Here is a 57,671-nt window from a genome sequence, read left to right on the forward strand (position 1 = left end):
GTGCGCCTCGGGCGTCTTCACCGCCTGGCAGGCCGTCGACGCCATCGCGGCCCGTCTGACCGGCGGGAAGGTCCCGACCGTGCCGGTGCGCTACTTCAACCAGTGCATCTCGCTGGGCCGCAAGGACGGCCTGATCCAGTTCGTCACCGCCGACGACCGTGCCGTCCGGTGGGCCCTCACCGGCCGGCTCGCCGCCTTCTACAAGGAGCTCGTCTGCAAGAGCGCGGCCTGGATGGTCGCCCACCCGATGGTCATGGGGATCCGGCGCCGCGTCGTGCGGGAGACCGCCGTCGCCGAGGCCTCGCCCGTCAGGACGGCGGCCTGAAGCGTGGGGACGCCGGCCGCCTCAGACCGGGTAGGCGTGGGTCTGCGCCGCCTTCACGGTGGCCCAGACCTCCGCGCCGGGGTGGAGGTCGAGCTCGGCCGCGGCGACCGTCGTGAGGTCGGCGGCGAGGGGGAGCTCGCCGGTGAGGTCGGCGCGGATCTGGTCGCCGTGGGTCTCCAGCCCGGCCACCTCGCAGCGCCAGAGGTTGCGGGCGCTGGAACCGGTGGGCCGGGCGCGGTGGAGGGTGACCGCGCCGGGCGGGAACGCCACGAAGACCGGGCCGGACAGCACCTCCGTGGTGGTGACGGACGGGCCGTCGGCCAGGCGCACGGTGTGGCCGTCGGCCTCGCCCCGGTAGAGGTTCAGGCCGACCAGCTGCGCGATGTAGTCGGTGCGGGGATGGCGGGCGATACCGGCCGGGGTGCCCTCCTGGACGACCCGGCCGTGCTCCACGACCACCAGCCGGTCGGCCAGCACCATGGCGTCGAGCGGGTCGTGGGTGACCAGCACGGCCACCGCCTCGAAGTCGGCCAGATGGCGCCGGAGCCGGGCGCGGACCTCCAGACGGGTGCGGGCGTCCAGGGCCGCCAGCGGCTCGTCCAGCAGCAGCAGCCGGGGGCGGGTCGCCAGAGCGCGGGCGAGGGCGACGCGCTGGGCCTGGCCGCCGGAGAGCCGGCGTGGTCGGACACCGCTGTGCGCCGCGAGGCCGAGGCGGTCGAGCCACTCGGCGGCCCGCGCACGCGCCTCGGCCTTGCTCGCGCCCTGGCAGCGGGGCCCGAAGGCGACGTTGTCGAGGGCCGTGAGGTGGGGGAAGAGCAGGTAGTCCTGGAAGACGACACCGACGGGACGGGCCTCCGGCGGTGTGCGGCCCAGGTCGGCGCCGTCCAGCCGCAGATGACCGCCGGACAGCGGGGTCAGTCCGGCGAGGGCGCGCAGCGCGGTGGTCTTGCCGGCGCCGTTCGGCCCGAGCAGGGCGACGACCTCGCCGGGCCGGACGCTCAGCGCCACGTCGAGGCGGAAGCCCCCGCGGTCCACGACGAGACGGGCGTCGAGCCCGCCCGCGGAGGGTTCGGTGGCGGGGTGGGCGGGGGTCATCCGGCACGCATCCAGCGGTCGCGCAACCCGGCCAGGACCGCGATCGACACCGCCAGCAGCACCAGGCTGAGGGCGATCGCGGCCTCCGGGTCGCTCTGCAGGGCCAGGTAGACGGCCAGGGGCATGGTCTGGGTACGGCCGGGGAAGTTGCCCGCGAAGGTGATCGTCGCGCCGAACTCGCCCAGCGCCCGCGCCCAGGCCAGGACGGCGCCCGCCGCGATGCCGGGCGCGATCAGCGGCAGCGTGACCCGGCGGAACGCGGTGAAGCGGGACGCGCCCAGGGTGGCGGCCGCCTCCTCGTAGCGGGGATCGGCGGCCCGCAGCGTGCCCTCCACACTGATCACGAGGAACGGCATCGCCACGAACGCCTCCGCGATCACCACCCCCGCCGTGCTGAAGGGCAGCGTGATCCCGAACCACGAGTCCAGCCACCGCCCGACGATGCCGTTGCGGCCCAGCGCCATCAGCAGCGCCACACCGCCGACGACCGGAGGCAGGACCAGGGGCAGGGTCACGAGGGCGCGTACGAGGCCGCGGCCGGGGAAGTCGACGCGGGCCAGCAGCCAGGCCAGCGGTACGCCGATGACCAGGCTCACCGCGGTGGCCGCCGTGGCGCACAGCAGGGACAGCCTGAGGGCCTGCCACACGTCCGGGCCGGTCAGCAGCCGGGGCAGACTCTCCCACGGGGTCCGCACCAGCAGGGCGATCAGCGGCACCAGCAGGAAGGCCAGGCCCAGCAGGGCGGGAAGCAGCAGCGGCAGCGGGACGCCCGTCCGGACCCGCCGGCCCCGCGGACCGCCCCGGCTGGTCACGGCCTCGGCGCGGGGCTCGCCGGTCGGAGGTGTCACGGCTGGAGGAACCCGGCCGCGCTCAGGACCCTTTGGCCCTCGGCGGACCGCACCATCGCGATGAACGCCCTGGCGGCCTCGGCGTTCCTCGCGCCCTTGAGCAGGGCGATCGGGTAGTCGTTGACGGCGTCGGCGGATTCGGGGAACCGCACGCCCTCCACCTTGTCACCCGCCGCGCGCACATCCGTCCTGTAGACGACGGCGGCGTCGGCCTCCTTCAGCTCGACCTTGGTCAGCGCGGCCTTCACGTCCTGCTCGTAGGAGACCGGGGTGAGCTCGAGCCCGCTCGCGTCGAGGGCCTTCCGCGCGGCGGCACCGCAGGGCACCCGCTTGTCGCAGAGCACGACCTTCAGGCCCGGCTCGGTGAGATCCCCGAGCGAGGAGATCCCGGCGGGGTTGCCGGGCAGGGTGGCGATCTCCAGCTCGTTGCGGACGAACGTGGCGGGCGGGCCCGAGGTGTCCCCGGCGGCCGTGACGATCTTCATCGTGCCGGGGCTGGCCGAGGCGAAGACATCGGCCGGAGCGCCGCCGGTGATGCTCGCGGCGAGGGAGTCGCTGCCTCCGAAGCTGAAGGTGACCTTCGTGCCGGGGTGCTCCTTCTCGAACCGCTCGCCCAGCGTCGTGAAGCTCTCCTTCAGCGAGGCCGCGGCGAACACGGTCACCTCGCCGGACGGCTTGCCCGACCCGGAGGAGCCGGCCCGCGCCGGGGAATCCGAGCCGGAGGACGAACAGGCGCCGAGGGCCAGCAGGGCGGCGGCTCCCCCCGCTGCCACCCGGAGCGGGCGGCGGGTCCGACGCACGGTACGGGTCATCACGGGCTGCTCCCTCTGCTCGGTACGCCGATGATAATGCCGCAGATGCGAGGAGAAAGTCGCCTGTGGATTCGCATGAGCCGGGGCGAGGAGCGCTGGGGGTGGCATGTGCGTTCGCACGGGGAGGTCGGCGCGGGCCGGGCCTACTCTTCGGGGCCGGGGCCGGGGCCGGGGCCGGGGCCGGGGCCGGGGCCTGAGCCGGGGTCGCGGTGGCGGTGGCCGCGGCCGAGGCCGTGGCCGTGATGCTCCAGTGCCCAGCGGCCGAGCAGCGCGCCGCCGTAGACCACGTACCCCACGCCGATCAGCCAGGACTCCACGACGAGGACGACGCCGACCGCGCCGTAGCTGATCGCGTTGGTGACGATGAGCGGCGTGAAGACGAAGTAGGAGAACATGCGCAGGCCGACGAGTCCCGCCATGGTGGCCACCGCCCCGGGGAGCAGAGCGCTCCAGCGGACCTGTCCGCCGAGCAGGAAGCGCTGGCCCCACCAGAAGAACAGCACGCCGGACGCCGAGCTGAGCGCGATCCGCTCCGGCCCCGAGACGACGCTGCGCGTCTGCACCTCCTGGTACAGGTACGCGGTCATCGCGATCATCCACACCGCCTGCCGCCAGACCCGGTGCCACGGACCCGAGGGCAGGCCCCAGATGCGCTCGTAGCCGTTCTGCACGCTCCCGCCGAACGCCACACCGAAGACCGCGAGCGCGACCCCGCCGAGGACGCTCGTGGTGCCGATGACCTTGCGCGGCGGGCTGATGATGTCCGTGAGCAGCCGGGCCGACCGTCCGGACAGCCCCATCCCGTCGGCCAGCCAGGAGGCGAATCCGCCGCGTGCCAGCGGGTCGGCGGCGGCCACCACGATGAGCAGCGGCGCCAGGGTGACCAGCGCGAGCGTGGCGAACCCCGTGGCCCGGTGCAGCAACTCCACGTCCCTGCCCTGCCGGACCAGGGTGTGCGCGCCGATCCGTTTCCACCCGCCGTGCACCGAGCGACCCCACCGCCTCACGGGAGCCGGTCCGCGCGGGCGCCCGCCGTCCTCGGCGGTGTGGTGGTGACGGTCATCCCTCGGTCCGCCTCCCGGTGCGCGCTCCGTCCACTCGCGGACATCGTTGACGGTTCCATAGCGGAGCAAAGGCGGCAAACCGGGCGGCGCCCCGGGTGGATCAGAGCCCCACGAACGCCGCCCCCGCGTCCCGCAGCCGCTCGTGCAGCCCCCGGAACACCGCCGCCGAGCGGACCCCCGGCCAGTCCGCCGGCAGCAACTCCGACGGCAGGCCCGGGTCGGTGTAGGGCAGGTGGCGCCAGGAGTCCAGGGCCAGGAGGTAGTCCCGGTAGGCCTCCTCGGGCGGAGTGTCCGCGCGCTTCTCCCACGCGTGCAGCACGCGCGCGTGGCGGTCGAGGAACGCCTCGTGCTCCTTGGCGATGGCCGCCAGGTCCCACCACCGGGCGACGGCCTCCGCGGTCGGGGCGAACCCGAGGTGGTCACCGCGGAAGAAGTCGACGTACGCGTCCAGCCGCAGCCGCTGGAGGGTGTGCCGGGTCTCCTCGTACAGCCGCGCCGGCGCGATCCACACGCCCGGAGCGGCCGTGCCGAAACCGAGCCCGGCCAGCCGGGAGCGCAGTACGTGCCGCTTCTGCCGCTCCGACTCCGGCACGGAGAACACCGCGAGCACCCAGCCCTCGTCCCCGGGCGGCGCCGAGGCGTAGATGCGCCGGTCACCGTCGTCGAGCAACTGGCGGGCGTCCGGGGACAGTTCGTACCCGGCCGCGCCCTGGGCGGTACGGGCGGGCACGAGCAGTCCCCGTCTCTTCAGCCGGGACACCGAGGAGCGTACGGACGGCGCGTCCACCCCGGCCGCGGCCAGCAGCCGGATGAGTTCGGCCACCGGCACGGGGCCCGGTACGAAGCGGCCGTACGCGCCGTAGAGCGTGACGATGAGAGACCGTGGTGCATGCTGGTCGGACACGTTGATCATCTTAGGTCGTACGGATCAGTCCCGGTCGCCTTCCGGTACCCCCGGGGCGCGCAGTCTGAACCGCTGGAGCTTGCCGGTGGCCGTGCGCGGCAACGCGTCCAGGAAGACGATCTCGCGCGGGCACTTGTACGGTGCCAGCTCGCTCTTGACGAAGGCGCGCAGCGCCTCGGCGTCCCGCCGCGCGCCCTCCTTGAGGACGGCGAAGGCCTGCACGACCTGCCCGCGGGCCTCGTCGGGCCGCCCCACGACCGCCGCCTCCACCACGTCCGGATGCCGCAGCAGCGCGTCCTCCACCTCGGGCCCGGCGATGTTGTAGCCGGCCGAGATGATCATGTCGTCGGCGCGGGCGACGTAGCGGAAGTATCCGTCGGGGTCGCGGACGTAGGTGTCGCCGGTGATGTTCCAGCCGTCGCGCACGTAGTCCCGCTGCCGCGGGTCGGCGAGGTAGCGGCAGCCGACCGGTCCGCGCACGGCGAGCAGCCCCGGCTGCCCGTCGGGCACGGGCTTGCCGTCCGCGTCCTGCACGCGCGCCTGCCAGCCCGGCACCGGAACGCCCGTCGTCCCGGGCCGGATCCGGTCGCCGGCCGCGGAGATGAAGATGTGCAGCAGCTCGGTGGCGCCGATGCCGTTGATGACGCGCAGACCCGTGCGCTCGTGCCAGGCCTGCCAGGTGGCCGCCGGCAGATTCTCGCCGGCCGAGACGCAGCGGCGCAGCGAGGAGACGTCGTGCCCGTCGAGCTCGCCGAGCATCGCGCGGTACGCCGTCGGCGCGGTGAACAGCACCGAGACCCGGTGCCGGGCGATGGCGGGCAGCAACTGCCGGGGCCCCGCCTGTTCGAGCAGCAGCGCGCTCGCGCCGGCCCGCAGCGGGAAGACCACCAGCCCGCCGAGGCCGAAGGTGAAGCCGAGCGGGGGGCTGCCGGTGAACACGTCGTCCGGGCGGGGCCCGAGGACGTGCCGGGAGAAGGTGTCGGCGATCGCCAGGACGTCCCGGTGGAAGTGCATACAGCCCTTGGGGCGGCCGGTGGTGCCGGAGGTGAAGGCGATCAGTGCCACGTCGTCGGCCGAGGTCGCGACGGCCTCGAACGGCCTCGGGGGCGCCGCGAGGTTGAACAGGTCGTCCGGGGCGTCACCGCCGTAGGTCGTGATCCTCAGGCCGGGGATCTCGGCCTTGGCGAGGTCGTCGACGGCCCGGACGTCGCACAGGGCGTGCCGCACCCGCGCGATCTCGCACATCGTGCTCAGTTCGTGCGGGCGCTGCTGGGCGAGCACCGTGACCGCCACGGCCCCGGCCTTCAGCACCGCCAGCCAGCAGGCCGCGAGCCACGGGGTGGTGGGGCCGCGCAGCAGCACCCGGTTGCCGGGGACGACCCCGAGTCCGCCGGTGAGCAGATGGGCGACGCGGTCCACCCGGGCCCGCAGCTCGCCGTACGTCCACGACGCGCCGGTCCCGGTGTGGAAGACGGGGCGGTCGTCGGGCGGGCCGTTGAGCAACTCGGCGGCGCTGTTGAGCCGTTCGGGGTAGTGCAGCTCCGGCAGGTCGAAACGGAGTTCGGGCCATTGGTCGGGGGGTGGCAGATGGTCCCGGGTGAAGGTGTCGACGTGGGCAGTGCCCCGTGCGTTCATACGGTTGCCCCCTCGGCGTGGTGGGCTCGCCCCTGGAGCGTATCGTGTTGGTGACGACAGTCAACGGTCCGCGATAGCCTCGGAGTGACCCGGCCGGAACGCAGGGTGGCGGAGAAGGGACCGGCGATGACCGCATTCTCGCTCGAACCGGCACAACTCGCCTGGTGCGCCGAACTGCGCGCCCTGGCCGCGGAACGGCTCCGCCCGCTGGCGGACAAGGGGGAACCGGGGCAGGTCAACCGTGCCCTGGTCGCCGAACTCGGCGGCCTCGGACTGCTCGGGCGCCTGTTCACCTCGGGTGCGCTCGACCTGTGCCTGATGCGCGAGTCCCTCGCCTACGCCTGCACGGAGGCCGAGACGGCCCTGGCCCTCCAGGGGCTGGGCGCCCACCCGGTGCACGCGTACGGCACACCGGCACAGCGCGCCCGGTGGCTCCCGCGGGTGGCCGACGGCACGGCGATCGCGGCCTTCGCGCTGAGCGAGCCGGGGGCCGGATCGGACGCGGCGGCGCTGGCGCTGCGAGCGGAGCCGGACGCGCCGCGAGACAGCGGCAACCCGGCCGGTACGGCCCTCACCACCGCCCCCGACGGCTCAGCAGGCTGGCGCCTCACCGGAGAGAAGTGCTGGATCTCCAACGCCCCCGGCGCCGACTTCTACACCGTCTTCGCCCGCACCGGTCCCGACGCCGGGGCACGCGGGGTCACGGCCTTCCTCGTGCCCGCCGACCGCCCGGGCCTGACCGGCCGCGCTCTCGACATGCTCTCGCCGCATCCGATCGGCGCACTCGACTTCGACGCCGTGCCCGTGACGGCCGACGACGTGCTCGGGGAGGTGGACCACGGCTTCCGGGTCGCCATGGGGACGCTCAACCTGTTCCGGCCCAGCGTCGGCGCGTTCGCGGTCGGCATGGCGCAGGCGGCCCTCGACGCGACCCTCGGCCACACCGCCGGACGTCACGCCTTCGGGGGCACCTTGCGGGATCTGCAGGCCGTCTCGCACCAGGTCGCCGAGATGGCCCTGCGCACCGAGGCCGCCCGGCTGATGGTCCTCGCGGCGGCGTCGGCGTACGACGCGGACTCCCCGGACGTGCCCCGGCGCTCCGCCATGGCGAAACTGCTCGCCACCGAGACCGCGCAGTACGTCGTCGACACGGCCGTCCAACTGCACGGCGCCCGGGCTCTGCAACGCGGCCACCTGCTCGAACACCTCTACCGCGAGGTGCGCGCCCCGCGCATCTACGAGGGGGCCAGCGAGGTGCAACGCGGCATCATCGCCAAGGAGCTGTACGCCCGTCAGGAGGACCGGTGAGCACCGAGCGCGTCAACCCGCCCGAGCTGTCCCCGCCGGCCGGCTTCTCCCACGCCGTCGTGGCCCGCGGCTCACGTGTGGTGTTCCTGGCGGGCCAGACCGCCCTGGACACCGACGGCAAGGTGGTGGGGCGGACCCTGCCCGAGCAGTTCGAGAATGCCCTCACCAACCTGCTGGCCGCCCTGGCAGCGGCCGGCGGCACACCGTCCGACCTGGCCCGCGTCACCGTCTACGCCACGGACGTCGAGGCGTACCGCGCGCACGCGCCCGAACTGGGCCGCCTGTGGCGGGCGTCGGCCGGGCGCGACTACCCCGCCATGGCGGTCGTCCAGGTGGTCCGGCTCTGGGACGCGGAGGCGATGGTGGAACTCGACGGCTTCGCGGTCCTGCCGTAGAGCGTCCCGCGCACGGCCCGAGTCCGACGCCCGGCTCAGGCCGCGACGGCCAGCTGCGCCGCCGCCCGGCGCGGCTGCACCACACGGCCGTCGGGGAGCAGTTCGCCGGTGTCGTCGAAGACGACCGTCCCGTCGCACAGCAGGCTCCAGCCCTGCTCGGGGCGGGCCGCGACGACGTGCGCGGCGGGGGAGTCGGTCGCGGGGCACTGGGGCTGGTGGGCACACATGGCGCACCTCCACGTCGGTAGGGCCGTCCGAAGGATTCGCACGACGCTCACAGTCAGACCATCCTCCCGTGCCGGACTCATCGGAACGGCCCGACGGGAAGCGTGACACGCCCAGGACATTCCCCGGACGGTTCCACGACGGCCGGCGCCAACTCGCCACCGAAGGGGTGAGGGTCACGGGCGCCGACCCGGAGGGCCGGTACGAGTGGAAGACGCAATTCCGCTCCTTTCGGGAGGTTTCCCCCATGCGTGTACGTCCCCTTCTCGGCGCGGCGGCCGGTGCCGCGCTGCTCCTGCTCACCGGCGCCGGCGCGGCCCCCGCCGGCGCGTCCGTCCTCGCCCCGGCCGGTTCCGTGACGGTCGACCCCGTGGGCCGCCTCGCCGCCGACGGCACCGTCACCCTGTCCGGCACCTACCGTTGCGTGAGCTCCAGCGGCCCGGTCTTCGTCAGCTCCTCGGTGCGTCAGGGTGTCTCCCCGACCCGCTACGGCATCGGCGGCACCCGCGCCGTGTGCGACGGCGCGGAGCACCGCTGGGTGAACACGGGCCGGACCGCGACGGGCTCGCTCATGGCCGGGGTGGCCCACGTGGAGGCCACCGTGATGGAACTGCGCACCTTCAGCGGTCTGCCGCTGCCCACCTTCCACGCGGTCCGCGGCCAGGACATCACCCTGACCCAGGCCTGAGCACCACAGCGAACGCGTCGGCGGGCGCCCCGGATCCGGGGCGCCCGCCGATCCTGTTTAATTGCGATGTCTTTGCAATAGCCTTACGATGGCAACAAGGGTGTGAGGTCACATGTCGACCCGTCGGATACGAGGGGCCGCCGTCACGGCGGCGCTGGCCACGGCGGTCACCGCCTGTTCGGCTCCCAGCGGCGGCGGCGGTTCGGGCGACGACAGGTCCGCCGGCACGGTCGTGCTCGGGGTGGCCTCCGAACCCGACACCCTCAGCCCGCTGCTCGGCTACGGCAAGGACGGCAACTCCAAGATCTTCGACGGGCTCCTCGCCCGCGACGCCGGCCTGAAGCTGAAGCCCGCGCTGGCGGCCGAGCTGCCGAAGATCACCGACGGCGGCCGCACCTACACCTACACCCTGCGCGACGGGGTCGAGTTCAGCGACGGCGAACCGCTCACGGCCGCCGACGTCGTCTACACGTACCGGACCGTCCTCGACGCCAAGACCAACAACACCTTCAAGAGCGAGCTGGACGCCGTCGACACCGTCCGCGCACGCGGTGACGACCGGGTCGTCTTCACGCTCAAGTACCCCTACGCCCCCTTCGCCGCCCGCACCGTCCTGCCCATCGTCCCCGAGCACATAGCCGGCGAGCAGGACCCCAACACCGGCTCCTTCAACACCGAGCCGGTCGGCACCGGCCCCTACGTCCTCAGCGGCTGGAGCAAGGGCGAGAAGCTCACCTTCAAGGCCAACCCCCGCTACTGGGGCGGCAGGCCCAAGGTGAAGACCTTCACCATGGCCGTCATCGGCGACGACAACGTACGCGCCACCCGGCTGCGCTCCGGCGACCTCGACGGCGCGGTCCTCCCGCCCAACCTCGCCGCCACGTTCAAGCACGACGACGCCCAGCGCACCCACCAGGCCCGCTCCTACGACTTCCGGGCCGTCACCCTGCCCACCGCGAACAAGGTCACCGGCGATCGCGCGATCCGGCGGGCCCTCGACGCCGCCGTCGACCGCGAGGCCATGGTCGACAAGATCCTCGACGGCGCCGGCCGCCCGGCCTACGGGCCGCTGCCCGTCGACGACCCCGCGTTCACCGAGGACATCGAGCGCACACACGACCTCGGCAAGGCCCGAAGGATCCTGGACGAGGCCGGCTGGAAGCCCGGCAGGGACGGCATCCGAGCCAAGGGCGGACAGCGGGCGGCCTTCGACCTGCTCTACCCCTCCGGCGACAAGGTCCGCCAGGACCACGCCCTCGCCTACGCCTCCGACGCCAGGAAGGCCGGCATCGACGTGACGGTGGAGAGCGCCACCTGGGAGGTCATCGAGCCGCGCATGAAGGACACGGCCGTGCTCGCCGGCTTCGGCAGCACCGGCGACCCCGACTTCGGCCTCTACACCCTGCTGCACTCCTCCCTGGCCGGCGACGGCTTCAATAACATGGCCCGCTACGACAACCCCGCCGTGGACCGGGCCCTGGACGAGGGCCGCCGCGGCCAGGACCCGCGGACCCGCCGCGCCGCCTACGACAAGCTCCAGCGCGCCCTGGTGCAGGACCCCGGCTACACCTTCCTCACCCACATCGACCACCTCTACGTCCTGGCCGACCGCTGGGAGGGCCTGACCACCCAGCTGGAGCCGCACGAGCACGGCTTCGCCAGCGGCCCCTGGTGGAACATCGAGGACTGGCGGCCGAAGCAGTGACCCGAGCGCCCTGGGGCGCGATGGCACGGCTGGCGGGACGGCGGGCGCTGTTCGCCGTCCCCGTCCTGCTCGTCGTCACCTTCGCCGTGTTCGCGATCGCCGCCGCCTCCCCGTTCGACCCCGTCAAGGCCGACGCCGGGACCGCCGCGCTCGGCGCCGACCAGGAGACCCTGGACCGGCTGCGCGACAACCTCGGCGTGGACCGGCCCTTCGCCGCCCGCTGGTGGCACTGGCTGACCTCCGCGCTCACCGGCGACCTCGGCCACTCCAGCGTGATGCGGCAGCCGGTCGCCCGGGTCATCGGCGAACGGCTCGTGTGGTCCGCGCTGCTCTGCGCGGTGGCCTTCGCCGTCGCCGTGCTGGTGGGCACGGTCCTCGGCGTGCTCGCCGCCCGCCGCCCCGGCTCGCTCGCCGACCGGACCGTCACCTCCCTCGCCTACACCCTGGAGGCGGCACCGGTCTTCTGGATCGCGCTGCTCGCCGTCTGGCTGTTCGCCCTCCAGTGGGACGTCCTCCCGGCGGGCGGCCTGACCGACACCGGCAGTGAACAGGTCACGCCGGGCCAGGTGCTGAGCCACCTCCTCCTGCCCGCCGGTGTCCTCGCCGTGTCCCAACTGCCGTGGTTCACCCTCTACGTACGCCAGGGCGTCGGCGACGCCCTGGCGGAGGACCCCGTACGCGGCGCCCGGGCCCGCGGTCTGAGCGAACGCACCGTCCTGCTCGGCCACGCCCTGCGCTCCGGGCTGCTGCCGGTGCTCACCCTCATCGGCTCCCGCGTGCCCGAACTCATCACCGGCGCGCTGCTGGTGGAGAGCGTCTTCAGCTGGCCCGGCATCGCCGCCGCCACCGTCGAGGCGGCCACCGCCGTCGACTTCCCGCTGCTCGCCGCCCTGACGACCCTGGCCACCGCCGCCGTGCTCGCCGGGAACCTGCTCGCCGACCTGCTCTGCGGACTGTTCGACCCGAGGGTGAAGCTCAGTGACATGTGACGCACCGGCGCCCGCCGCCGCCCCGGAGAAGACCGAGTGGCGCTCGCACGGACCGCGGCGCCGCTCCACCCGCGCCCTGCGCGTGCGGACCTCCGCCGCGCTGGTGGCCGCGACCGTCCTCGCCGTGCTGCTCGTGCCGCCGCTGGTCCAGCTCGACCAGCAGGCCGTGGACCTCGCCGCCAAGCTGCGACCGCCGTCCTGGTCCCACCCGTTCGGCACCGACGACGTCGGCCGCGATCTGCTGCTGCGCTGCGTCTACGGCCTGCGCGTCTCGCTCCTCGTCGGCGTGACGGCGGCGCTGACCGCGACCGTCGTCGGCACGGCTGTGGGCGCGGCGGCGGGGGCACTGGGCGGCTGGGCCGACCGGGCCCTGATGCGGGTCGTCGACACCTTCTCGTCCGTGCCGCATCTGCTGCTCGGCATCTTCATCGTCGCCATGTTCCGCCCCGGGGTGTGGCCGGTGGTGATCTCGGTCGCGCTGACCCACTGGCTGTCCACGGCCCGCATCGTGCGCGCCGAGGTGTTGTCGCTGCGGTCGAGGCCGTACATCGACGCCGCCGTCTCCGGCGGGGCCTCCCGGTGGCGGGTGACCGTACGGCACCTCCTGCCCGCCGTGCTGCCCCAGGCCGCGCTCGCCGCCGTGCTGATGGTGCCGCACGCCATGTGGCACGAGTCCGCGCTGTCCTTCCTCGGCCTCGGACTGCCCACCCACACGGCGAGCCTCGGCACCCTCGTCCAGAGCGCCCGCGGCTCCCTCCTCGCCGGCCAGTGGTGGCCGACCCTCTTCCCGGGCCTCTTCCTCATCGTCCCGACCCTCGCCGTCGCCGGACTCGCCGGGGCCTGGCGGGAGCGGATCAACCCGCGTCACCGATCGGAGCTGATGCTGTGAGCGCCGGCCCGGGCCCCCTGGCCCCCGTGCTGTCCGTCCGGGGACTCTCCGTGCGGTTCCTCATGCCGGGCGGGCGCCGCGTCGCCGCCGTCAGCGACGCCCGGTTCGACGTGGCGCCCGGCGAGTGCCTGGCCCTGATCGGCGAGAGCGGCTGCGGCAAGTCCGTCCTGGCCTCCGCCTTGCTCGGACTGCTCCCCGGCAACGCCCAGACCGCCGGCTCGGCCCTCCTCGGCGACCTGGACCTGCTCACGGCCGACGAGCGGACCCTCGCCCGCACCGTACGCGGACGGCTCATCGGCCTCGTACCGCAGAGCCCGGCCGCCCACCTCACCCCGGTCCGCACCGTCCGCTCCCAACTGGAGGAGACGGTCGCCGCGTTGACCGCCACCCGGGGCCGGGCCGCCCTGCGGACCGCCGCCGAGGCCGCCGCCGAACGGGCCGCGTTCCCCGCCGACCACCTCGACCGCCACCCCCACCAGCTCTCCGGCGGCCTCGCCCAGCGCGCCGCCACCGCCCTCGCCCTGGCCGGTGACGCGCCCCTGCTGCTCGCCGACGAACCGACCACCGGACTCGACCGCGACCTGGTGGACCGTACCGTCGACGAACTGCGGCGGCACGTCGACGGCCCGGGGGAGAGCGGCCGGGGACGCGCCCTGCTGATGATCACCCACGATCTGGCGGCAGCCGAGCGCATCGCCGACCGGGTCGCCGTCATGTACGCGGGCCGCATCGTCGAACTCTCCGACGCCGCCGCCTTCTTCGGCGCGCCCGGGCCCCGTCACCCCTACAGCCGCGGTCTGCTCCGGGCCCTGCCCGAGCGCGCCTTCACCCCCATCCCCGGCATGCCGCCCGAACTCGGCGACCTCCCGGCCGGCTGCGCCTTCGCCGCCCGCTGCGACCGCGCCACCGACATCTGCGCCACCGAGCCGCCCACCGGCACGGTCGCCTGCCACCACCCGCACGTGCCGGAGGACGTCCGTGCTTGAACTGAGCTCCATCACCGCCGGATACGTCAGGAACGCGCCGGTGGTCCGCGACGTCTCCCTGACCGTCGCGCCGGGCGAGTCCGTCGGCCTGCTCGGACCGAGCGGCTGCGGCAAGTCCACCCTCGCGCGGGTCGCGGCCCTGCTGCACCGCCCCGACTCCGGCACCCTGCTCCTCGACGGCCGGCCCGTACGGCGCTGGCGCCACCGCGCCCCACGCGCCCTGCGCACCGCCTTCGGGGTCGTCTTCCAGCAGGCCAGGCTCTCCGCCGATCCCCGGCTGCCGCTCACCGACCTGATCGCCGAACCCCTGCGCGCCACCGGCCGGGGCGGCGAAGTCCCCGGCCGGGTGGCCGAGCTGGCCCCGGTCGTCGGCCTCACCCCCGATCTGCTGACCCGGCGCCCGCACGAGGTCAGCGACGGGCAGCTGCAACGCGCCTGCCTGGCCCGGGCCCTGGTGCTGCGCCCGCGCGTGCTGGTGTGCGACGAGATGACCGCGATGCTCGACGCCTCCACCGCGGCGGCCCTGGTCGCGGCCGTCGAGGACTACCGGGCCGCGACCGGGGCCGCCCTGCTGGCCGTCGGCCACGACCGGATCCTGCTGGAGCGCTGGTGCGACCGCACCGTCCACTGGGAGAGCCTGACCTGAGCCGCGCCGCTCCCGCGTGGGGGTGCCGTGTGTCAGTGGTCGTCCCAGTGGCCCTCGTGGGCGGCGTGCCGGTGGCCGTCGTGCACGTAGTCCGTGTGGTCGTCGTGCCGGACGGCCAGATGGCCGCAGTCGTCGCCGTGCTGGTGGTCGTGGTTCCGGTGCACCGCGTGGTCGGCGGGCGCGCACTCGTCGGTGTGGCCGTCGTGCATCCGGTGGATGTGCCCGTCGTGGGCGTAGTCGGTGTGGTCGCCGTGGGGGAAGGAGAGGTGACCGCAGTCCTCGCCGTGGGCGTGCGCATGGTTCTCGTGGGTGGTGTGCTCGGCGGTGGTCATGGGGGCTCCTCGCGTGGGGGTGTGGCCGCTCCCGGCGCTCGCACCGGGGGCGGCTCGGCGACATCACCCTAGGGCGACATCTGCGTGCATTGTCGTAAATGCCCGACCGTGCGCGCCACCCGACGCCGGGCGGCCGAGTGAGGCGCCGGGCGGGAGGGGCTTCGCGGGGACGCCCTAGCGCACCGCCACGATCACGCAGCTGTCGCCGTACTGCCACACCGGTCCGGCCTGGCCGAAACCCGCCTGCCGGAGCAGCTCCAGATGGTCGCGCGGGGAGAGTCCGGCGGGACGGCAGGTGCCGGGGGGTGCCGCCCGGCGGCGGCGCTCGGCGAGGAGGTCGGCCAGCTCCGGGTCGTCGGCGACGGCGGCCCACCAGGAGCCCCAGTCCTCATGGGCGAACACCCGTTGCCGGGCGGCACGGCACCGCCCGACATGGGCGGCGATCGCGCCCGGGCCGGTCCCGCCCTGGGGGAGGTGGTCGCCGTTGACGAGGACGCCCCCGGGGCGCAGCAGGCCGGCGAGCTGGCGGTAGACGCGCGCCAGGGTGTCGCGGTCGAGGTAGTGCAGGGCCGTCGTGGACACCGCCGCGTCCATGGGCCGGTCCAGGTCCAGTGCCCACACCCAGCCGGGCGCCCCGATCTCCGTGTCGACGTAGCGGGCCGCGTCCGGGTGGTGGGTGCGGCCCAGCTCCAGCAGGACGGGATCCCGGTCCACGGCCACGATCTCGGCGTCGGGCAGCCGCCGGATCAGCCGGGCGGCGAGGGAGCCGGGCCCGCAGCCCAGGTCGACGACGAGGGGCGGGCCCGCGCGCCCCGCGGTGACGTGTTCGACGACATCGGCGATCACGGTGAACCGCTCCTCGCGGTCCACGGCGTACCGCTGCTGCTGGAGCTCCCAGCGCTCCACCCATCGCTCCGCCGTCGCCAGACTCAGCCCCATCCGCTCGCGCCACCTTGCCGTCTCGCGCCTGACACCTTTCGGTCCGAGCCTACAGGTGGAAACGGTTCTCATTACGCCCAGCGGGTGGTGTGCTGTCCGCCCGGTCGGCGTCCTCACTGAAGCGAGGTGAGAACGGACAGCAGCCGGTCGATCTCCTCAACGGTGTTGTACACATGCAGACTCACCCGCACCGAACCGGTCTTCTCGCCCGCGTCGCCCTGGCAGTGATGGTCGGAGCGGACCATGAAGCCGTGGCTGAACAGGATGAACCCGAGATCGCCCGAGTCGACGGCACGGTGCCGCAGCGTCACGATGCCCCGGCGGCGCTGCACCGTCGTGTCCGCCGCCAGACTGAGGGGGCAGCCGAGGATCTCGTAGGCGTCCAGCCGGCGCAGCCCCTCGGTGAGCCGGGTCGCCAGGTCGGCCGTCCACCGCTCGATGCGATCGACACCGGCCGACTCCAGCCAGTCCAGGGCCGCTTCGAGCGAGGCGATGCCCACGGTGTTCGGGGTGCCGCTCCACCCGCCCGGCACGAAGGCGGGGCCGCGCGCCTGCCGGGCCCACACCGCACCCGACCCGGGCAGGGCCAGCGCCTTGTGCCCGGAGAACACGACGAAGTCCACGTCCAACTCGGCCACGGAGACCGGCAGATGACCGACGCTCTGCGCGGCGTCCAGGCAGATGACCGCGTCCGGACCGACGGCGTCGCGGATGCGATGCACGTTCATGTCGCCGCCGTACACGTGGTGCACATGGGTGGTGGCGACGAACCGGGTGCGTGGCCCGGCCCGTTCGGCCAGCGCCCGGTGGTCGTAGTCCCCGGAGCCGCTCTGGTACGGCATCGGCACCACCGAGACGTGCACGCCCTCCCGCGCGAGCAGCGCCTGGGCCTCCAGCCAGGGCGTGATGTTGGCCTGGTGGTCGGCGACCGGCACCACGATCTCGTCGCCGTCGCGCAGGAACCCGGGCAGCCAGTCGCGGGCGACGGTCCGCAGCCCCTCGGTCGTGCCGCTCGTGAAGTGCACGGCGGAGCCCTCGGGCCGGCCGTCCCCGAGGAAGCGGGCGACGCGCTCGCGGGTCCGCTCGACCAGCTCCGTGGTCCGGTTGGCCCAGGTGTAGGTACCCCGCGCGGCGTTGGCGTTGGACGTGGTCAGGTACGTCCGCACGGCGTCCAGCACGGCCTGCGGCTTCTGCGCCGTGGCCGCGCTGTCCAGGTACGCCAGCTCGGGGTGCCCGGTGACGATGGGGAACTGGGCGCGCAGCGCCTGCTGCCACAGGCCCGGATCCTCACGGGTGATCGGCGCCGTCATGCCGGTCAGTCCCGCACCAGGGGCGCGCCCGCGTCCCGCCAGGCGATGATGCCGCCGGCCAGGCTGCGCACGTCGGGGTGGCCCATCCGGGTCAGCAGCGCCGCGTACCGCGCGGACTTCTCGCCCACCGGGCAGGCCAGCAGCACCGGCCGGCTCCGGCTGAACGGCAACCCGCCCTGGACCAGTTCGGCGAACAGTTCGTCGACGATGTTCACCGAACCGTCGATGTGCAGCGCCGCGTACGCGAACGGGCTGCGCAGGTCGACCACCAGCGGCCGGTCGGACTCGATCCAGCGCCGGGCGTCGGCCACCGAGACCGACGGCGCCCGGCCGACCTCGGCGTCGGACAGATCGGCCGGCGAGTTCCTCCGGTGCGGCCGGCCCAGCAGGTCGGGGCGCCGCTGCCGGACGTAGCTCAGATAGCTCTCCACCCGGTCGCAGACGATGAACACCGCCGACCGGCGCTCGGCCGACTCCTCGTCCAGCGCCCGCAGATGCCGCACGGCACCGAAGTACGCCGCCCCTCCCGTCGGGCCGCCCAGGATCCCGCAGCGGCGGTTCAGGGTGAGCATCCCCTCGATCGCCTCGTCCGCGGTCACCGACTCCATCGTGTCGTACGTGTCCGGGTCGAACAGGCCGACCTCCTGCACCTCGTCGATGGTGCGGATCCCGGGTATGAAGTCGGACTTGGCCGCGACCAGCCCGACCACCCGTACCGACGGGTCCTCCTCCCGCAGGGCGCGGGCCACCCCCGTGGAGGAACCGGCGGTCCCCACACAGGCGACGAACCAGTCCGGGACCCGGCCGTCCAGGTCCTTCACGATCTCCGGCCCGGTGCCGGTGAGATGGGCCTCGGTGTTGCGCGGGTTGAAGTACTGGTCGGTGTGCAGATAGGCGTTGCCGGAGGCCGACAGCGTCCGGTGGAAGAGGGTCAGCGGGTCGTCCGTGGCGGTCGGGTCCAGGCACTCGCTCTGCCCCGGCAGCTCCTCGATCTCCGCGCCGAGCAGCAGCAGGAGGTCCTTGATCTCCGGCACCCGCATCCGGTTCGTGACGCTCTTGAAGCCCAGGCCGTGCATGCCCGCGATGACCGCGAGGGCCTTGGCCGTGTTGCCGCTGGACAACTCGACCACCCGGCTGCCGTGTTCGACCGCCTCGGCCAGCAGGGGGCCCGCCATGCTCCAGGCCGCCCGGTCCTTGACCGAGCCGAACGGATTGAGCATCTCCAGCTTGGCGTACAGGTCGATGTGGCGCAGACCGTGCACGGCCGGATCGATCCGCACCAGCGGGGTGTTGCCGATCGCCTCGGTGATGCTGTCGTACCTCACTGGACTCCCCCCGAAGGCGTGATCGGCCAGAACTGGTCGTCGAGGCACCAGCGCCACGCGTCGCCGTCCTGCCAGGCGGCGACCTTGCGGGCGGCGGGCTGGTGCTGGGCGCGAGTGGCGTGGAAATCCATGGCGTAGCCCGCGGTGTTGGCGAAGGCCAGCAGATCGCCGGGGACCGGACGGCGCGGCAGGAACACCGTGCGCCGGGTGATCAGGTCGCTCTCCAGGCAGAGACTGCCGAAGAGGTGCACGGCGACGGGCCCCTCACCCGGACCTGCTCCGCTTCCGGGGACGACGACCGGGTCCATCAGCACTCCGTGGTCCTCCAGGGCGATGTCGTCCGCCTTCGCGGCCAGCCGGACGAGCAGCGGTCCGCCGGACTCCTGGGAGCGGACCTCCAGGACCCGCGCCAACGAGAGTCCGCACTGGTCCAGCAGCGCCCGGCCGGGCTCGGTGTCCAGGTCGTATAGGTGCTCCAGCAGCAGCGCGGCCAGCGGGCGGCCGCCCAGCGAGGCGGCGGGCTGAGACAGCAGCTCGTCCAGGTAGGCCGCGCCCGCCACGGGCCGGTGGGCGGGGTAGAGGCCGAGCGCGCCGCGCAGGGTGCCGGACTCGTTCCGCAGTCCGTAGCCGTGCCCGCCCCAGGCGAGGGGCGGGCGGCGGCCGAGGACGGCGGAGGTGAGCCCGCTCGTGTACGCCTCCCACTGCTCCCGCTCGGCGAGATAACTGACGCCGAACCCGCCGCCGATGTCCACGGCCCGCGGCCGCAACCCCCGCGTGCGGCACAACTCCAGGGCCGCCAGGCTCCCTTCGAGGGCGGTCGCCTTCTCCGCGACGCTCGTGGTGTCCAGATGGAACGCCACCCCGGTCAGCGCGATCGCGTCGGCATGCCGCCCGACCGCCTCCAGCAGCGCCTCCAACTCCCGTACGGGCGTGCCGAAGCGGCTGCGCCGGCTCAGCACCCGCACACCCGACGCCTCGAACCCCGACAGCCGCAGCAGCACCGGCACCGGGGCGAGCGCGTGCCCCCGCACCAGGGCGGCGAGCTGGTCCAGTTCGGCGACGGAGTCGACGCCGACCGTGACGCCCGTGCACGCCGCCAGCCACAGGAACTCGGGGTTCTTCGGGCCCGTGGCCGTGATCCGGCCGGCCCCGAACCCGGCACCCAGTGCGTGCTGCAACTCACCCAGCGACGCGACGTCCACGCCCGCGTCCGTCGCGGCGAGCCGCCGCAGCAACGCACTGGAACGGTTGGCCTTGTGGGCGTAGAACACCTGCCCCGGCAGATGGTGAGCGCGATACACCGAACGGAACCGCTCCACGTTCTCGGCGATCTGGTCCGGCACCACGACGTGCACCGGCGAACCCAGTGCGTCGGCGAGCGAGTGCAGGGTGCCGTGCGCCGCCACGAGCGACCTCAGCCGCGGCTCCAGCCGCGGTTCGAGATACAAGGGCCGGCCGTCCATGCGCGCTCCCCCCTCCTGAAGCCGCAGCACCCGGCATCCGGGCACGTCGGACACTCCTGGCGTTTCGCCGTATGACCCCTATCCATTCTTCGTTCGCTTTACGCCCTGTTAGGCCCGGGCCCGCACCTCGCGCCGGTGTGAAGCGGATCACGGGCCGGGCCCGGGCGCGCGCCGGGCGCGAGGCGACGGCATCCGCGGCCCGCGGCCCCTCGCTCACCCGCCCCTTGCCGCACGCATGCGCCCGGCGCCCCGGGGGTACCCCGGCCGGACACCGGCACCGACCCGTTCGAGGAGGGACGTGGACTGGCATCCGCTGCGGCTCACCAGCCCCGTCAAGCAGCACGTCTTCGGGGGCCGGGCCATCGCCGAGCGGCTGGGACGCACCGGCCTGCCCGACGGGCCGGTCGCCGAGACGTGGGAGGTCAGCGACGTCGAGGGCGATGCCTCGACCGTCCTGGACGGCCCCCTCGCCGGGCGCACCCTGCGGCAGATCACGGCCGAGCACCCGGAGGAACTGCTCGGCCACCGGCTCCCGCCCGGCCCCCGTTTCCCGCTGCTCACCAAGTTCATCGACGGCCGCGGAGCCCTCCCGGTGCATCTGCACGCCGACGACGCCACCGCCCGGCGCCTGGAGGGCGAACCCAACGGCAAGACGGAGGCCTGGCACGTCCTGGACGCCGCCCCCGGAGCGACCGCCCTGGTCGGCGTACGCCCCGGCGTGGACCGCGACACCCTGCGCCGGGCGCTGCTGGCCCAGGACTTCGAAGCGGTCCTGCGCCGCCTGCCGGTCCGCGCGGGGCAGACCGTCTACGTCCCCGGCGGCACCCTGCACAGCTTCGGTCCGGACACCCTCGTCCACGAGATCGAGCAGACGTCCGACATCCAGCAGCACGCCATGCGCCACCGCATGGAGGACGGTTCGCCCGTCCCCGACCACGAGTGGCACGCCAACCTCGACCGCCTCCTCGACGAGTGGCGCCCCGGCCCCCGGCCCGAGTTCCACCCAGGCCTGAGCGTCCCCGCCGCGGACGGTGTCGTGCGCACCGTGCTGTGCGCCGGCCCGCACTTCGCCCTCGAACGCTGGTCCGCCGCTGCGGCGACGCCCCTGTCGTACCGCTTCACCACCGTGCGGATCCTCACCAACGCGGGCGCCCCGGTCACCGTCACCGCCGGCTCCTGGACCGGCCTTCTGGACCGCGCCCGCACCCTCGTCCTCCCCGCCGTCCTCGGCGAGGTCCGCATCCAGGGCCCCGCCGACGTCCTGATCGGCTACGTGCCCGACCTGGAGCACGACATCCGTGCACCCCTCCTCGCCGCCGGCCACGGCCCGGCCGCCGTCGCCGCCCTCGGTGAGGGACTCGATCCGCGGTAGCGGACCGGTGACATTCGGGACGGATCCGTAGCAGGTCCGCAGGGCAACGAATGCGGCCGGTGGCGGGTCGTACAGGGGGCAAGGGCAGAAGCCCGCGCACACGACCCGGGGGAAACCGGGGAAACAATGGGGGAGACCATGCAGAACCGTGCCCGAGGCATCCGTACCACCCTGGCCGCGCTGGCGGCCGTCGCCGGTGTCGCCGTGGCCGCCGTCCCGGCCGTCGCCGCCACCGCGCCGGACTCCGGCACACCCCGGTTCCTGGAGCCGTCCGAGCTGCCGCCGCACGCGTCCTCGCCCTGGTACGCCGGAGCGGTCACGGCCGGCCAGCCCGACCCGCTGCCGATGTGCGTGGGCGACGCGCTGCCGTCCATCACCACGCACCGGGAGTACTGGACGGAGTTCGACACCAGCGCCCAGCAGCTCACCGTCGAGGGGCGCAGCGAGCAGTGGTCGAAGGACTTCGCGGCGCTGCTGCGCAAGGACCTGGCCGGCTGCGCGAAGAAGCTGATGCAGCAGGACCCCGACATCACCGCGACGCAGAAGTACTACGGCAAGCTGAACGTCGAGGAGGGCGCCGACGTCTACGGCATCCACACCGCCTCCGCCTGGGGCTCCTCCGACATCAACCTCTTCTCGGTCGGCCGCGACGGCGCGACCGTCACGATCGTCCGGTGGGGTCAGATGGGCACCTTCCAGCACGCCCAGGTGGCCGACTTCAAGGCCACGACCGTCACGGCGGTGAACAAGCTGTACTGACGGCTCAGCCCGTCCCCGGCTCGGTGGGGGCGTCGTACACGAGGAGCCCGTCGTCGCGCAGACGGGCTCCCGGTGTCGGCGTATGGGCGTTCAGACGGCCGTCGTGCATCAGGTGCAGGGCGGGCGCACCGCGGGCGAGGACCGCGAAGTCGGCGATCAGCCGGCGGTGGCAGCGCCACCAGACCGCCTCGCTGCACATCACGGCGGTGCGCACGTCCGAGGCCTCGTCCAGCAACCGGTCCATCGCGGTGACGAACTCCGAGGAGCGGGTGTGCGCCGCGTACCCGCGGAAGGAGTCGTTGCGCCACACGACGTCCGGACTGTCCGCGGGCAGCGGACGGAACCCGCCGAGGGCGGGTTCCCACCGGTAGGAGAGGCCGGCGTCCGGCAGCCACTCGGCGAGCCGCTCCCGCAGCAGATCGGGGTCACGACGGCTGCCGGGAGCGGTCCGCACGTCCACGACGGCCGTGACACCGGCCGCCCGCAGCAGCTCGCTGATCCGCTCCCGCCCGGCGGTGCTGTGCCCGAAGGTCACCAAAGAGGCGTCCACGCTGTCGGACTATCCCTTTTCGGGGGGTGCACACCTCGCGCCCTGGAGGGTCAGATGTCCCGGAACGTCTCGATCTGCGCCCCGACCGAGTTCAGCCGTTCCGCCAGGTCCTCGTAACCCCGGTTGATGACATACACGTTGCGCAGCACCGACGTGCCCTCGGCCGCCATCATCGCCAGCAGGACGACCACCGCGGGGCGCAGGGCCGGCGGGCACATCATCTCGGCGGCGCGCCAGCGGGTCGGGCCCTCCACCAGGACCCGGTGCGGGTCCAGGAGCTGGAGCCGGCCGCCGAGGCGGTTCAGGTCGGTCAGGTAGATGGCGCGGTTGTCGTAGACCCAGTCGTGGATGAGGGTCTGGCCCTGGGCGACCGCCGCGATGGCCGCGAAGAACGGGACGTTGTCGATGTTCAGGCCCGGGAACGGCATGGGGTGGATCTTGTCGATCGGCGCCTCCAGCTTGGAGGGCCGGACGGTCAGGTCCACCAGCCGGGTGCGGCCGTTGTCGGCGAAGTACTCGGGCGTGCGGTCGTGGTCGAGGCCCATCTCCTCCAGGACCGCGAGCTCGATCTCCAGGAACTCGATCGGCACCCGGCGCACCGTCAGCTCCGACTCGGTGACGACGGCGGCCGCGACCAGGCTCATCGCCTCGACCGGGTCCTCGGAGGGGGAGTAGTCCACGTCGACGTCGATGGTGGGCACACCGTGCACGGTGAGTGTGGTGGTGCCGATGCCGTCGACCTTGACGCCGAGGGCCTCCAGGAAGAAGCACAGGTCCTGGACCATGTAGTTGGACGAGGCGTTGCGGATGACGGTGATGCCGTCGTGCCGGGCGGCCGCGAGCAGGGCGTTCTCGGTGACCGTGTCGCCGCGTTCGGTCAGCACGATCGGGCGGTCCGGGCTGACCGCGCGGTCCACCCGGGCGTGGTACTGGCCCTCGGTGGCGGCGATGTCCAGGCCGAAGCGGCGCAGCGCGATCATGTGCGGCTCGACCGTGCGGGTACCGAGGTCGCAGCCGCCGGCGTAGGGCAGCTTGAACGAGTCGACGCGGTGCAGCAGCGGGCCGAGGAACATGATGATGGAACGGGTGCGGCGGGCCGCGCTGGCGTCGATCGAGGCCAGGTCCAGCTCGGCCGAGGGCACGATCTCCAGGTCGACGCCGTCGTTGATCCAGCGGGTGCGCACTCCGATGGAGCCCAGCACCTCGAGGAGGCGGTACACCTCCTCGATGCGGGCGACGCGGCGCAGCACCGTGCGCCCCTCGTTGAGCAGAGAGGCGCACAGCAGTGCCACGCACGCGTTCTTGCTCGTCTTGACGTCGATGGCGCCGGACAGCCGCCGCCCGCCGACCACCCGCAGATGCATCGGACCGGCGTAGCCGAGCGACACGATCTCGCTGTCGAGGGCTTCCCCGATGCGCGCGATCATCTCAAGGCTGATGTTCTGGTTGCCGCGCTCGATCCGGTTGACGGCGCTCTGGCTGGTGCCGAGCGCCTCGGCCAGCTGCGACTGAGTCCAGCCGCGGTGCTGCCGGGCGTCACGGATGAGCTTGCCGATGCGTACGAGGTAGTCGTCTGCCATGCGGTTGAGGTTATCTCAGATATGAGATGACACTCGAACGGGGGGTCCGAATGGGTGACGGGGCGTCAAGCCCGCCCGGCGGCCTCAGTGTCGGCGCTCGCGCGTGGTGCGCCGCCATCCGAAGGGTCCGGGCAGGTCCATCGACGTCGTCCGGCGCCCTGTGCTGCTGTGGGTGTGGCGCGGGCCGTTCTTCCCGCCGGTGGTGATGGACCAGGAGCGCTTGTTGATGTTCAGCCGCACCCCCGGAAGGATCCGGAAACTCTTGCGGAATGTGAGCGGCATGCCTGTCCCCTCTCCGTCGTGCGTGGGTGTGGTGCGTGGACTCCTGGTGCGGATACCCGGGAAAAGGGCGCGCATGGCCGGACGAGGGGGCGCCGGGGCATGACCATCCGGCGCTCGTGTACTAGAGTTATCTCGACATCGAGATATCTGCCGAGAGAGCACCGCAGCCGCCACCCAGTAAGGGTTACCTAACTTAGCCTTACCTTAGCGGATCGGCCAAGATGCCGTGGCGGCAGGATCGTGGTGGTACGCGCACATCAATGAAGGAGACTGTCGTGTCGGCGAACAGCTTCGACGCCCGTAGCACGCTGCAGGTGGGCGACGAGTCGTACGAGATCTTCCGGCTGGACAAGGTGGAGGGCTCGGCCCGCCTCCCCTACAGCCTCAAGGTCCTGCTGGAGAACCTGCTCCGTACCGAGGACGGCGCGAACATCACCGCCGACCACATCCGTGCCCTCGGCGGATGGGACTCGCAGGCCCAGCCCAGCCAGGAGATCCAGTTCACGCCGGCCCGCGTGATCATGCAGGACTTCACCGGCGTTCCCTGTGTCGTGGACCTCGCCACCATGCGCGAGGCCGTGAAGGAGCTGGGCGGCGACCCGGCGAAGATCAACCCGCTGGCGCCGGCCGAGCTGGTCATCGACCACTCCGTCATCGCCGACAAGTTCGGCACGAACGACGCCTTCAAGCAGAACGTCGACCTGGAGTACGGCCGCAACAAGGAGCGCTACCAGTTCCTGCGCTGGGGCCAGACCGCCTTCGACGAGTTCAAGGTCGTCCCGCCCGGCACCGGCATCGTCCACCAGGTGAACATCGAGCACCTGGCCCGCGTCGTGATGGTCCGCGACGGCAAGGCCTACCCGGACACCCTGGTCGGCACCGACTCGCACACCACCATGGTCAACGGCCTCGGTGTCCTCGGCTGGGGCGTCGGCGGCATCGAGGCCGAGGCCGCCATGCTCGGCCAGCCGGTCTCCATGCTCATCCCGCGCGTCGTCGGCTTCAAGCTCACCGGTGAGCTCCAGCCCGGCACCACCGCCACGGACCTCGTGCTGACCATCACCGAGATGCTGCGCAAGCATGGTGTCGTGGGCAAGTTCGTCGAGTTCTACGGCGAGGGCGTCGCCGCCACCTCGCTGGCCAACCGCGCCACCATCGGCAACATGTCGCCGGAGTTCGGCTCCACCGCCGCGATCTTCCCGATCGACGACGAGACCATCAACTACATGCGGCTCACCGGCCGCAGCGAGCAGCAGCTCGCGCTGGTCGAGGCGTACGCCAAGGAGCAGGGCCTCTGGCTCGACCCGGCCGCCGAGCCCGACTTCTCCGAGAAGCTCGAGCTCGACCTGTCGACGGTCGTGCCCTCCATCGCCGGCCCGAAGCGCCCGCAGGACCGCATCGTCCTCGCCGAGGCCGCCCAGCAGTTCGCCAAGGACGTCCTCAACTACGTCGAGGCGCCCGCCGCCCAGCCTGCCGCCTCGAACTCCCCGGTCGACGAGGCCAGCGCCGAGTCCTTCCCGGCCTCCGACGCCCCGGCCTACGGCAGCCAGGAGAACGGCGCCGGCGCGCCGCAGCACGCCGAGGGCACCGGTGCCGCCGTTCCGTCGAACCCGGTCACCGTCACCGCCCCCGACGGCTCGACCTACGAGATCGACCACGGCGCGGTGACGGTCGCGGCCATCACCTCCTGCACCAACACCTCCAACCCGTACGTCATGGTCGCCGCCGCCCTGGTGGCCAAGAAGGCGGTGGAGAAGGGCCTGACCCGCAAGCCGTGGGTCAAGACCACCCTCGCCCCGGGCTCCAAGGTCGTCACCGACTACTTCGAGAAGGCGGGCCTGACCCCCTACCTCGACAAGGTCGGCTTCAACCTCGTCGGCTACGGCTGCACCACCTGCATCGGCAACTCCGGCCCGCTGCCGGAGGAGGTCTCCAAGGCCGTCAACGACCACGACCTCGCGGTCACCTCGGTCCTCTCCGGCAACCGGAACTTCGAGGGCCGCATCAACCCCGACGTCAAGATGAACTACCTGGCGTCCCCGCCGCTGGTCGTCGCGTACGCCCTCGCCGGCTCCATGAAGGTGGACATCACCAAGGACGCCCTGGGCACCGACCAGGACGGCAACCCGGTCTTCCTCAAGGACATCTGGCCGACCGAGGCCGAGGTCAACGAGGTCGTCGCCAACGCCATCGGCGAGGACATGTTCGCCAAGTCCTACGCGGACGTCTTCGCGGGTGACGCCCAGTGGCAGGCGCTGCCGATCCCGACCGGCAACACCTTCGAGTGGGACGCCGAGTCGACCTACGTGCGCAAGCCCCCGTACTTCGAGGGCATGGCCCACGAGCCGTCTCCGGTCGAGAACATCTCCGGCGCCCGGGTGCTCGCCAAGCTCGGCGACTCGGTCACCACCGACCACATCTCCCCGGCCGGCGCCATCAAGGCCGACACCCCGGCCGGCAAGTACCTCACGGAGCACGGCGTCGAGCGCCGCGACTTCAACAGCTACGGCTCCCGCCGCGGCAACCACGAGGTCATGATCCGCGGCACGTTCGCCAACATCCGCCTGCGCAACCAGATCGCGCCGGGCACCGAGGGCGGCTACACCCGCGACTTCACGCAGGACGGCGGCCCCGTCTCCTTCATCTACGACGCCTCGCAGAACTACCAGGCCGCCGGCATCCCGCTGGTCGTCCTGGCCGGCAAGGAGTACGGCTCCGGCTCGTCCCGCGACTGGGCCGCCAAGGGCACCGCGCTCCTCGGCGTCAAGGCCGTCATCGCCGAGTCGTACGAGCGCATCCACCGCTCGAACCTCATCGGCATGGGCGTCCTGCCGCTGCAGTTCCCGGAGGGCCAGTCCGCCGAGTCCCTCGGCCTCACCGGTGAGGAGACCTTCGACTTCACCGGCGTCGAGGAGCTCAACAACGGCACCACCCCGCGCACGGTGAAGGTCACCACCGACACCGGCGTGGAGTTCGACGCGGTCGTCCGCATCGACACCCCCGGCGAGGCGGACTACTACCGCAACGGCGGCATCATGCAGTACGTGCTGCGCAGCCTGATCCGCAAGTAAGCGGACCGCCACGGCAGTTCGAGGGCCGCGTTCCCGGGTGACCGGGGGCGCGGCCCGCGCCGTTCGCGGGCGGCTCCGGCCGGCGGCGGCCGGGTCACTCGCCGCGGTACTTCGCCGCCGCGGCCTGGGCGAGGTCCTGCGACTTGTCGAGAGCGGCGTCCACCGACTGCCGCCCGGCGATGGCCGCGGCGATCTGCTCGGAGACCGCCGTGCCCAGCACCGCGAACTCGGGAATCCCCAGGAAACCGATGCCGTCGTACGGGCGTGGGGCCACGCCGGGGTCCTTCGGGTCGGCGGAGTCCGTCGCGGCCGTGTACTCCTGCCGGTACCAGGCACCGGCCGCCTGCTGGTACTCGGGCTTCTCGTACAGCGACCTGCGGTTCCCGGCGGGTGCCGAGGTCCAGCCGACCTCCTGGCCGACGAGCTCCTGGAACTCCTTGGAGGAGGCCCAGGAGATGAACTCCCAGGCGGCGTCCTTGTTCTCGGAGGCCTGCTGGATGCCCCAGGCCCAGGTCCACAGCCAGCCGGCCTTCTCGGTCCGCTCGTGCGGGGCGGGGACGTAGCCCACCTTGCCCTTGACGGAGGAACTGTCGGCCTCGATCGACGAGGCCAGTGAGGTCGCGTCGTACATCATGGCGCACTTGCCCTCGACAAAACGGTCCAGGATCTCCAGCACGCCCATCCGCTCGGCGCCGGGCTGGCCGTGCGAGCGCAGCAGGCCGACGTAGAAGCCCACGGCCTCCTTGAACTCCGGGGAGGTCAGGCGGGCGTTCCAGTCCATGTCGTACCAGGCGCCGCCGAAGGTGTTGACGACGGTGTTGATCGGGGCGAGGTTCTGGCCCCAGCCGGGCAGGCCGCGCAGGCAGATGCCGCTCGCGCCCTCGGAGCCGTCGACCCGGGCGGCGAGGTCCGCGACCTGCCGCCAGGTCGGGTTCGCCGGCATGGTCAGCCCGTCCTTGCGGAACAGGTCCTTGCGGTACATCAGGAACGAGCCCTCGCCGTAGAAGGGCTCGGCGTACAGCGCGCCGTCCTCCCCGGTCAGCGAGGAGGCCAGGTTCGGGAAGACGTCGTCCTGGTCGAAGTCCTCGTCCGCCTTCACATAGGGGTCCAGCGGGACGAGCCAGTCGTTGTCCGCGTAGATCGGCACCTCGTACGCGCTGACGCTGGCCACGTCGTACTTCCCGGACTGGGTCGCGAACTCGCGGTTCATCCGCTCCCGTGCCTCGTTCTCCGGCAGCACCGTGTAGTCGACGGTGATACCGGTCCGCGCCGTGAAGTGCTTCCGGGTGAGCTTCTTGAGGGTCTGCACCTGCGGCACGTCGGTCGCGAGCACGTTCAGCCGGACCTGTTCCTCGCTGCCGGACAGGTCCGCGTCACCACACCCGGCGAGGGCCAGGCCGGAGGCGACCGCGGCGGCCACGGCCGCCCTGAGGAGACGGCTGCGCATCATGACAGTCCGGCCCTTACCCACCTTTGCCGCAGGTTAGACATTTCATAGCGAAAGGGATAGTCGATGTATCCCAGGCGCGCGGTGCGCGGGCACGCCTCACGGCCGGCCACGTCTGGCCTCCGCCCGCCGGGACAGCGCGTCCGCCGCGACGGCGGCCAGCAGCACACCGCCCGTGATCATGAACTGCACGGCGTCCTGGACCCCCAGCAGCCCCATCCCCGAGGCGATCGACTGGATGACCACCACACCGAGCAGCACCGACCAGGGCGAACCCCGCCCGCCGAACAGACTCGTCCCGCCGATGACGGCCGCAGCGATCGCGTTGATCAGCAGCATCCCGGAACCGGCGGCACGCGCCGTCGTCGGGCTCGCCGAGGTCAGCCCCGACGCCACGAACAGCCCGCCGACCGCCGCCAGCGTCCCAGACACCATGAACATCGCCACCCGCACCCGCTCCACCCCGATGCCGGCCCGCCGCGCCGCCTCGACCCCGCCGCCCAGCGCGTACACCCGACGCCCGTGGCGGGTGCGGCGCAGCACGTAGTCCGAGACGACCAGCACCACCAGGAAGACCAGCAGCGCGAACGGCAGCCCCTGGAACCGGTTGAGGGTGTGGGCCGCGGCGAAGGCGACCACCGCGAGCAGCCCGGTGCGCATCCAGATCTCACCCGCCGGCCGGTAGGGCATCCCGGCCGCCCGGTGGCGGCTCTGCCGGCGGTGGGCGGCCAGGAGGTACCCGGCCGTGCCGAGCGCGGCCACCGCGTACGCCGCCAGGTCGTTGCCGAAGTGCCGGCTGGTCAGGGAGGCGACCAGGCCCTCCTCGTCGATGTTGATCGTGCCGCTCGCCCCCAGCAGGTACAGCGTCAGACCGTTCCAGATCAGCAGCCCGGCCAGCGTCACCACGAACGCCGGCACGCCGAGCCAGGCGAAGAAGAACCCGTGGAAGGCGCCCACGGCCGTTCCCGCGGCCACCGCCACGACCACCGCGAGCCACTCCGGCACCCCGTGGTTCACGTTCAGCACCGCGAAGACGGCCCCCGCGAGGCCGCTGACCGAACCGACCGACAGATCGATCTCCCGGATCAGCAGCACGAACACGATCCCGACGGCGACCAGCCCGGTCCCCACGATGTCCACGCTGAGGTTGGACAGGTTGCGCGGCGACAGGAAGTTGTCGTCCAGGGCCTGGAAGACGATCCAGATCACGACCAGCCCGGCGATGACCAGCAGCGGACCCCGCTCACCGGCCCGCACACCGCCGAAGACCACCCGGGCGTGCTCGCGCAGACCGCCCTGCCACCCCCGGGTGCGCCGCTCGCCGCCGGTGGTGAGCGGACCGGAGCTGCCCGGCCCGGCCGGTCCGTCGTCGCGGTGCGTTTCGCCCCGGCTCACGGCCACGCCTCCTCGTCGCCCCTGGCGCGATGGGCCACGGCGTTGTCCGCCGCCCCCGTCACGGAGGAGATGATCTGCTCCTGCGTCACCGTGCTCACGTCGAACAGCCCGTTGTTGCGGCCCAGCCGCAGGACGGCGACCCGGTCCGCGACGGCCTTGATGTCACCCATGTTGTGACTGATGAGGATGATCGCCATACCGCGGTCGCGCACCTCCTCGATCAGGTCGAGCAGATGGCTCGTCTGCTCCACGCCCAGGGCCGCGGTGGGCTCGTCGAGCAGCAGCACCTTGGGGGCGCCCATCAGCGAGCGGGAGATGGCGACCGCCTGCCGTTGCCCGGCCGACAGCGCGGCGACCGGCATCCGCACGTCCGGGATGCGGATCGACAGGGCGCGCATCAGGTCACGGGCGCGGCGCTCCATCTCGACCTCGTCGAGGATGCCCACCCGGTCGATCTCGCGACCGAGGAACAGGTTGCCCACGACGTCCAGGTTGTCGCACATGGCGAGGTCCTGGTAGACGGTCGCGATGCCCAGCGCGTGGGCGTCGTGCGGGCGTTTTATCTGCACGGGGCGGCCCTCCCACTCGATGACGCCCCGGTCGGCGGGGCTGACCCCGGAGATCACCTTGATCAGGGTGGACTTGCCGGCCCCGTTGTCGCCGGCCAGGGCCACCACCTCACCGGCCCGGACCTTCAGGTCGACGTCCACGAGGGCCTGTACGCCACCGAACCGCTTGGTGATGCCGCGCAACGCCAGTACGGGTGGATGGGCCACGGGGACCACCTCGCTCAGCGGGTGAGCCCGGCCTTGTCGCAGGCCGAGCGGAGCTTCGGGACGCAGATCTGGTCGAGGGTGTAGACACCGTCCCGCACGAGCGTCCGGCCGATCGTCTCGCGCGTCACCGCCCTCGGGGTGAGCAGGATCGCCGGGACGTCCTTGGTCGTCGGGCTGTCCACCTCCGTCGAGACGAGGGCGTCGATGTCGTTGCCCCGCGCCAGGGCGACGGCCATCGCGGACGCCGCCTCGGTCTCCAGCCGGAACGGTTTGTAGACGGTCATGTACTGCTCGCCCTTGACGATGCGCCGCACCGCGTCGAGGTCGGCGTCCTGCCCGGTGACCGGGGGCAGCGGTGAGACGCGGGCGTTCTTGAGCGCCGAGACGACACCGGCGGCGATCGAGTCGTTGGCCGCGAGGACCCCGTCGATCCGGCTCGGACCGAGGGCGCTGATCGCGGCGGTCATGTGATCATGTGCGTTCTCCGTACGCCACCCGAGGGTGCTGTACGACTTCAGGATCCGCGCCTCGCCCCGGAGGACGGACCGGGCCCCGCCCTCGTACCAGGCGGCGTTGGGGCTGGACGGGTCGCCGTTCATCATGACGACACCGTCGCCACCGGCCCTGGCGTCCATGCCCCGCAGGAGGGCCCGGCCCTGGAGCCTGCCGACCTCGCCGCCGTCGAAACTGACGAAACCCGAGATCGGCCCCTCGGCAAGCCGGTCGTAGGCGACCACCGGGATGCCCTCGCGCCGGGCCTCACGCACCGAGGAGCGCAGCGCCCCGGGGTCGACGACGTCCAGGATCAGCGCCGAGACGCCCCGGGTGATCATCGAGTCCATCTGGGCTCGCTGACTCGCCGCGTCGTTCTCGGCGTTGGCGTACACGACCGTGCAGTCCGGGCACAGCTCCCTGACCCGCTTCTCGATCAGGGGCCGGTCGGACTTCTCCCAGCGGGGCACGGCCCGGCTCGGCAGCAGCAGGCCGATGGTCGGTCCGTCCCCGGCGCCCCCACCGCCGTCGGCGCACGCGGCCGAGGACACGGCCAGCACGACCGCCACCAGCCACCCGACGCCGCGCCGGCCGAGGCCACGCATCAGGAACCTCCCCGTCCGGGCCGGTTCCGGCCCGGGGGCGGAGCCGTCCGATGCGCACCCCGGCCCGCTCGGCGCCGGACGTGCTCGGCTGTCACGCCCGGGGGCCGGTCGTCGTCGCGGCGAGGGGCCTGGTCGTCGTGGTGCTCGGGGGCTCGGTCGCGGGGGTGGTCGGGGGTGTGGTTGCCGTGGTGGTCGGGAGCATGGTTGCCGTGGTGGTCAGGGGCCCGGTCGTCGTGGTGCTCGGGAGCTTGGTCGCGGTGTTGGTCCGGGGTCTGGTTGCCGTGGTGCTCGGGGGTTCGGCCGTTGTCTTGCTCGGGAGCCCGATTGCCTTGGTACTCGGTGGCTGGGTCGCGGTGGTGGTCAGGAGGCCGGTCGTCGTGGTCAGGGGCCCGGCTGGGGTCGCGGTCCGCAGGGCCGTCGCCGCCGGCGTCCGCGTCCTCGCTGTCGTCGTGATCCGGGCCCTGGCCGCGGCCCCTGCGGCGGTCCCGGTTGCGGACCAGGCCCCAGGTGCGGTCACGGCCCCGGCCCCAGACGCGGCCCGGCCTGCGCTCCTCCTCCGGCTCGGTCTCCGGTTCCGGGTCCGGTGCCTCGCCGGTGTCCGGGTCCCGTTCCCGGCGGGTGACGACGATCTCGCTCCACACCTGCTTGCCGCCGCCCACCGGCACCGAGCCCCAGGCCGCCGACACGGCCTCGACGAGGAAGAGCCCTCGGCCGCCCGTCGACTCCCAGTCCACGACCACCGGCTTGGCCGGCGCCCGGGGCGAGGAGTCGCTGACGGTCACCCGCAGCCGGTCCGCCGCCAGCGTCAGTTCCACCCGGACCGCGCCCTGGGTGTGCACCAGCGCGTTGGTGACCAGCTCCGACACCACCAGCAGGACGGTGTCGGCCTCGCCCGCGATGCCCCACGAGCGCAGCGTGCGCGCACTGAACCGGCGGGCGTGCATCACCGCGTCCGGCAGCCGCCACACCACCCAGCCGACCCGCACGGGCCGTACCCGCATCCCGTCGTAGCGCAGCAGCAGCAACGCCACGTCGTCCTCGCGCTGCCCGGCCTCGCCGAGGAGGGCGTCGGCCATCCGCCCCGGGTCGGACGGATCGGCCGCGGCGAGCGCCTGGCGCACGAGCCGCATCCCCTCGTCCAGTTGCAGGTCCGCCGACTCGACCAGACCGTCCGTGACCAGCGCGAGCACCGAGCCCGGGGCCAGCGCGAGCGCCGTCAGCGGGAACTCCGCCTCCGCGAGCACGCCGAGCGGGAGCCCGCCCTCGACCGCGATCTCCGCGGTGCCGCCGTCGGGGTGCCGTACGAGCGGGGCCAGGTGCCCGGCCCGCACGAACAGCGCGTTGCCCTCCTCCATGTCCAGTTCGACGTAGCAGCAGGTGGCGAAGAGGTCGGTCTCCATGCCGACGAGCAGCCGGTTGGCGTGCGCGACGACCACGTCCGGGGGATGCCCCTCCACGGCGTAGGCCCGGACCGCCGTACGCATCTGGCCCATGATCGTCGCGGCCCCCGCGCTGTGGCCCTGCACATCCCCGATGACCAGGGCCACCTTGTTCTCCGACAGCGCGATCACGTCGTACCAGTCGCCGCCCACCTGGAGCCCGCGCCGGGCGGGCAGATAGCGGGCCACGGCCGTGCCCCCGGGCAGCCGGGGGAGCCGGCGCGGCAGCAGGCTGCGCTGGAGCATCGTGGCGAGTTCCTGCTCGGCGTCGTAGGCGTGCGCGCGTTTCAGGGCCTGGCCGACCAGGCCCGCGGTCGCGGTCAGCAGGGCCCGCTCCTCGGGGGCGAACTCGTGCGGGCTGTCCCAGCCGACCAGGCACACCCCGGCCACCCGTCGCTTCGCCGGCAGCGGCAGCACCGCGAGCCCGCCGGGGCCGATCCCGGCCAGCCCGGGTTCCAGCACCGAACCCGCGGGCCACAGGCTCAGCCGTCCGTCGCGCAGCGCCGCCTGGAGCGTGGGCAGGGCGGTGACGGGTGCGTCGGGAAACTCCGAGCGCCACTCGCGCCGCCACAGTTCCGGCCAGGCACCGGCACCCGGCGGATCGAGCACGGTGACCGCCAGCCGGTCCTCCAGCAGCTCCGCGAGCGCCACCCGGTCGGCATCGAGGGGCTCGCGCAGCGCGGCGACCACCACCCGGCCGACGTCCCGGACGGTCGTCGCGTCGTCGAGCGCGGCCGTCAGCCACTGGATCCGGCCCACGTCGCTGGCCCCGCGGCGCAGCACGGGCGCCGCGGTCACCACGCCCAGCACCCGCTCGGGGGCGCCGTCGGACCGCTTCAGCACCCGGCAGCTCAGCCGCAGCCAGCACAGTTCACCGGTGGGGCGGCGGATACGGAACTCCAGCTCACGGCGGCCGGGGGTCTGCGCGGACGGTTCGATGACCGACATCAGGGCCGGGACGTCCTCCGGGACGCTGCACGAGAGCAGCGTGTCGGTCTTGCCGTCGAAGCCCCGCTCGGGGATGCCGACGAGTTCGAGCAGGGCGGAGTCGGTCTCGACCAGTCCGGTGCCGGGGGACAGGGCGAAGGAGCCGACGCCCATGGCACGCAGGGCGGAATCCAGCAGGGGTGAGGGCGCCGACCGGTCGGCCTCGCCCCGCAGCCGCTCGGCGACGGCCTCGGCGTACCGCTCGAGGAACTCCCGTTGCTCGGCCCCGAAGCCCTCCCCGGCCTCTCCCACCACGAGGAGACAGCCCAGCCACCCGCCCGCGGCCCCCAGCGGCAGCGCTCCGACCGGGACGGAGGCGGGCGCGTCCTCGTCCCGTCCTGCGAGCACCGCGTCGGCGAGCCACACCGGCCGTCCCCGCAGACAGGCCTCGGCGACGGCCGGGACAGCGCCCCCGGCGGCCGGTGAGTCCGCCGGGGTGCCCGGTCCCGGACCGGCGGGGGCGTCGGGCCTGACGCCCCCCGCAGGGGTGCCCGGAGGTCTCGTCGGCTCCACCGCGACCGGCACGCGCCCCGGCAGCCGACGGTGCGGCCCGGATCCGGCGGTGGCCGACTCCACCAGCCGGAGTTCCGCCGCGTGCTCGCCGCGTACGTACACCGCCGCCAGCGACACTCCGGCGAACGCCAGCACGCGCGTCCGCGCGGCGGGCTCCTGCGCGAGGCGAGACGGACCGGTGCCCCCGTTCCCCGGCACCCGCAGACCGGGAGCCGCGGCCCGGGCATCGCCGTGATGGGGCATGTCCGCATCCACCTCCCGTCCATGCCGCGGCCACCGGCAGGTGGGAGTCCCCGGACCTCAGGTGACGACGACGCGGGCGGATCCACGCCGCACATGAGCGGCAGGGCACCCTCCAACAGAATCGCACACCTGGATAACAGCGACATATGGGGCGACAGCGCTCCGGGCTTCCCGTCCCCCACCGGGGCAAGCGCCCCGACGCACCGGACCACCCCGGCCGACGCCAGGGGAGCCGACCGGCAGGGCAGGAGACCACGGCCGCCCTCCCCACCGAGGCCGTCACCTGCGACCGACATCGGGGGTCGTCTCTGTCGGCCGGCCCAAACGGCCAGTGCCGTTCCCCCCGGCAGGACGCACAGCACGAGCGTCACCAGCCGCTGCTCGTAGGTCCTTCCGCCGTCGGCACGACGGGTGCGCCCGGACCAGCTGTGGCACGAGCCCCGCGTTGAGCGTCCCGCCGATCAACAGGGTGTACAGGCTTGTATCCGGAGACGCGTTCCGCCCACGATCTTCGGCCACCCTGGCCGGGACGCACCTGTCGTGAGACGCGTTCCGCCCACGATCTTCGGCCACCCTGGCCGGGACGCAATGTCGTGAGACGCGTTCCGCCCACGCCCTTCGGCCCCCGGCCCCCCGGCCCCGACGCACCTGTCATGCCGACGGGCCCGGTCACCGATCGTCCGGTCACCGGGCCCGCCCCGACACCTCCGTTCAGCCCACCCGGCAGGGCAGCGCGCTCGTGCTGTCACCCCCCGAGCCCGAGACGACGTAGCCGAACGTCGCGCTCTTGCCTGGGGCCAGGGAGCCGTTCCAGTTGGCGTTGTGGACCATCACCGCCTGGCCGTTGTAGGTCGCGCTGCCGCTCCACAGGCTCTCGACCTTCTGGCCGGCCGGGAGGGTCCAGTCGACCATCCAGCCGAGCATCGGGACCGTGCCGGTGTTGGTGACGGTCACCTCGGACTGGTAACCGCCGCTCCAGGTGCCGGTGGTCTTGCGGGTGGCCGTGCAGGTGCCGGGCACCGGCTCGGACGGGTTGCCCGGCTGCTTGATGCCGGTCACCTCGCCCTTGCCCCCGTCGAAGACCACGTCGGAGCAGGAGTAGAAGGTCTCCTTGCTGTCGGAGCGCTGCCAGACCATGTAGATGATGTGGCGCCCCGACTTGTTGTCGGGGAGCTTCCCTGCCCAGGAGTAGTTGGCCTCGACCGTGCCCGGGGAGCCGTTCAGCGGCGGGTGGTCGACGCTCAGGAACGGCCGCTCCTCGATGTCGTTCCAGGTGAGCGTCTTGGTGGGGTCGAAGCCGTCCTTGGTGATGTAGACGTAGAACCAACCCGGGTGCGCGGCCCAGGCGTTGTACGAGAAGTCGACCGTCGCGCCGGAGGTGAGATGGGTGAGCGGCCAGTCCTTGCTGGGGGTGTTGAACCCGGTGAAGTTGGCGTTGCCGCCGCTGCACAGCTCGCCGTCCGGTACGAAGCCCCGGGTGCGGCCCGCGCCGTCCGAGCGCAGCACCGAGAACCAGTTGTAGAACGGCGTGGTGCCGCTGACCTGCTGCGCGCCCCGGCACGCGGGGTTCACCGGCTTGATCTCGCCGGTGTCGGTCAGTCCGTCCTGCCAGCACAGGAAGGTGCGGCTGCCGGGCTTCATGGGGGTGCCGTGCGCCTCCGCCTCACCGCCGGTCGACATGACCAGTCCGATGGCCGGGACGGTGACGAGGAGGGAGAGCAGCACCAGTAAGAGGGCTCTGGCCCGGGTGGGGAAGCCCGATCGGGGCATCGGGGATCCCCCCGGGCTTGTCGTCATGATCATGACAGCATCATCCGTTCGTGGGGGTACGGACCTGCGGAGGTGTGCACGGATGAGCGGGATGGGAGCGACTTGAATGGCGGGTTCCGGTCCACCGTTATGGGAGCGCTCCCACCCCGCCTGAGCGGAAGGTAGCGCCGAGCGGTCCGGTTGTCCACGCCCTGAGCACCCCGTGTCCGTCGGCGCGGGGGACGGAGAGACCGAAACCTGGACGCGTCCGCCTCTCGCAGGAGTCGGAGCCATGACGGAAACTTGCGACGGAAAACGGGGCCCAGCACCCGGGTCTACCCGCCTTCGCGCCGGATCCAACGCGGCGCACGCGCCCCGTCCGACTCTCGCAGCACCCATTGACAGCGCTTTCTGCTGCCCTTAAGTTGCCGCGAAGTTACCGGTAAGAGCTCGAAAGTTTCGGTTCCGCGTCCCTGCCCACGGGAGGCCCGAGCAATGAGCACGTCCACCACACCGGCCCCGCCGGGCACCCAGGACCCGCCGCCCGCCCGAGCGGCCCCGCGACGCGGCAGGCGGGCATCCGCCCGGACCGGTCCGGGCCGGGCACTGCGCCGCGACTGGCAGCTGTACTCCCTGGCGATCCTGCCGCTGCTGTTCTTCCTGGTCTTCCGCTATCTGCCGATGATCGGCAACGTGATCGCCTTCCGGCGCTTCGAACCGGGCGGTTCACTCTTCGGCGAGGAGTGGGTCGGTCTGCGCTATGTGCGGATGTTCCTGAGCGACCCCACCTTCTGGCAGGTCTTCCGCAACACCCTGTGGCTGGGCGGGCTCACCCTCGTCTTCTGCTTCCCGGTCCCGATCGTGCTCGCTCTGCTGCTGAACGAGGTGCGCCGGCGTTCCCTCAAGCGGTTCGTGCAGTCGGTCTCGTACCTCCCGCACTTCCTGTCCATCGTGATCGTCGCGGGCATCACGATGCAGATGCTGGCCGGCGACGGCCCGGTCAACCACGTCCTGCAACGGCTCGGCCACGAGCCGGTCCGCTTCATCCAGGAACCCGAGTGGTTCCGCACCATCTACGTCGGCTCGGAGATCTGGCAGACCGCCGGCTGGGGCACGATCCTCTACCTCGCCGCGCTCACCACGATCGACGAGGACCTCTACGAGGCCGCCCGCATCGACGGCGCCAACCGCTGGCAGCAGATCTGGCACGTCACCCTGCCCGGCATCCGCCCCACCATGGTCACCCTGCTGATCCTCAACGTCGGCACGTTCATGGCGGTCGGCTTCGAGAAGGTGCTGCTCCTGTACAACCCGCTGACCTATCCGACCGCCGACGTGATCTCCACCTACGTCTACCGGGCCGGTGTCGAGTCCAGCAGCTTCAGCTACGCCGCCGCCATCGGCCTGTTCGAGGCGATCATCGGCCTGGTCCTGATCACCTCGGCCAACACGCTCTCGCGTCGCACGGTGGGGACCAGCCTGTGGTGAGGCCGAGCCGTTCCCACCGGGTCTTCCAGGGGTTCAACGGGGTGGTCCTCACACTCGTCGTGCTGGTGACCCTGTACCCCTTCGTCAACATCGTCGCGCGGTCCTTCAGCGGGGAGCGCCAGATCCGGGCCGGTGAGGTCGGGCTGTGGCCCAAGGGGTTCAACCTGACCACGTACAGGATCGTGTTCCAGGACTCGATGTTCTGGCGCACCTACGGCAACACCGTGCTCTACACGGTCTTGGCCACGGCCGTCGCCATGGTCCTGACGACCTGCTACGCCTACGTCCTGTCCAAACGGCACCTGAGGGGCCGCGGCGTGCTCGTCGGCATCGCCGTGTTCACCATGTTCTTCACCGGCGGCCTGATCCCGAACTACATCCTGGTCACCAGCCTCGGTCTGAAGAACAGCGTGTGGGCGATCGCCCTGCCGAACGCGATCAGCGTCTTCAACCTGCTGGTGATGAAGGCCTTCTTCGAGAACCTTCCGACGGAGTTGGAGGAAGCCGCGCAGATCGACGGTCTGAGCACCTACGGCATCCTGTTCAGGATCGTGCTGCCGCTGTCCAAGGCGGTCGTGGCGACGATGGTGCTCTTCTACTCCGTGTCGTTCTGGAACTCGTGGTTCAGCGCGTTCCTGTACATGGACCACTCCGACCTGATGCCGGTCACCGTCTATCTGCGCAACCTCATCGCGGGCGCCACCGGAGGCGGAAACGCCGGTGCGGGCACCGCGGAGCTCAGCCAGGTCGGCGCGAGCATCCAGGCGGTCACCATCGTCCTCACCGCCCTGCCGATCCTCCTCGTGTACCCCTTCGTCCAGCGCTTCTTCGTCTCGGGCGTGATGCTCGGCGCGGTCAAGGGCTGACGGCCGCACGTCTCCTCAACCGGTCTACGGAAACAAGGGAGTTCCCGTGAACAACGCAGGGCAGCTGTCGCGACGCCAGATCCTCGCCGCCGCCGGTTTCATCGGCCTCGCCACGGTCACCGGCTGCGGAGGCGGGGACGACGGCGGCGACTCCAAGGACCTGTCCAAGAAGCAGGACGGGGCCATGAAGAACTACCGGCCCGGCCAGCAGTTCAAGGCCGCCCGGCCGCTGTCCTTCTCCGTTCTGCACAACAACAACCCGGTGTACCCGATGAAGGACGACTGGCTGTTCTGGAAGGAACTGACCAGGCGCACGGGTGTGACCCTCAAGCCGGTCGACGTGCCGCTGGCCGACTACGAGAAGAAGCGCAGCGTGCTCATCGGCGCGGGCGACGCGCCCTTCCTGATCCCCAAGACGTACCACCCCTCCGAGGTCGCCTTCGTCTCCTCCGGCGCCATCCTCCCGGTCAGCGACTACGTCAAGCTCATGCCCAACTTCCGCGACAAGGTACGCAAGTGGAAGCTGGAACCCGAACTCGACTCCATCCGCCAGTCCGACGGCAGGTACTACCTGCTGCCCGGCCTGCACGAGAAGCCCAAGTCGAACTACTCGCTGTCCTTCCGAACGGACATCCTCGACAAGCACGGGCTCAGCCTGCCCACCACCTGGGACGAGGTGTACAGCGTCCTCAAGGCGCTCAAGGAGGAGTACCCCGGCACGTACCCCTGGACCGACCGCTGGAGCACCAACACCCCCTTCCCGTGCGGGGCGTTGTTCAGCTACCTCGGCCAGGCGTACGGGGTCAAGGCGGGCTGGACGTACGACAACATCGCCTTCGACGCCGAGGCGGGAGCGTTCGTCTTCAACGGCGCGACGGACGGCTATCGCCACATGATCGAGTACCTGAGGAAGATCGTCGCCGAGAAGCTGCTGGACCCGGAGAGCTTCACCCAGCAGGACGAGCAGGCCGTGCAGAAGCTGCTGGCCGAGAAGTCCTACGCGATCAGCGCCAACGCGCAGGAGCTGGTGCAGAACTACCGCTACAACCTGGAGAAGCAGGTCAAGGGCGCGAAGATCGAGATGGTGCCCGTGCCGATCGGACCGGCCGGTCCCGTCGTGCTCGGCGGCACCCGGCTGGAGAACGGCGTCATGGTCTCCAGCGAAGCCCTCAAGAGCGACCACTTCGTCGCGATGATGCAGTTCCTCGACTGGCTCTGGTACTCCGACGAGGGCCAGACGTTCTGCAAGTGGGGCGTCGAGGGCGTCACCTACACCCGCTCCGGCGGCCGGTTCGAGCTGAAACCCGGCATCTCCCTCATGGGCGCCGACCCGGACGCGCCGAAGGACCTCCAGAAGGACTACGGCTTCTTCAACGGCGTCTTCACCTACGGCGGCAGCTGGGACCTGGTCTCCTCCTCGTTCAGCCCGGACGAGCAGAGGTTCCAGGCCGCCATGGCCCGGCGCCGGCAACTGCCCGTCGACCCGGCCCACCCCCTCCAGTCCTTCGAACAGGAGCAGGCGACCCTCTGGGACACCCCGCTCAAGGACCACGTCATCCAGAACACCCTCCGGTTCGTCCTCGGCAAGCGCCCGCTGTCCCAGTGGGACGCCTACCTCGCCGAACTGAAGTCGAAGAACATGCAGCAGCTCGTCGACCTGCACAACAAGGCGCACGAGCGGTACCGGAAGGAGAACGGGTGAACGCGCGCACGGCCGGCTTCGGCACCGGAACCCTCTCCCGCGCCTCCGCCCTCGTCCACACCGTCCTCACCGTCGAGGCGCTGCTGCTCCTCGCCGCCTCACCGGGCCTGGCCGGACTGCTCCTGCTCGGCCCCGACCCCGCGAACCTCCCCCTCGCGGCCGGGTGCCTGCTGCCCCTCGGCCCGGCCCTGTCCGCCGCACTGCACGCCCTCCACCACCGCGGCCGCGACCTCACCGAACTGCACCCGGCCCGCGCCTACCTGCGCGCCTGGCGCCTCAACGCCGTACCGGTGCTGAAACTGTGGGCGCCCCTGCTGGCATGGCTCACCGTCATCGCCTTCACCCTCACGCACTTCGCCGCCACCGGCCTGCCCGGCTGGTGGGCGCTGCTGCTCGCGGCGATCGGTGCCGGATCCCTCCTGTGGGGCGCGCACGCCCTCGTCCTCACCTCGCTGTTCGCCTTCCGCGCCCGGGACACCGCCCGCCTCGCCGCCCACTTCCTGCTCCGGCACGGCCGCGCCACCCTCGCCGCCGCCTCCCTGCTGTTCCTGACGGCCGCGTCGACGGCCCTGCTGACCGAGGCCCTGCCCGCCCTGCTGGCCGCCCCGCTGCTGCTGTCCCTGCTGCACGGCAGCCGGTCCGTGATCGAGGAGACGCGCGAGGACTTCACCGCATGACGCGCGGGATGGCGGGTGGACCGGGGTGAACCCCTCGTCCTCGCCCCCCCGGGCGTGGCGATCCTCCGGTGGTCCGTGCGTCAGTGGATGCGCCGCCCCCGCCCGTCCGGCACCCCGGACTTGCGGAAGAAGTAGCTGTTGACCTGGTCGCGCCACTCACGGGCACAGCGGAGCTGCTCCTCGTAGCGCTCCGCCACCCGGGCGTGGCGCCCCGGCTCGACCAGGCCGGCGAGGTCCGCCCACACCCGGCTGGCCTCCTCGGCCTCCTCGACGCCCTTGAAATGCGTGTCGTAGATGTGCTGGATCACCGTCTTGCCGCTCGTCAGCACATGCCCGTACGGCACATGGTGGAAGAACAGCAGCAGTTCGTCGGGGCAGGTGTCCGGCGACTCGTACAGACCGGACCACGGCATGCCGTACTGCCCGGCGTACCCGGTACCGCTGGCGACACTGCGGTCGACCCCGATGCCGTCCCGGTCGGCGAAGTGGTACGTCCCCCACGGGCTGTACTCGTACCCGTCCACGCTCGGCCCGTAATGGTGCCCCGGCTGCACCATGAAGCCGACACCCAGGGGAGCGGTGTACTTCTCGTAGGTCCGCCACGAACCGTCCAGCACGGCGTGCAACGCGTCGGTCAGCTTGCCCGGCGCGTCCGGGAAGGTGAGTGCGATCCACTCGTCGAGCACCGCGCCGGGCTCGGCGTCCGGCCGCCAGGCCAGCCGCCCGAAGGTGTACAGGTTGGCCTGCGCCAGCGGGTGCCCCGTCCAGAACGGGTCGTCGCCGACGTTCGGCACGGCGACGAGCCCCCGGGCCGACTCGCCCACGGACGAGCCGGGTCCGGGCCGGAACCGCAGCACCTCGCTCCACATCGGCCCGAGCCAGCACACGTGCCGCTGCTGCCCGGTGTACTCCTGGGTGGCCTGGAGCTCCACGGCCAGTCGGGTGCGGGGCATCGCCCCGATCAGCGGCGAGACCGGCTCACGTACCTGGAAGTCCATCGGCCCGTGCTTGACCTGGAGCACGGCGTTCGCCGCGAACGCGCCGTCCAGCGGTACGAAATGGTCGTAGGCGGCCCGGGCCCGGTCGGTCGTCCGGTCCCGCCAGTCCTGGCGGTGGTCGTAGACGAAGGCCCGCCAGTGCACCGTGCCGCCGAACGGTTCCAGCGCCGCGGCCAGCAGGTTCGCGCCCTCGGCATGGCTGCGGCCGTACGCGAACGGGCCCGGCTGCCCCTCCGAGTCGGCCTTCACCACGTACCCGCCGAAGTCGGGTATCGCCTCGTACACCCGCCGGGTGGCCTCGGCCCACCAGTCGCGCACCGCCGCGTGAAGCGGGTCGGCGGTGGGCAGTTCGCCCAGAGTGATCGGCGCGGCGAAGGAGACCGACAGGTGGGTGCGGATGCCGTAGGGGCGCAACGCGTCGGCGATCTCGGCGACTTTACCGATCCGGTCGGTGAGCAGGCGGGTCTCGGTCGCATGCACATTGACGTTGTTCACGGAGATCGCGTTGATCCCGCACGCCGCGAGCAGCCTGCCGTACGCCCGGACGCGGCCGAGTTCGCGCCGCGCCCTGCCGTCCTTCCAGAACAGCGAACCGCCGGCGTAGCCGCGCTCCACCTGTCCCATGACCGGGTGGACCGCCACGTTGTCCCAGTGGTCGAGCATGCGCAGGGCGAGCGCGGGGCGGTGGACTTCCCGTGCCCACTCGCCGGTGAAGGCCCCCTCCCCGCGACGGACGACGTCGAACAGACCGTAGAGCAGCCCGGGGCCCGCGGACGCGGTGACGGTCGTCGTGCCGCCCTCACGCGCGGAGGTGAAGCCCTCGCCGCCGGGGGCCTCGCCGCCGAGGCCGAGGACCAGGTCGTACGCGCCGTCCGGCTCGGCGTCCCGTACGACCCGGCCCCCGAACAGCCGGCAGGCCCGGGCCACCTCCCCGTGCACCGTCTCCACCAGCGGACCCGATCCCCGGATCAGGGTCCGGCGGCTGCCGAGCGCCCGGAAGGCGGCGGACGGCAGCCAGGCCGGGTCGACACCCTCGGGCAGGACGGGCACGGGAAGCGGCATCGGACCCCCAACTCGGCTGCTCAGGCGAGCAGTTCCACCTCCGCCAGTGTGGCCTCGCCGTCGAGGACCAGGCGGTACTTCTCGTACGTACCCGGCGACCTCACCGTGAACGCGCGGGTCTGCCTGTCCCAGGCGAAGGCCTGTTCGGAGCGCCGGTCCAGCGTCCGCCAGGCCGTACCGTCCGAGGAACCCTGGAGCGTCCATCCGGCCGGTGCCTTCGCCCGGGCCGCCGACGAGGTCAGGGTGTACTGGACGGCCTCGGCGCCCTTCGCGACCGGCAGGTCCACGGCGGTCACCGCGGCGCCGGTCGCCGAGGTGTCGTCGAACAGGGCGCCGTCGCCCTTCAGCAGGTCCGCCCGGGGCGCCGGCACCTCGTCGTCCTGGGTGATCGACACGGGCGCGGCGTCCTTGCCCGTGCCCCACGACGACGGCCTCGGTCCCATGTCGAACTCCAGGACACCGCCCTTGGCGACCAGCGCGTGCGGCAGGGAAGTCTTCGACCAGGTACGGCCGTTGACCTTCAGCCCCTGCACGTAGACGTTCTCCGCGCTGTTGCGCGGCGCCTTCACCACCAGCTCGCGCCCGTTCTCCAGGTGCACGGTCGCCTTCTCGAACAGGGGCGAGCCGATCGCGTACTCGCCGCTGCCCATCACCAGCGGGTAGAAGCCGAGCGCGGAGAACAGGAACCAGGCCGACTGCTCGCCGTTGTCCTCGTCGCCGTGGTAGCCCTGCCCGATCTCGCTGCCGGTGTAGAGCCGGGACAGCACCTCGCGGACGTTCTTCTGCGTCTTCCAGGGCTGCCCGGCCGCGTCGTACATGTACAGGGCGTGGTGGGCGACCTGGTTGGAGTGCCCGTACATGCCCATCCGCACGTCCCGCGCCTCGGTCATCTCGTGGATGACACCGCCGTAGGAGCCGACGAACTCGGGGGAGGCCGTCTCGGGCGTGGCGAGGTACTCGTCCAGCTTGTCGGCGAGGCCCTTGCGCCCGCCGTACAGGTTGGCCAGGCCCCGGCTGTCGTGCGGGGCGGTGAAGGCGTAGCCCCAGCCGTTGGTCTCGGTGTAGTCGTGGCCCCACACCCGCGGGTCGTACTTCGAGGACTCCACCCGCCAGTCGCCCTTCGCGTCCCGGCCCTGGAAGAAACCGGCCTTCGCGTCGAAGAGGTTCACGTACTCCTGGGCGCGGTCCAGGAAGTACTCCGACTCCTCCTGGTAGCGCCTCTCGCCGGTCTCCTCGTACAGCTTCTGGCCCATGCGCGAGATGCCGTAGTCGTTGAGGTAGCCCTCCAGCGCCCAGGACAGGCCCTCGTGGGTCTCGGTGCTCGTGTAGCCGAGGAACGGGGAGGTGGCCATGCCCTTGCGGCCGACGCCCGGGTTCGGCGGCACGACCGTGGCGTTCTTCACCGCCGCCTCGTAAGCGGCCTTCGCGTCGAAGTCGACACCCTTGACGTACGCGTCCGCGAACGCCACATCCGAGGAGGTGCCCGTCATCAGGTCCGCGTAGCCGGGGGAGGACCAGCGCGAGGTCCAGCCGCCGTCCTTGTACTGCTGCACGAACCCGTCGACCAGCTCACCCGCCTGAGACGGAGTCAGGAACGAGTAGGCGGGCCAGGTCGTCCGGTAGGTGTCCCAGAAACCGTTGTTGACGTACACCTTGCCGTCGACGATCTTCGCGCCGGTGTGCGTCGGGGTGTCCGGGCTCGGCATGGGGGAGAACGGCGAGGCGTACCGGTACTCACCGTCGACCTTCTCGAACCCGGAGTTCGGGTACAGGTACAGCCGGTACAGGCTGGAGTACAGCGTGGTCAGCTGGTCGGGGGTCGCGCCCTCGACCTCGACCTTGCCGAGCAGCCGGTCCCACTGCCGCCGGGCGCTGTTCTTGACCGCCTCGAAGGACCGGCCCTCCGGGATCTCCTGGCGGAGGTTGTCCTTGGCCTGGTCCAGGCTGATGAGGGAGGTCGCCAGGCGCAGGGTGACGGTCCGGTCGTCGGCCCTGAAGCGCAGATAGCCCTTGACGCCACCGGCGTCCCCCTCGGTCACCGGCTTGTCGAACTCGCCGTAGACGAAAAGCCGGGTGGCGCCCGTGGAGAGCCCGGACTTGACGTCCGAGTAGCCGGTGACGATCCCGTTCTCCTTGTCGAGGGTCAGGCCCGCCTGGTCGGTCACGTTGTCGAACACGACGCTCGCGTCATCGCCCGGGTAGGTGAAGCGCAGTGCCGCCGCGTGGTCGGTCGGCGCCATCTCGGCCTTCAGCCCGTTCTCGAACCGCACCCCGTAGTAGTACGGCCGCGCGGTCTCGTTCTCGTGCCGGAAGGCCAGCTCGCGCGCCTCGCGCCCGTACTCCGGGGTGCCGCCGGCCACCGACGGCATCACCTGGAAGGTCTGCCGGTCACCCATCCAGGGGCTCGGCTCGTGGCTGGCGCTGAACGCCTGGATCGTCGGCAGGTTGTCCGCGTTGTTGGCCCGGGCGTAGTCGTACAGCCAGCTGAGCGAACCGGCGTTGGTCACCGGCGTCCAGAAGTTGAAGCCGTGCGGGACCGCCGTCGCCGGGAAGTTGTTGCCCCGGGAGAAGCCGCCGCTGGAGTGGGTGCCGCGGGTGGTGACCGCGTAGTCCGACAGGTGCGCCTTCGGCCGCTCGGGCGCCACGGAGGCGATGCTGATGTCGTCCAGCCAGCCGCGGAACTTCGCCGGGCCCTTGGGGGAGTCGTAGGCCACCAGGATCCGGTCCACGGTCTTGCCGGCCGCGACCGAGCCGATCCTGGAGGCCACGTTGTTCCACTGGTTGACGTAAAGGATCTTCGCGGCGCCCTGGCCCTGCGGGGTCAGCGGGAAGCCGTGCTGGTCGGTGGCGCGCAGGTCGCTCAGGTGAGTGCCGTCGGTGAAGGCCAGGTCGACGGAGACGTTCGTGGCGTCGTAGTCGAGGTCGCCGTCGGCCATGGACGGGAAGATCCGGTAGGACAGCCGCGTGTTCCGGCCGACGGCCACGTTCACGTCGAAGACCTTGTTGTACGAGTACGCCCGGCCGTCGGCGGTGTGGCGGCCGGCGTAACGCAGGGCGCGCTTCCCGGTGAATCCGGCGCCCGCCTTGGCGGTGGGGGAGCCGCTCGGGCCGCGGTCGACCAGCGAGAGCATGTCCTGCGGGACGGGCCCCTCGCTGCCGCCCGTGGAGAACTGGACATCGGCGAGCTGGAGGATGCCGCCGCCGTTGTTCTGGGTGACCTCCAGCCGGAAGTGCCGGTACTCGGCGGGTTCGGCCAGGTCGTACGTCTTCGTCTGGAACCGCTCCGTGAAGGACTCACCGGAACGGGTGTCGAGCGTCGTCCACTCCTTGCCGTCGGCCGAGCCCTTCAGGGTCCAGTCCCTGGGGTCGCGCTCATCGGCGTCATTGGCCGACGTCAGTGCGTAGCGCGCCAGTTTGACGGGTTTGTCCAGGTCGAACTCCACCCAGCCGGTGGGCTCGAAGGTGAGCCACTTGGTGCTCGGCTCGCCGTCGACGAGGTTCTCCTTCACCTCCCCGCCGCCCGTGTTCTCGGCTCCGGCCCGCACGTCCGTGACCTGATCCGTCACATTGCCCGGTATGCCGCTGCTGTACCCGCCGTCGACCCCCGAGGCCCGCTTGCCGCCGTCGGGGGCGGTGTCGACGGTGTTCGACCAGTCCGGAACCGGGTCGTCCGCCTCAAAGGAGGACGCGAACCCCCGATCGGGTTTCTCCGGTGCCTGAGGTAGTGCGACCGCAACGCCCTGCGAACTCAGGGCCAAAGCGAAGGCGGTCGCCGACACGACCGCCGAACCCCATCTGTGCCGAGCTTTCCGCTGCATCAACGGGTACCCTCCCTGCGCAGTGGACAACGTTGTCACCTTCGATGCGCAAGGACCAGTAGTTGCCCAAGTGGTGGGGAGTGTCAAGGGTGTTGCCTGTGGCATTCGGGCGTGGTGACCGGGATATTTCCGGCGGAGCGTCCACAGGCCGCTCATACTTCCGCGAGGTCTCAACTCGGATAAGACCCGCGGCCAACCTTGTGTTCGATCTTGATCCGCTGACGGGAAGTGGACTATACCTGTCGGGCGCTTCACACCATCCGCACGTGACCACCCGCACTTTCCTGCACGACCCAGCGTGACCCGATCGCGGTGCCGGCGAGGATCCGGTTCACCGCCTGAGTCCTGGAGAAGGCGAGGACTTGAGCATGGGATCCACTTCCGCCGAGAACCACGGCACCGAAGGCGTCGGCCGCCGTGATCTGATCAAAAGGTCCGCCGCGCTCGGGCTGATCTCCGTCCCGACCATGAGTTTCCTCTCCGCCTGCGCGAGCAGCGGCGGCGACGGCAGCGGTGACAAGGCCAAGGCCGGCAAGAAGACCGCGAAGAACCCGCTCGCCGTCAATGACACGGCCGGCATGGAATTCGTCCTGTTCGACGGCGGTTTCGGCAAGGAGTACGCCGAGGACGCCGTGAAGATCTACGAGAAGAACTTCCCCAAGGCCCAGGTGAAGTTCTCCGCCACCCAGAAGATCCAGTCCACGCTCCAGCCCCGCTTCAACCAGGGCACCCCGCCGGACCTCATCGACAACTCCGGCGCCGAGCAGATGGACATGGGCGTCCTGGTCGGCAAGAACCAGCTCACCGACCTCACCCCGCTGCTGGACGCGCCCTCCTACGACGACCCGGCCAAGAAGGTCCGCGACACGCTGCGCCCCGGCATCGTGGAGATGGGCCAGTTCGACGGCGAGAAGGTCTGGATCCTGTACTACGCCTACACGGTGTACGGCGTCTGGTACTCGCAGAAGGCCCTGGACTCGCTCGACGAGCAGTACCCGGAGACCTGGGACCAGATGCTCGCTGTCTGCGCCAAGGCCAAGAAGAAGGGCATGGCGGGCTGGACGTACGCGGGCAAATACCCCTACTACCTCCCCTTCTCCCTCTACCCGATGATCGGCAAGGTCGGCGGCCGCGAGGTCCTCGACGCCATCGACAACCTGGAGCCGAACGCCTGGAAGCACCCGGCCGTCAAGGCCTGCTTCGAGGCGTACTACGAGCTCTACAAGAAGGGCTACGTCCTCAAGGGCACCCCGGGCCTGGACCACATCCAGTCCCAGACCGCCTGGGCCGAGGGCAAGGCGCTGTTCATTCCGAACGGCTCCTGGGTGGAGAACGAGTCGGCGAACGTCATCCCGAAGGACTTCGACCTGGCCGTCTCCGCGCCGACCGGCCTCGACTCCTCCGACAAGATGCCCTTCGGCACCATCTGGGCGTCCGGCGGCGAGCCGTTCATCGTCCCGGCCAAGGCGAAGAATGCCCCCGGCGGCATGGAACAGCTGCGCATCATGCTCAGCGAGGCCTCGTCGAAGAACTTCACCAGCAAGGTGAAGTCGCTGACCGCGTACAACGGCGGCACCGACGGCATCGCCCTCACCCCCGGTCTCAAGTCGGGCGTCGCGGCGCTGGAGAAGGCCGGCGAGAACGTGGTGAATCCCCGTCTCCAGGACTGGTATGTGCAGTTGCAGAAGGAGAAGATCGGTGTGTCCGGTCTGGGCGAGATGATGGCCGGCCGCCTCACTCCCGCCGAGGCCATCAAGAAAATCCAGGGCTTCGCCGACGAGGCGGCCAAGGACGACTCCATCAAGCACTACAAGCACCAGTAACAGCACCGAAATCGATTTCCGCAACGGCACCGGAGTGGCGATGCAGCACGGCAAGTACCGGTTCATCGTGGGCTTCCTCGCGTTGCCCCTGGGACTGTACGCGCTCTTCGTGGTCTGGCCGTTCATCCAGTCCATCTATTACTCGTTCACGGACTGGACCGGCCTGAGCCCCGAATTCAAGATGGTCGGTTTCGACAACTACAGCCGCATGCTCGACGACGACATCTTCTGGAAGTCGTTGCAGCACAGCCTGCTGTTCGCCCTCCTGCTGCCGGTGGTGACGATCGGACTGGCACTGTTCTTCGCCTTCATGATCAATGTCGGCGGCCGAAAGAGAAGGAACGGGCCGGTGGTCACCGGTGTCCGCGGCTCCTCGTTCTACAAGATCGTCTACTTCTTCCCGCAGGTCCTCTCGATCGCCATCGTCGCGTTGCTGTTCGCGTTCGCATACAACCCGGACAGCGGCGCGATCAACTCGCTGCTGCGCGGGATCGGCCTCGACAGCCTCCAGCCGCTCTGGCTGGGCGACCCGGACCTGGCCCTGTGGGCCGTGATGGCGGTCCTCGTCTGGTCCACGGTCGGCTTCTTCGTGGTCCTCTTCTCCGCCGGCATGGCCTCCATCCCGTCGGACATGTACGAGGCGGCCCTGCTGGACGGCGCGAACCGCTTCACCACGTTCTTCCGGATCACCCTGCCCCTGCTCTGGGACACGGTGCAGTCCGGCTGGGTCTACATGGGCATCCTCGCCCTGGGCGCCGAGTCGTTCGCGGTCGTGCAGATCATGACGACCGGGCCGGGCGGTCCCGACTACTCGACCACCGTCATGGTCCTGTACGTGTACCAGAAGGCGTTCCGTGACGGGCAGGCCGCCTACGCCACCACCATCGGTGTCGCCCTGCTCGTCGTCACGCTGGCCTTCGCCGCCGTGGTGATGCGGCTGGGCCGTCGCGAGCGGCTGGAGTACTGATGAAGACCACCGAGACCCCCGCTCCGCTCCCGGCCGAGTCCGGTGCGCCCCTGGCCAAGGAGGACCTCCCGCCGGCCGTAGCGCCCAAGGAGAGGAAGAAGGAGGGCACGGTCCTCAACGTCTTCTCCCACGGTGTGCTGGTCATCTGGGCGTTCATGGTGGTCATGCCGCTGCTCTGGGCGGTCATGACGTCCTTCAAGGACGACCGCTCCATCTTCAGCTCACCCTGGTCCCTCCCGGCCTCGCTGCACTTCGACAACTGGTCGAGGGCGTGGACCCAGGCGAACATGAGCGACTACTTCCTCAACACGGTCCTCGTGGTGGGCGGTTCGCTCATCGGCACGCTGGCCCTGGGCTCGATGGCGGCCTACGTCCTGGCCCGCTTCGACTTCCCGGGCAACCGGTTCATCTACTACCTGTTCATCGGCGGCATGAGCTTCCCGATCATGCTGGCCCTGGTGCCGCTGTTCTACGTCGTGAACAACATGGGCCTGCTGAACACCATCCACGGCCTGATCCTGGTCTACATCGCCTACTCGCTGCCGTTCACGGTGTTCTTCCTCACGGCGTTCTTCCGTACGCTCCCCACCTCGATCGCCGAGGCGGCCTTCGTGGACGGGGCGTCCCACAGCCGCACGTTCTTCCAGATCATGCTGCCCATGGCCAAGCCGGGCCTGATCAGCGTGGGCATCTTCAACTTCCTCGGCCAGTGGAACCAGTACATGCTCCCCACGGTCCTCAACACCGACCCCGACAAGCGGGTCCTCACCCAGGGCCTGGTCCAACTGGCGGTCAGCCAGGGCTACAAGGGCGACTGGTCGGGCCTGTTCGCGGGCCTGGTGATGGCGATGCTGCCGGTCCTGGCGGCGTACATCATCTTCCAGCGGCAGGTGGTGCAGGGACTGACGGCGGGGGCGCTGAAGTAGCACGGACCGGGCATGGGGCCGGTGGGCCCACAGCCCGGCGTGGCGGTGCCACTGCGCCCGAAATGCCGCGATCAAGGGCGACGGCCACCACGCACCCGCGTACGGCGCGAAGGGGCCGTGCCGGGGGGTGTCCGCCCGCAGCGGTTGGCGCGTCGACCCCAGTCGGCCGGTGAAGGGCCCCCTCGCGCCGTTCCGAGGACGGACACTCCCCGGAGCGGCCCCGACCCCCTCACCCGGCGAAGGCGACGCGCGCCCCCGAACAGCCGCACAGGCCGCCGCAGGCAGAAAGCGCGTACCCCCACATAGCGCTCCGCGACGACCCGCACACACCCCGGAATCAGTTCAACCTCTTGACGGGAGGCAACCCGAACGGCTCAGCTTAGAGTTCACTAGTTGGACATAGACGGGGTCTCATCGCTGCGGCCCCGCGCGCAGGAGGTCGTCGTGGAGACTCCGGGGTCGCAGTCGTCGCTGCACCGAGCCAACCTGGAGCGGGTCGTACGAGCCGTGCGCCTGGCGGGCTCCCTCACCCAGGCCGAGATCGCCCGGACGACGGGTCTGTCCGCCGCGACGGTCTCCAACATCGTCCGGGAGTTGAAGGACGGCGGCACCGTGGAGGTCACTCCGACCTCCGCCGGCGGCCGCCGTGCCCGCAGTGTGTCGCTGAGCGGCGACGCCGGCATCGTCATCGGCGTCGACTTCGGTCACACCCACCTCCGGGTCGCCATCGGCAACCTCGCCCACCAGGTCCTGGCCGAGGAATCCGAGCCGCTGGACGTGGACGCCTCGTCCACCCAGGGCTTCGACCGCGCGGAACAGCTGGTCACCCGCCTGATCGAGGCCACCGGCGTCGACCGCTCCAAGATCGCCGGTGTCGGCCTCGGCGTCCCCGGCCCCATCGACGTCGAGTCGGGCACCCTGGGCTCGACCGCCATCCTGCCCGGATGGACCGGCACCAAGCCGGCGGCGGAGCTCCGAGGCCGCCTCGGCGTCCCCGTGCACGTGGACAACGACGCCAACCTCGGCGCCCTCGGCGAAATGGTCTGGGGCAGCGGCCGAGGGGTCCGCGACCTGGCATACATCAAGGTCGCGAGCGGTGTCGGAGCCGGTCTGGTGATCGACGGCAAGATCTATCGCGGCCCTGGCGGCACCGCAGGAGAAATCGGACATATTACACTCGATGAATCCGGCCCGGTGTGCCGTTGCGGCAACCGCGGCTGCCTGGAGACCTTCGCGGCCGCGCGCTACGTGCTCCCGCTCCTCCAGTCCAGCCACGGCACCGATCTGACCATGGAAGGCGTTGTGCGACTCGCCCGGGACGGAGACCCGGGCTGTCGTCGGGTGATCGCCGACGTCGGCCGCCACATCGGCAGTGGAGTGGCCAATCTCTGCAACCTGCTGAACCCGAGCCGTGTGGTCCTCGGCGGTGATCTCGCCGAGGCCGGTGAGCTGGTGCTCGGGCCGATCCGGGAGTCCGTCGGCCGCTATGCGATCCCCAGTGCGGCACGCCAGTTGTCCGTTCTCCCCGGCGCCCTCGGCGGCCGTGCCGAGGTGCTCGGAGCGCTCGCCCTCGCCCTGAGCGAGATGGGCGATTCGACCCTTCTTGACGGCACTGCTCCCGGGGCGCTCCAGGCAGCCACCCCTGCCTTCACTTAGAGAACGGATGGCACCGTTGCCATCTCGTTAAGGATTTACTTCTTGACGTCGCACGTGTGGCCGAGTTGACTTCCAGCCACCTCGGCCGCAATGTCGCGGCCTCGTCAGGGAGGTTTCTGAAGTGAACACGCGTATGCGTCGCGCCGCTGTCGCTATTGCCGCCGGTGCGATGGCCGTTTCGCTTGCTGCCTGTGGCAGCGCCAAGGAGTCGGGCGACAAGGCCGACACCACCGGGTCCGCCAAGAAGGGCGACGACATCAAGGTCGGCCTGCTCCTTCCGGAGAACGCGACCGCCCGTTACGAGAAGTTCGACCGGCCGCTGATCGACAAGAAGGTCAAGGAGCTCACCAACGGCAAGGGCGAGGTCGTCTACGCCAACGCCAAGCAGGACGCCAGCACGCAGAACCAGCAGGTCGACACGATGGTGACCAACAAGGTCGACGTGCTGATCGTGGACGCGGTGGACTCCAAGGCGATCGCCGGCTCGGTGAAGAAGGCCAAGGACGCGGGCATCCCCGTCGTCGCCTACGACCGCCTGGCCGAGGGCCCGATCGACGCCTACACCTCGTTCGACAACGTCACCGTCGGCAAGACCCAGGGCGAGGCCCTGCTGAAGGCCCTCGGCGGCAAGGCCAAGGACGGCCAGATCGTCATGATGAACGGGTCCTCCACCGACCCGAACGCCGCCCAGTTCAAGAAGGGCGCGCACTCCGTGCTCGACGGCAAGGTCAAGATCGGCCGCGAGTACGACACCAAGGAGTGGAAGCCGGAGAACGCCAACGCCAACATGGAGGGCGCCATCTCCGCCCTCGGCAAGAACAAGATCGTCGGCGTCTACTCCGCCAACGACGGCATGGCGGGCGGCATCATCACCGCCCTCAAGGCCGCCGGCATCGACAACATCCCGGTCACCGGCCAGGACGCCGAGCTCGCGGGTGTGCAGCGCATCGTCACCGGTGAGCAGTACATGAGCGTCTACAAGCCCTACCCGCAGGAGGCGGACGTCGCCGCCGAGATGGCCGTCGCCCTCGCCCAGGGCAAGTCGCTCGACTCGATCGCCAAGGACAAGGTCGACAGCCCGACCACCAAGGCCGTCCCCTCCGTCCTCGTCCCGGTCGTCTCGCTGACGAAGGACAACATCAACGACACCGTCATCAAGGACGGCATCTACACCGTGAACGAGATCTGCGCGGGCAAGTACAAGGCCGCCTGCGACAAGATCGGCCTCAAGTAAGCAGCCGCCGAGTTCCCCGAGGGGCACGGGAGTCCGGACCGGACTCCCGTGACTCCCGTGCGGGGACAGGCGCCCCCGAGTTCCTCCGGCGCTCCGCCACATCAGCCCCGCAAGCTCCGCGGGGCGCCGGACGGATCACTCCTCCCACACTTCTGCACAACCTCCCGCCGGGTCAGGCGGCGAAGGAGATGGTTCACGTGTCCGCTACGCCCGTGCTGGCGTTGCGCGGGGTCTCCAAGCGGTTCGGTGCCGTTCAGGCGCTCACCGACGTAGAGCTTGAGGTCCACGCCGGTGAAGTGGTCGCCCTGGTGGGCGACAACGGCGCCGGAAAGTCCACGCTGGTCAAGACGATCGCCGGCGTGCACCCCATCGATGAGGGCGTCATCGAATGGGACGGCAGGTCCGTCCAGATCACCAAGCCGCACGACGCCCAGAACCTGGGCATCGCGACCGTCTACCAGGACCTCGCGCTCTGCGACAACATCGACGTCGTCGGCAACCTCTACCTGGGCCGGGAGCTCCGCAAGCGCGGCGTCCTGGACGAGGTGGAGATGGAGCGCCGCTCCCGCGAACTGCTCGACACGCTGTCGATCCGCATCCCGAGCGTGCGCATCCCGATCGCCTCGCTCTCCGGCGGTCAGCGCCAGACCGTGGCCATCGCCCGCTCCATGCTCGGCGAGCCCAAGCTGGTCATCCTCGACGAGCCCACCGCCGCCCTCGGCGTCGAGCAGACCGCCCAGGTCCTCGACCTGGTCGAGCGGCTGCGCGAGCGCGGCCACGCCGTGATCCTCATCAGCCACAACATGGCCGATGTGAAGGCCGTCGCGGACAAGGTCGCCGTTCTGCGCCTCGGGCGCAACAACGGCGTCTTCGAGGTCAAGTCGACCTCGCAGGAAGAGATCATCTCCGCCATCACCGGCGCCACCGACAACGCCGTGACCCGCCGTGCGGCGCGCACGAACGGGGAGGTTTCCAAGTGAGCATCGACAAGACCTCCGCGGCTCCGGAAGAACACGTCGTGGAGAACCCCGAGGCGGCCAAGGCCGCCGTCACGGTGGTCGACCCCCGGCTGCTGGTGCGCGAGCAGGGCCTCAAGGGCTACGTCACCGAGTTCAAGCGGAAGATGAAGTCCGGTGACCTCGGGTCCATCCCGGTCGTCATCGGCCTGGCCATCATCTGGATCATCTTCGCGAGCCTGAACTCCAACTTCCTCACCGCCGGCAACCTGTCGGACATGTCCGTCGCCATGGTCGGCACCGGCATGATCGCCGTCGGCATCGTGTTCGTGCTGCTGCTCGGCGAGATCGACCTGTCGGTCGGCTCGGTCTCCGGTGTGGCGGGTGCGTCCTTCGCGGTGCTGAACGTCACCAACGGCATGAACGAATGGCTCGCCTTCGTGCTGGCCATCCTCACCGGCACGGTCGCCGGTGTGCTGCACGGCTTCTTCTTCGCCAAGATCGGCGTCCCCGCGTTCGCCGTCACCCTGGCCGGTCTGCTGTTCTGGAACGGCCTCATGCTCCAGATCCTGGGTGACAACGGCACCATCAACCTCGACCCGGACGGGGTCGTGGCCCAGCTGACCAGCTACTACTTCTCCGATGTGGCCGCCGCGTACGCGCTGGCCGCGGTGGTGACCGCCGGGTTCTTCCTCAGCTCCTTCCTCGGCAACCGGCGCCGCGAGGCCGCGGGCGTGCCGTCGCGGCCGCTGAGCGAGACGATCGTGCGGACCGTGCTGCTGGCCGTCCTCGCCTTCACCGTCGCGATCGTCTTCAACCAGTACAAGGGCCTGCCGCTGGCCGTGGTGATCTTCATCGTGGTGCTGCTGGTCACGGACTTCGTGCTGCGGCGCACGGCGTACGGCCGGAAGGTGTTCGCGCTCGGCGGCAGCGTCGAGGCGTCCCGCCGTGCCGGTATCAACGTGGAGATGGTCCGGATCTCGGTGTTCGCGATCTCCGGCACCTTCGCCGCGGTGGGCGGCCTGTTCATCGCCTCCAAGATCGCGGCGGCCAACCAGGGCGCCGGTGGCGGTGACCTGCTGATGAACGCGATCGCCGCGGCGGTCATCGGCGGCACGTCGCTGTTCGGCGGCCGCGGACGCACCTGGAACGCGCTCCTCGGTGTCCTGGTGATCGTGTCGATCCAGTACGGCCTCGCCCTGGAGGGCATCGCCTCCCCGGTGCAGTACATGATCACCGGTGGTGTGCTTCTGGCCACGGTCGTCATCGACGCCGTGACGCGCAAGACGCAGAAGACCGCCGGGCGCGCGTAGCACCCGCGGAACCTTCCTGTGCCCGGCACCTCGAAGGTGCCGGGCACAGGTGTGTCGTAGGCGTGGCGCACCATGGGTAGAGCCGAACGCGTGACGTACGACGCACAGCCACGGCACCGCCCGCGAAGGCGGAACATTAGACTCGACAAGCCCGGCAACAGCTCTACTGCAAGGAGGCACGGGTGCCGCTGCTGACCCGTATCAGGGGACCGCGCGATCTGGACCGGCTCAACCTGGAGGAGCTGAACCAGCTGGCGGAGGAGATCCGGAGCTTCCTTGTCGAAGCGGTCTCCAAGACCGGCGGTCACCTCGGCCCCAACCTCGGCGTGGTGGAGCTCACCATCGCCCTGCACCGGGTCTTCGACTCGCCCAAGGACAAGGTGCTCTGGGACACCGGCCACCAGTCCTACGTCCACAAGCTCCTCACCGGCCGTCAGGACTTCTCGAAGCTGAAGATGAAGGGCGGCCTGTCCGGCTACCCCTCACAGGCCGAGTCCGAGCACGACGTCATCGAGAACTCGCACGCCTCGACGGTCCTCGGCTGGGCCGACGGCCTCGCCAAGGCCAACCAGATCATGGAGCGCGACGACCACGTCGTGGCCGTGATCGGTGACGGCGCGCTGACCGGAGGCATGGCCTGGGAGGCGCTGAACAACATCGCCGACGCCAAGGACCGCCCGCTCGTCATCGTCGTCAACGACAACGAGCGCTCCTACGCGCCGACCATCGGCGGCCTCGCCAACCACCTGGCGACCCTGCGCACCACCGACGGCTACGAGCGCTTCCTCGCCCGTACCAAGGAGGTCCTGGAGCGCACCCCGGTCGTCGGGCAGGCGCTCTACGACACGCTGCACGGCGCGAAGAAGGGCCTGAAGGACTTCATCGCCCCGCAGGGCATGTTCGAGGACCTCGGCCTGAAGTACGTCGGGCCGATCGACGGACACGACCTGGAGGCCCTGGAGTCGGCGCTCGCCAAGGCCAAGCGGTTCGGCGGGCCGGTCATCGTGCACTGCCTCACCGAGAAGGGCCGCGGCTACCAGCC

At 71.3% G+C, this 57,671-nt stretch carries 46 protein-coding genes and 2 pseudogenes (2 of these 48 cut by a window edge); 24 read left to right on the forward strand and 24 right to left on the reverse strand.

Annotated features, from left to right (window positions below):
* Positions 1 to 325: the 3' end of an NAD(P)/FAD-dependent oxidoreductase gene (locus AC0665_RS21480; RefSeq protein ID WP_478705589.1), read on the forward strand. Its footprint begins 893 nt before the window's first position; the window shows 325 of its 1,218 coding nt (coding positions 894-1,218); its start codon lies off the left edge, out of view; the stop codon is at positions 323 to 325.
* Positions 326 to 346: 21 nt separating this feature from the next.
* Here AC0665_RS21480 and AC0665_RS21485 read toward each other — a convergent pair whose 3' ends face one another.
* From AC0665_RS21485 to AC0665_RS21510, 6 genes are all read right to left on the reverse strand, one after another.
* Positions 347 to 1,420 (reverse strand): ABC transporter ATP-binding protein, encoded by a 1,074-nt coding sequence (locus tag AC0665_RS21485; RefSeq protein WP_478705590.1) that lies wholly within the window; start codon positions 1,418 to 1,420, stop codon positions 347 to 349.
* On the reverse strand, positions 1,417 to 2,268 hold the full coding sequence (gene modB, locus AC0665_RS21490; RefSeq protein WP_468402788.1) for a molybdate ABC transporter permease subunit: 852 nt from the start codon (positions 2,266 to 2,268) through the stop codon (positions 1,417 to 1,419). Before modB ends, AC0665_RS21485 begins: the two co-directional genes overlap by 4 nt.
* Positions 2,265 to 3,080 carry a molybdate ABC transporter substrate-binding protein gene (gene modA / locus AC0665_RS21495; RefSeq protein ID WP_478705591.1) on the reverse strand — a complete coding sequence of 272 codons (816 nt, stop codon included), beginning with the start codon at positions 3,078 to 3,080 and terminating at the stop codon, positions 2,265 to 2,267. Before modA ends, modB begins: the two co-directional genes overlap by 4 nt.
* Before the next feature lie 143 nt (positions 3,081 to 3,223).
* Positions 3,224 to 4,066 (reverse strand): ribonuclease BN, encoded by an 843-nt coding sequence (locus tag AC0665_RS21500; RefSeq protein ID WP_478705592.1) that lies wholly within the window; start codon positions 4,064 to 4,066, stop codon positions 3,224 to 3,226.
* A gap of 178 nt (positions 4,067 to 4,244) precedes the next feature.
* Positions 4,245 to 5,057 carry a PaaX family transcriptional regulator gene (locus tag AC0665_RS21505; protein WP_363122423.1) on the reverse strand — a complete coding sequence of 271 codons (813 nt, stop codon included), beginning with the start codon at positions 5,055 to 5,057 and terminating at the stop codon, positions 4,245 to 4,247.
* A gap of 15 nt (positions 5,058 to 5,072) precedes the next feature.
* Positions 5,073 to 6,683, reverse strand: coding sequence for an AMP-binding protein (locus AC0665_RS21510; RefSeq protein WP_468402794.1), 1,611 nt, complete (start codon positions 6,681 to 6,683; stop codon positions 5,073 to 5,075).
* Between the two features lie 126 nt (positions 6,684 to 6,809).
* Between AC0665_RS21510 and AC0665_RS21515 the strand changes: the two genes are divergently transcribed.
* Both AC0665_RS21515 and AC0665_RS21520 read left to right on the forward strand, forming a co-directional pair.
* The gene (locus tag AC0665_RS21515) at positions 6,810 to 7,991 is read left to right on the forward strand and encodes an acyl-CoA dehydrogenase family protein (RefSeq protein WP_478705593.1); all 1,182 of its coding nucleotides are present in this window, start codon (positions 6,810 to 6,812) and stop codon (positions 7,989 to 7,991) included.
* Positions 7,988 to 8,386 (forward strand): RidA family protein, encoded by a 399-nt coding sequence (locus tag AC0665_RS21520; RefSeq protein WP_478705594.1) that lies wholly within the window; start codon positions 7,988 to 7,990, stop codon positions 8,384 to 8,386. The genes AC0665_RS21515 and AC0665_RS21520 overlap by 4 nt, the downstream gene beginning before the upstream one ends.
* 35 nt (positions 8,387 to 8,421) lie before the next feature.
* On the opposite strand, the gene AC0665_RS21525 is transcribed toward AC0665_RS21520, so the two are convergent.
* On the reverse strand, positions 8,422 to 8,613 hold the full coding sequence (locus AC0665_RS21525) for a DUF5999 family protein (protein ID WP_468402800.1): 192 nt from the start codon (positions 8,611 to 8,613) through the stop codon (positions 8,422 to 8,424).
* Positions 8,614 to 8,858: 245 nt separating this feature from the next.
* Between AC0665_RS21525 and AC0665_RS21530 the strand changes: the two genes are divergently transcribed.
* From AC0665_RS21530 to AC0665_RS21555, 6 genes are all read left to right on the forward strand, one after another.
* A complete protein-coding gene (locus tag AC0665_RS21530) occupies positions 8,859 to 9,299 on the forward strand; it encodes a DUF6299 family protein (RefSeq protein ID WP_468631574.1) in 441 nt (146 codons plus the stop codon).
* A gap of 112 nt (positions 9,300 to 9,411) precedes the next feature.
* A complete protein-coding gene (locus AC0665_RS21535; protein ID WP_478705595.1) occupies positions 9,412 to 11,004 on the forward strand; it encodes an ABC transporter substrate-binding protein in 1,593 nt (530 codons plus the stop codon).
* 20 nt (positions 11,005 to 11,024) lie between these two features.
* A complete protein-coding gene (locus AC0665_RS21540) occupies positions 11,025 to 11,993 on the forward strand; it encodes an ABC transporter permease (RefSeq protein WP_478705711.1) in 969 nt (322 codons plus the stop codon).
* Positions 11,983 to 12,882, forward strand: a complete 900-nt coding sequence (locus AC0665_RS21545) for an ABC transporter permease (RefSeq protein ID WP_478510438.1) — start codon at positions 11,983 to 11,985, stop codon at positions 12,880 to 12,882. Before AC0665_RS21540 ends, AC0665_RS21545 begins: the two co-directional genes overlap by 11 nt.
* A gap of 62 nt (positions 12,883 to 12,944) precedes the next feature.
* Positions 12,945 to 13,868, forward strand: a complete 924-nt coding sequence (locus AC0665_RS21550; protein ID WP_478705712.1) for an ABC transporter ATP-binding protein — start codon at positions 12,945 to 12,947, stop codon at positions 13,866 to 13,868.
* Positions 13,861 to 14,514 carry an ABC transporter ATP-binding protein gene (locus AC0665_RS21555; protein ID WP_478604157.1) on the forward strand — a complete coding sequence of 218 codons (654 nt, stop codon included), beginning with the start codon at positions 13,861 to 13,863 and terminating at the stop codon, positions 14,512 to 14,514. Before AC0665_RS21550 ends, AC0665_RS21555 begins: the two co-directional genes overlap by 8 nt.
* A 32-nt stretch (positions 14,515 to 14,546) precedes the next feature.
* Here the strand turns inward: AC0665_RS21555 and AC0665_RS21560 are convergent, their stop codons facing one another.
* The 5 genes from AC0665_RS21560 to AC0665_RS21580 form a co-directional block, all read right to left on the reverse strand.
* The gene (locus tag AC0665_RS21560; RefSeq protein ID WP_478604154.1) at positions 14,547 to 14,846 is read right to left on the reverse strand and encodes a hypothetical protein; all 300 of its coding nucleotides are present in this window, start codon (positions 14,844 to 14,846) and stop codon (positions 14,547 to 14,549) included.
* Positions 14,847 to 15,020: 174 nt separating this feature from the next.
* On the reverse strand, positions 15,021 to 15,785 hold the full coding sequence (locus AC0665_RS21565) for a class I SAM-dependent methyltransferase (protein WP_478705596.1): 765 nt from the start codon (positions 15,783 to 15,785) through the stop codon (positions 15,021 to 15,023).
* 113 nt (positions 15,786 to 15,898) lie between these two features.
* Complete coding sequence (locus AC0665_RS21570) at positions 15,899 to 17,095, reverse strand: aminotransferase class V-fold PLP-dependent enzyme (RefSeq protein WP_468402814.1); 1,197 nt, start codon at positions 17,093 to 17,095, stop codon at positions 15,899 to 15,901.
* Between the two features lie 5 nt (positions 17,096 to 17,100).
* A complete protein-coding gene (locus AC0665_RS21575) occupies positions 17,101 to 18,420 on the reverse strand; it encodes a pyridoxal-phosphate dependent enzyme (protein WP_478705597.1) in 1,320 nt (439 codons plus the stop codon).
* Positions 18,417 to 19,883: a Y4yA family PLP-dependent enzyme gene (locus tag AC0665_RS21580; RefSeq protein WP_478705598.1), complete on the reverse strand. Its 1,467-nt coding sequence runs from the start codon at positions 19,881 to 19,883 to the stop codon at positions 18,417 to 18,419. Before AC0665_RS21580 ends, AC0665_RS21575 begins: the two co-directional genes overlap by 4 nt.
* Before the next feature lie 298 nt (positions 19,884 to 20,181).
* On the opposite strand from AC0665_RS21580, the gene AC0665_RS21585 reads away from it, so the two are divergent.
* On the forward strand, positions 20,182 to 21,255 hold the full coding sequence (locus tag AC0665_RS21585; protein WP_478604139.1) for a type I phosphomannose isomerase catalytic subunit: 1,074 nt from the start codon (positions 20,182 to 20,184) through the stop codon (positions 21,253 to 21,255).
* A 126-nt stretch (positions 21,256 to 21,381) separates the two neighbouring features.
* Positions 21,382 to 22,014, forward strand: coding sequence for a hypothetical protein (locus AC0665_RS21590; protein ID WP_468402822.1), 633 nt, complete (start codon positions 21,382 to 21,384; stop codon positions 22,012 to 22,014).
* Positions 22,015 to 22,018: 4 nt separating this feature from the next.
* On the opposite strand, the gene AC0665_RS21595 is transcribed toward AC0665_RS21590, so the two are convergent.
* From AC0665_RS21595 to AC0665_RS21605, 3 genes are all read right to left on the reverse strand, one after another.
* On the reverse strand, positions 22,019 to 22,564 hold the full coding sequence (locus AC0665_RS21595) for a DUF488 domain-containing protein (protein ID WP_478604135.1): 546 nt from the start codon (positions 22,562 to 22,564) through the stop codon (positions 22,019 to 22,021).
* A gap of 50 nt (positions 22,565 to 22,614) precedes the next feature.
* Positions 22,615 to 24,144, reverse strand: a complete 1,530-nt coding sequence (locus tag AC0665_RS21600; RefSeq protein ID WP_468631624.1) for a helix-turn-helix domain-containing protein — start codon at positions 24,142 to 24,144, stop codon at positions 22,615 to 22,617.
* Positions 24,145 to 24,228: 84 nt separating this feature from the next.
* Positions 24,229 to 24,426 (reverse strand): DUF4236 domain-containing protein, encoded by a 198-nt coding sequence (locus tag AC0665_RS21605; RefSeq protein ID WP_363118935.1) that lies wholly within the window; start codon positions 24,424 to 24,426, stop codon positions 24,229 to 24,231.
* 275 nt (positions 24,427 to 24,701) lie between these two features.
* Here AC0665_RS21605 and AC0665_RS21610 point away from each other — a divergent pair, with 275 nt between their 5' ends.
* Complete coding sequence (locus tag AC0665_RS21610) at positions 24,702 to 27,497, forward strand: aconitate hydratase (protein WP_468631626.1); 2,796 nt, start codon at positions 24,702 to 24,704, stop codon at positions 27,495 to 27,497.
* Between the two features lie 94 nt (positions 27,498 to 27,591).
* On the opposite strand, the gene AC0665_RS21615 is transcribed toward AC0665_RS21610, so the two are convergent.
* From AC0665_RS21615 to AC0665_RS21645, 7 genes and pseudogenes are all read right to left on the reverse strand, one after another.
* On the reverse strand, positions 27,592 to 28,947 hold the full coding sequence (locus tag AC0665_RS21615) for an ABC transporter substrate-binding protein (protein ID WP_468402870.1): 1,356 nt from the start codon (positions 28,945 to 28,947) through the stop codon (positions 27,592 to 27,594).
* Positions 28,948 to 29,043: 96 nt separating this feature from the next.
* The gene (locus AC0665_RS21620; protein WP_478705599.1) at positions 29,044 to 30,339 is read right to left on the reverse strand and encodes a sugar ABC transporter permease; all 1,296 of its coding nucleotides are present in this window, start codon (positions 30,337 to 30,339) and stop codon (positions 29,044 to 29,046) included.
* A complete protein-coding gene (locus AC0665_RS21625) occupies positions 30,336 to 31,115 on the reverse strand; it encodes an ATP-binding cassette domain-containing protein (protein WP_363118939.1) in 780 nt (259 codons plus the stop codon). The genes AC0665_RS21620 and AC0665_RS21625 overlap by 4 nt, the downstream gene beginning before the upstream one ends.
* A gap of 14 nt (positions 31,116 to 31,129) precedes the next feature.
* Entirely contained in the window at positions 31,130 to 32,212 is a 1,083-nt protein-coding gene (locus tag AC0665_RS21630) for a sugar ABC transporter substrate-binding protein (protein ID WP_478705600.1), read from the reverse strand.
* A 614-nt stretch (positions 32,213 to 32,826) separates the two neighbouring features.
* Positions 32,827 to 35,394, reverse strand: a pseudogene (locus AC0665_RS21635) (SpoIIE family protein phosphatase); the annotation flags it as partial.
* Between the two features lie 308 nt (positions 35,395 to 35,702).
* Positions 35,703 to 35,877, reverse strand: a pseudogene (locus AC0665_RS21640) (murein biosynthesis integral membrane protein MurJ); the annotation flags it as partial.
* A 228-nt stretch (positions 35,878 to 36,105) separates the two neighbouring features.
* Positions 36,106 to 37,164, reverse strand: a complete 1,059-nt coding sequence (locus tag AC0665_RS21645) for a lytic polysaccharide monooxygenase auxiliary activity family 9 protein (protein ID WP_478604121.1) — start codon at positions 37,162 to 37,164, stop codon at positions 36,106 to 36,108.
* A 474-nt stretch (positions 37,165 to 37,638) separates the two neighbouring features.
* Here AC0665_RS21645 and AC0665_RS21650 point away from each other — a divergent pair, with 474 nt between their 5' ends.
* Genes AC0665_RS21650 through AC0665_RS21665 form a run of 4 tightly spaced genes read left to right on the forward strand, consistent with a single transcriptional unit; the run spans position 37,639 to position 41,876 of the window.
* Positions 37,639 to 38,631, forward strand: a complete 993-nt coding sequence (locus AC0665_RS21650; protein ID WP_468402880.1) for an ABC transporter permease — start codon at positions 37,639 to 37,641, stop codon at positions 38,629 to 38,631.
* Positions 38,625 to 39,497: a carbohydrate ABC transporter permease gene (locus tag AC0665_RS21655; RefSeq protein ID WP_478705601.1), complete on the forward strand. Its 873-nt coding sequence runs from the start codon at positions 38,625 to 38,627 to the stop codon at positions 39,495 to 39,497. Before AC0665_RS21650 ends, AC0665_RS21655 begins: the two co-directional genes overlap by 7 nt.
* A gap of 46 nt (positions 39,498 to 39,543) precedes the next feature.
* On the forward strand, positions 39,544 to 41,199 hold the full coding sequence (locus AC0665_RS21660) for an ABC transporter substrate-binding protein (protein ID WP_478705602.1): 1,656 nt from the start codon (positions 39,544 to 39,546) through the stop codon (positions 41,197 to 41,199).
* Positions 41,196 to 41,876, forward strand: a complete 681-nt coding sequence (locus tag AC0665_RS21665) for a YesL family protein (protein WP_478705603.1) — start codon at positions 41,196 to 41,198, stop codon at positions 41,874 to 41,876. The genes AC0665_RS21660 and AC0665_RS21665 overlap by 4 nt, the downstream gene beginning before the upstream one ends.
* 80 nt (positions 41,877 to 41,956) lie before the next feature.
* Here the strand turns inward: AC0665_RS21665 and AC0665_RS21670 are convergent, their stop codons facing one another.
* Positions 41,957 to 43,936, reverse strand: coding sequence for an alpha-glucuronidase (locus AC0665_RS21670; RefSeq protein ID WP_478705604.1), 1,980 nt, complete (start codon positions 43,934 to 43,936; stop codon positions 41,957 to 41,959).
* 20 nt (positions 43,937 to 43,956) lie between these two features.
* Positions 43,957 to 47,754, reverse strand: a complete 3,798-nt coding sequence (locus tag AC0665_RS21675; protein WP_478705605.1) for a GH92 family glycosyl hydrolase — start codon at positions 47,752 to 47,754, stop codon at positions 43,957 to 43,959.
* 368 nt (positions 47,755 to 48,122) lie between these two features.
* Between AC0665_RS21675 and ngcE the strand changes: the two genes are divergently transcribed.
* The 8 genes from ngcE to dxs all read left to right on the forward strand — a co-directional run.
* Positions 48,123 to 49,577, forward strand: a complete 1,455-nt coding sequence (gene ngcE, locus AC0665_RS21680) for an N-acetylglucosamine/diacetylchitobiose ABC transporter substrate-binding protein (RefSeq protein WP_468402892.1) — start codon at positions 48,123 to 48,125, stop codon at positions 49,575 to 49,577.
* A 40-nt stretch (positions 49,578 to 49,617) separates the two neighbouring features.
* Positions 49,618 to 50,544, forward strand: a complete 927-nt coding sequence (locus AC0665_RS21685; protein WP_468402894.1) for a carbohydrate ABC transporter permease — start codon at positions 49,618 to 49,620, stop codon at positions 50,542 to 50,544.
* On the forward strand, positions 50,544 to 51,470 hold the full coding sequence (locus AC0665_RS21690; protein ID WP_478705606.1) for a carbohydrate ABC transporter permease: 927 nt from the start codon (positions 50,544 to 50,546) through the stop codon (positions 51,468 to 51,470). The genes AC0665_RS21685 and AC0665_RS21690 overlap by 1 nt, the downstream gene beginning before the upstream one ends.
* 444 nt (positions 51,471 to 51,914) lie before the next feature.
* Positions 51,915 to 53,126, forward strand: coding sequence for an ROK family transcriptional regulator (locus tag AC0665_RS21695; RefSeq protein ID WP_468402897.1), 1,212 nt, complete (start codon positions 51,915 to 51,917; stop codon positions 53,124 to 53,126).
* A gap of 133 nt (positions 53,127 to 53,259) precedes the next feature.
* Positions 53,260 to 54,360: an ABC transporter substrate-binding protein gene (locus tag AC0665_RS21700; protein WP_468404777.1), complete on the forward strand. Its 1,101-nt coding sequence runs from the start codon at positions 53,260 to 53,262 to the stop codon at positions 54,358 to 54,360.
* Positions 54,361 to 54,548: 188 nt separating this feature from the next.
* Positions 54,549 to 55,340 carry an ATP-binding cassette domain-containing protein gene (locus AC0665_RS21705; RefSeq protein ID WP_363118951.1) on the forward strand — a complete coding sequence of 264 codons (792 nt, stop codon included), beginning with the start codon at positions 54,549 to 54,551 and terminating at the stop codon, positions 55,338 to 55,340.
* Positions 55,337 to 56,629: a sugar ABC transporter permease gene (locus AC0665_RS21710; RefSeq protein ID WP_468402900.1), complete on the forward strand. Its 1,293-nt coding sequence runs from the start codon at positions 55,337 to 55,339 to the stop codon at positions 56,627 to 56,629. Before AC0665_RS21705 ends, AC0665_RS21710 begins: the two co-directional genes overlap by 4 nt.
* A 182-nt stretch (positions 56,630 to 56,811) precedes the next feature.
* Positions 56,812 to 57,671, forward strand: the 5' end (the start) of a protein-coding gene (dxs, locus tag AC0665_RS21715) for a 1-deoxy-D-xylulose-5-phosphate synthase (RefSeq protein ID WP_478705607.1). It continues 1,099 nt past the right edge of the window; only the first 860 of its 1,959 coding nucleotides appear in the window; its start codon is at positions 56,812 to 56,814; the stop codon falls past the right edge of the window.

Source organism: Streptomyces sp. NPDC043685, assembly GCF_056436585.1.

What these genes read in the sequence shown, in the direction of transcription:
- AC0665_RS21485 (WP_478705590.1), bottom strand. Translation starts at nt 1,420, where the DNA reads ATGACCCCCGCCCACCCCGCCACCGAACCCTCCGCGGGCGGGCTCGAC.
- modA (WP_478705591.1), bottom strand. Translation starts at nt 3,080, where the DNA reads ATGACCCGTACCGTGCGTCGGACCCGCCGCCCGCTCCGGGTGGCAGCG.
- AC0665_RS21505 (WP_363122423.1), bottom strand. Translation starts at nt 5,057, where the DNA reads ATGATCAACGTGTCCGACCAGCATGCACCACGGTCTCTCATCGTCACG.
- AC0665_RS21510 (WP_468402794.1), bottom strand. Translation starts at nt 6,683, where the DNA reads ATGAACGCACGGGGCACTGCCCACGTCGACACCTTCACCCGGGACCAT.
- AC0665_RS21515 (WP_478705593.1), top strand. Translation starts at nt 6,810, where the DNA reads ATGACCGCATTCTCGCTCGAACCGGCACAACTCGCCTGGTGCGCCGAA.
- AC0665_RS21525 (WP_468402800.1), bottom strand. Translation starts at nt 8,613, where the DNA reads ATGTGTGCCCACCAGCCCCAGTGCCCCGCGACCGACTCCCCCGCCGCG.
- AC0665_RS21530 (WP_468631574.1), top strand. Translation starts at nt 8,859, where the DNA reads ATGCGTGTACGTCCCCTTCTCGGCGCGGCGGCCGGTGCCGCGCTGCTC.
- AC0665_RS21535 (WP_478705595.1), top strand. Translation starts at nt 9,412, where the DNA reads ATGTCGACCCGTCGGATACGAGGGGCCGCCGTCACGGCGGCGCTGGCC.
- AC0665_RS21540 (WP_478705711.1), top strand. Translation starts at nt 11,025, where the DNA reads ATGGCACGGCTGGCGGGACGGCGGGCGCTGTTCGCCGTCCCCGTCCTG.
- AC0665_RS21550 (WP_478705712.1), top strand. Translation starts at nt 12,945, where the DNA reads ATGCCGGGCGGGCGCCGCGTCGCCGCCGTCAGCGACGCCCGGTTCGAC.
- AC0665_RS21560 (WP_478604154.1), bottom strand. Translation starts at nt 14,846, where the DNA reads ATGACCACCGCCGAGCACACCACCCACGAGAACCATGCGCACGCCCAC.
- AC0665_RS21565 (WP_478705596.1), bottom strand. Translation starts at nt 15,785, where the DNA reads ATGGGGCTGAGTCTGGCGACGGCGGAGCGATGGGTGGAGCGCTGGGAG.
- AC0665_RS21570 (WP_468402814.1), bottom strand. Translation starts at nt 17,095, where the DNA reads ATGACGGCGCCGATCACCCGTGAGGATCCGGGCCTGTGGCAGCAGGCG.
- AC0665_RS21580 (WP_478705598.1), bottom strand. Translation starts at nt 19,883, where the DNA reads ATGGACGGCCGGCCCTTGTATCTCGAACCGCGGCTGGAGCCGCGGCTG.
- AC0665_RS21590 (WP_468402822.1), top strand. Translation starts at nt 21,382, where the DNA reads ATGGGGGAGACCATGCAGAACCGTGCCCGAGGCATCCGTACCACCCTG.
- AC0665_RS21600 (WP_468631624.1), bottom strand. Translation starts at nt 24,144, where the DNA reads ATGGCAGACGACTACCTCGTACGCATCGGCAAGCTCATCCGTGACGCC.
- AC0665_RS21605 (WP_363118935.1), bottom strand. Translation starts at nt 24,426, where the DNA reads ATGCCGCTCACATTCCGCAAGAGTTTCCGGATCCTTCCGGGGGTGCGG.
- AC0665_RS21615 (WP_468402870.1), bottom strand. Translation starts at nt 28,947, where the DNA reads ATGATGCGCAGCCGTCTCCTCAGGGCGGCCGTGGCCGCCGCGGTCGCC.
- AC0665_RS21630 (WP_478705600.1), bottom strand. Translation starts at nt 32,212, where the DNA reads ATGCGTGGCCTCGGCCGGCGCGGCGTCGGGTGGCTGGTGGCGGTCGTG.
- AC0665_RS21645 (WP_478604121.1), bottom strand. Translation starts at nt 37,164, where the DNA reads ATGCCCCGATCGGGCTTCCCCACCCGGGCCAGAGCCCTCTTACTGGTG.
- AC0665_RS21650 (WP_468402880.1), top strand. Translation starts at nt 37,639, where the DNA reads ATGAGCACGTCCACCACACCGGCCCCGCCGGGCACCCAGGACCCGCCG.
- AC0665_RS21670 (WP_478705604.1), bottom strand. Translation starts at nt 43,936, where the DNA reads ATGCCGCTTCCCGTGCCCGTCCTGCCCGAGGGTGTCGACCCGGCCTGG.
- AC0665_RS21675 (WP_478705605.1), bottom strand. Translation starts at nt 47,754, where the DNA reads ATGCAGCGGAAAGCTCGGCACAGATGGGGTTCGGCGGTCGTGTCGGCG.
- ngcE (WP_468402892.1), top strand. Translation starts at nt 48,123, where the DNA reads ATGGGATCCACTTCCGCCGAGAACCACGGCACCGAAGGCGTCGGCCGC.
- AC0665_RS21685 (WP_468402894.1), top strand. Translation starts at nt 49,618, where the DNA reads ATGCAGCACGGCAAGTACCGGTTCATCGTGGGCTTCCTCGCGTTGCCC.
- AC0665_RS21690 (WP_478705606.1), top strand. Translation starts at nt 50,544, where the DNA reads ATGAAGACCACCGAGACCCCCGCTCCGCTCCCGGCCGAGTCCGGTGCG.
- AC0665_RS21700 (WP_468404777.1), top strand. Translation starts at nt 53,260, where the DNA reads ATGCGTCGCGCCGCTGTCGCTATTGCCGCCGGTGCGATGGCCGTTTCG.
- AC0665_RS21705 (WP_363118951.1), top strand. Translation starts at nt 54,549, where the DNA reads ATGGTTCACGTGTCCGCTACGCCCGTGCTGGCGTTGCGCGGGGTCTCC.